Source organism: Acidovorax sp. GW821-FHT09B03 (assembly GCF_059418305.1).
Genome location: NZ_JBWKPP010000013.1, coordinates 55959 through 110538 on the forward strand (window position 1 = coordinate 55959; position 54580 = coordinate 110538).

Annotated in this window: 53 protein-coding genes (2 of these 53 only partly in view); 30 read left to right on the plus strand and 23 right to left on the minus strand. The window is 67.8% G+C overall.

Annotation, left to right across the window (positions count from 1 at the left end; translation table 11 throughout):
- From AC07PA_RS21355 to map, 7 genes are all read left to right on the plus strand, one after another.
- A protein-coding gene (locus AC07PA_RS21355; RefSeq protein WP_494608876.1) for an ABC transporter permease crosses the window boundary here: on the plus strand, nt 1-139 show its 3' portion. The gene continues 1088 nt to the left of window position 1, outside the view; only the last 139 of its 1227 coding nucleotides appear in the window; its start codon lies beyond the left edge, outside the window; the stop codon is at nt 137-139.
- A 32-nt stretch (nt 140-171) separates the two neighbouring features.
- Nucleotides 172-426, plus strand: coding sequence for a hypothetical protein (locus AC07PA_RS21360; RefSeq protein WP_145696632.1), 255 nt, complete (start codon nt 172-174; stop codon nt 424-426).
- A 65-nt stretch (nt 427-491) separates the two neighbouring features.
- The gene (locus AC07PA_RS21365; RefSeq protein WP_494608875.1) at nt 492-1082 is read left to right on the plus strand and encodes a DUF3299 domain-containing protein; all 591 of its coding nucleotides are present in this window, start codon (nt 492-494) and stop codon (nt 1080-1082) included.
- A gap of 16 nt (nt 1083-1098) precedes the next feature.
- The gene (locus AC07PA_RS21370) at nt 1099-1569 is read left to right on the plus strand and encodes a hypothetical protein (protein WP_238541800.1); all 471 of its coding nucleotides are present in this window, start codon (nt 1099-1101) and stop codon (nt 1567-1569) included.
- 227 nt (nt 1570-1796) lie between these two features.
- On the plus strand, nt 1797-3905 hold the full coding sequence (locus AC07PA_RS21375) for a TonB-dependent receptor domain-containing protein (RefSeq protein WP_494608874.1): 2109 nt from the start codon (nt 1797-1799) through the stop codon (nt 3903-3905).
- A 76-nt stretch (nt 3906-3981) separates the two neighbouring features.
- Nucleotides 3982-4254, plus strand: coding sequence for a ParD-like family protein (locus tag AC07PA_RS21380; protein ID WP_494608873.1), 273 nt, complete (start codon nt 3982-3984; stop codon nt 4252-4254).
- Nucleotides 4254-5057 carry a type I methionyl aminopeptidase gene (gene map / locus AC07PA_RS21385; RefSeq protein WP_035203238.1) on the plus strand — a complete coding sequence of 268 codons (804 nt, stop codon included), beginning with the start codon at nt 4254-4256 and terminating at the stop codon, nt 5055-5057. Before AC07PA_RS21380 ends, map begins: the two co-directional genes overlap by 1 nt.
- Nucleotides 5058-5066: 9 nt before the next feature.
- Here map and AC07PA_RS21390 read toward each other — a convergent pair whose 3' ends face one another.
- The 4 genes from AC07PA_RS21390 to AC07PA_RS21405 all read right to left on the minus strand — a co-directional run bounded on the left by AC07PA_RS21390 (nt 5067) and on the right by AC07PA_RS21405 (nt 10042).
- Nucleotides 5067-5573 carry a hypothetical protein gene (locus AC07PA_RS21390; protein WP_494608872.1) on the minus strand — a complete coding sequence of 169 codons (507 nt, stop codon included), beginning with the start codon at nt 5571-5573 and terminating at the stop codon, nt 5067-5069.
- A gap of 72 nt (nt 5574-5645) precedes the next feature.
- Nucleotides 5646-7550 carry a putative bifunctional diguanylate cyclase/phosphodiesterase gene (locus AC07PA_RS21395; RefSeq protein ID WP_494608871.1) on the minus strand — a complete coding sequence of 635 codons (1905 nt, stop codon included), beginning with the start codon at nt 7548-7550 and terminating at the stop codon, nt 5646-5648.
- Nucleotides 7547-8089 carry a YfiR family protein gene (locus tag AC07PA_RS21400; protein ID WP_494608870.1) on the minus strand — a complete coding sequence of 181 codons (543 nt, stop codon included), beginning with the start codon at nt 8087-8089 and terminating at the stop codon, nt 7547-7549. Before AC07PA_RS21400 ends, AC07PA_RS21395 begins: the two co-directional genes overlap by 4 nt.
- A gap of 3 nt (nt 8090-8092) precedes the next feature.
- The gene (locus AC07PA_RS21405) at nt 8093-10042 is read right to left on the minus strand and encodes a TonB-dependent receptor plug domain-containing protein (protein ID WP_494608869.1); all 1950 of its coding nucleotides are present in this window, start codon (nt 10040-10042) and stop codon (nt 8093-8095) included.
- A gap of 254 nt (nt 10043-10296) precedes the next feature.
- On the opposite strand from AC07PA_RS21405, the gene AC07PA_RS21410 reads away from it, so the two are divergent.
- Together AC07PA_RS21410 and AC07PA_RS21415 are read left to right on the plus strand one after the other, a co-directional pair.
- A complete protein-coding gene (locus AC07PA_RS21410) occupies nt 10297-11595 on the plus strand; it encodes an aspartate carbamoyltransferase (protein ID WP_494608868.1) in 1299 nt (432 codons plus the stop codon).
- A gap of 83 nt (nt 11596-11678) precedes the next feature.
- Nucleotides 11679-12632: an AEC family transporter gene (locus AC07PA_RS21415; protein WP_494608867.1), complete on the plus strand. Its 954-nt coding sequence runs from the start codon at nt 11679-11681 to the stop codon at nt 12630-12632.
- Here AC07PA_RS21415 and pdxH read toward each other — a convergent pair.
- On the minus strand, nt 12629-13273 hold the full coding sequence (gene pdxH, locus AC07PA_RS21420) for a pyridoxamine 5'-phosphate oxidase (protein ID WP_494608866.1): 645 nt from the start codon (nt 13271-13273) through the stop codon (nt 12629-12631). The genes AC07PA_RS21415 and pdxH overlap by 4 nt on opposite strands.
- Nucleotides 13274-13371: 98 nt before the next feature.
- Here pdxH and AC07PA_RS21425 point away from each other — a divergent pair, with 98 nt between their 5' ends.
- The 4 genes from AC07PA_RS21425 to AC07PA_RS21440 all read left to right on the plus strand — a co-directional run bounded on the left by AC07PA_RS21425 (nt 13372) and on the right by AC07PA_RS21440 (nt 17408).
- A complete protein-coding gene (locus tag AC07PA_RS21425; protein WP_007853924.1) occupies nt 13372-13944 on the plus strand; it encodes a TetR/AcrR family transcriptional regulator in 573 nt (190 codons plus the stop codon).
- A 152-nt stretch (nt 13945-14096) separates the two neighbouring features.
- Nucleotides 14097-14558: a (2Fe-2S)-binding protein gene (locus tag AC07PA_RS21430; RefSeq protein WP_007853921.1), complete on the plus strand. Its 462-nt coding sequence runs from the start codon at nt 14097-14099 to the stop codon at nt 14556-14558.
- Nucleotides 14559-14571: 13 nt separating this feature from the next.
- Nucleotides 14572-16836, plus strand: a complete 2265-nt coding sequence (locus AC07PA_RS21435; protein ID WP_007853918.1) for a xanthine dehydrogenase family protein molybdopterin-binding subunit — start codon at nt 14572-14574, stop codon at nt 16834-16836.
- 2 nt (nt 16837-16838) lie between these two features.
- Nucleotides 16839-17408 (plus strand): nucleotidyltransferase family protein, encoded by a 570-nt coding sequence (locus AC07PA_RS21440; RefSeq protein WP_494608865.1) that lies wholly within the window; start codon nt 16839-16841, stop codon nt 17406-17408.
- Here AC07PA_RS21440 and AC07PA_RS21445 read toward each other — a convergent pair.
- Together AC07PA_RS21445 and AC07PA_RS21450 are read right to left on the minus strand one after the other, a co-directional pair.
- Nucleotides 17395-17916, minus strand: coding sequence for a superoxide dismutase family protein (locus tag AC07PA_RS21445; protein WP_007853914.1), 522 nt, complete (start codon nt 17914-17916; stop codon nt 17395-17397). The genes AC07PA_RS21440 and AC07PA_RS21445 overlap by 14 nt on opposite strands.
- A 99-nt stretch (nt 17917-18015) precedes the next feature.
- Nucleotides 18016-18612: a gamma-glutamylcyclotransferase gene (locus AC07PA_RS21450; RefSeq protein WP_494608864.1), complete on the minus strand. Its 597-nt coding sequence runs from the start codon at nt 18610-18612 to the stop codon at nt 18016-18018.
- Between the two features lie 83 nt (nt 18613-18695).
- Here AC07PA_RS21450 and AC07PA_RS21455 point away from each other — a divergent pair, with 83 nt between their 5' ends.
- On the plus strand, nt 18696-19247 hold the full coding sequence (locus AC07PA_RS21455) for an OmpA family protein (protein WP_007853907.1): 552 nt from the start codon (nt 18696-18698) through the stop codon (nt 19245-19247).
- A 96-nt stretch (nt 19248-19343) separates the two neighbouring features.
- Here the strand turns inward: AC07PA_RS21455 and gloA are convergent, their stop codons facing one another.
- The 3 genes from gloA to AC07PA_RS21470 all read right to left on the minus strand — a co-directional run bounded on the left by gloA (nt 19344) and on the right by AC07PA_RS21470 (nt 21282).
- On the minus strand, nt 19344-19757 hold the full coding sequence (gloA, locus tag AC07PA_RS21460) for a lactoylglutathione lyase (RefSeq protein ID WP_007853904.1): 414 nt from the start codon (nt 19755-19757) through the stop codon (nt 19344-19346).
- 54 nt (nt 19758-19811) lie between these two features.
- Nucleotides 19812-20609 (minus strand): SHOCT domain-containing protein, encoded by a 798-nt coding sequence (locus tag AC07PA_RS21465; protein ID WP_494608863.1) that lies wholly within the window; start codon nt 20607-20609, stop codon nt 19812-19814.
- 121 nt (nt 20610-20730) lie between these two features.
- Nucleotides 20731-21282: a PaaI family thioesterase gene (locus tag AC07PA_RS21470; protein WP_494608862.1), complete on the minus strand. Its 552-nt coding sequence runs from the start codon at nt 21280-21282 to the stop codon at nt 20731-20733.
- Between the two features lie 58 nt (nt 21283-21340).
- On the opposite strand from AC07PA_RS21470, the gene AC07PA_RS21475 reads away from it, so the two are divergent.
- The 4 genes from AC07PA_RS21475 to AC07PA_RS21490 are packed head-to-tail and all read left to right on the plus strand — an operon-like array spanning nt 21341 to nt 25009.
- A complete protein-coding gene (locus AC07PA_RS21475; protein WP_494608861.1) occupies nt 21341-21820 on the plus strand; it encodes a MarR family winged helix-turn-helix transcriptional regulator in 480 nt (159 codons plus the stop codon).
- Entirely contained in the window at nt 21810-23060 is a 1251-nt protein-coding gene (locus AC07PA_RS21480; RefSeq protein WP_494608860.1) for an MFS transporter, read from the plus strand. The genes AC07PA_RS21475 and AC07PA_RS21480 overlap by 11 nt, the downstream gene beginning before the upstream one ends.
- A gap of 33 nt (nt 23061-23093) precedes the next feature.
- Nucleotides 23094-23570 (plus strand): MaoC family dehydratase, encoded by a 477-nt coding sequence (locus tag AC07PA_RS21485; RefSeq protein ID WP_494608859.1) that lies wholly within the window; start codon nt 23094-23096, stop codon nt 23568-23570.
- Nucleotides 23567-25009 (plus strand): MATE family efflux transporter, encoded by a 1443-nt coding sequence (locus tag AC07PA_RS21490; RefSeq protein ID WP_494608858.1) that lies wholly within the window; start codon nt 23567-23569, stop codon nt 25007-25009. Before AC07PA_RS21485 ends, AC07PA_RS21490 begins: the two co-directional genes overlap by 4 nt.
- Here AC07PA_RS21490 and AC07PA_RS21495 read toward each other — a convergent pair.
- Nucleotides 24991-25794, minus strand: a complete 804-nt coding sequence (locus AC07PA_RS21495) for an SDR family NAD(P)-dependent oxidoreductase (protein ID WP_007853887.1) — start codon at nt 25792-25794, stop codon at nt 24991-24993. The two genes, AC07PA_RS21490 and AC07PA_RS21495, sit on opposite strands and share 19 nt — an antisense overlap.
- 206 nt (nt 25795-26000) lie before the next feature.
- Nucleotides 26001-26234: a hypothetical protein gene (locus AC07PA_RS21500; protein ID WP_494608857.1), complete on the minus strand. Its 234-nt coding sequence runs from the start codon at nt 26232-26234 to the stop codon at nt 26001-26003.
- A 106-nt stretch (nt 26235-26340) separates the two neighbouring features.
- Here AC07PA_RS21500 and AC07PA_RS21505 point away from each other — a divergent pair, with 106 nt between their 5' ends.
- Nucleotides 26341-28608, plus strand: a complete 2268-nt coding sequence (locus AC07PA_RS21505; protein ID WP_494608856.1) for an EAL domain-containing protein — start codon at nt 26341-26343, stop codon at nt 28606-28608.
- Nucleotides 28609-28730: 122 nt separating this feature from the next.
- Nucleotides 28731-31277 (plus strand): bifunctional diguanylate cyclase/phosphodiesterase, encoded by a 2547-nt coding sequence (locus tag AC07PA_RS21510; RefSeq protein WP_494608855.1) that lies wholly within the window; start codon nt 28731-28733, stop codon nt 31275-31277.
- A 60-nt stretch (nt 31278-31337) separates the two neighbouring features.
- On the opposite strand, the gene AC07PA_RS21515 is transcribed toward AC07PA_RS21510, so the two are convergent.
- From AC07PA_RS21515 to AC07PA_RS21525, 3 genes are read right to left on the minus strand one after another with little or no spacing between them, the layout of a single operon-like run.
- Entirely contained in the window at nt 31338-32483 is a 1146-nt protein-coding gene (locus tag AC07PA_RS21515) for an ankyrin repeat domain-containing protein (protein WP_494608854.1), read from the minus strand.
- Entirely contained in the window at nt 32480-33103 is a 624-nt protein-coding gene (locus AC07PA_RS21520) for a sigma-70 family RNA polymerase sigma factor (protein WP_494608853.1), read from the minus strand. Before AC07PA_RS21520 ends, AC07PA_RS21515 begins: the two co-directional genes overlap by 4 nt.
- A gap of 27 nt (nt 33104-33130) precedes the next feature.
- Nucleotides 33131-34036: a hypothetical protein gene (locus tag AC07PA_RS21525; protein WP_494608852.1), complete on the minus strand. Its 906-nt coding sequence runs from the start codon at nt 34034-34036 to the stop codon at nt 33131-33133.
- A gap of 242 nt (nt 34037-34278) precedes the next feature.
- Between AC07PA_RS21525 and AC07PA_RS21530 the strand changes: the two genes are divergently transcribed.
- Complete coding sequence (locus tag AC07PA_RS21530; RefSeq protein WP_494608851.1) at nt 34279-35712, plus strand: M20/M25/M40 family metallo-hydrolase; 1434 nt, start codon at nt 34279-34281, stop codon at nt 35710-35712.
- Nucleotides 35713-35842: 130 nt separating this feature from the next.
- On the opposite strand, the gene AC07PA_RS21535 is transcribed toward AC07PA_RS21530, so the two are convergent.
- A complete protein-coding gene (locus AC07PA_RS21535; RefSeq protein WP_007853865.1) occupies nt 35843-36304 on the minus strand; it encodes an Lrp/AsnC family transcriptional regulator in 462 nt (153 codons plus the stop codon).
- Between the two features lie 174 nt (nt 36305-36478).
- Between AC07PA_RS21535 and AC07PA_RS21540 the strand changes: the two genes are divergently transcribed.
- The gene (locus AC07PA_RS21540) at nt 36479-37573 is read left to right on the plus strand and encodes a saccharopine dehydrogenase family protein (protein ID WP_494608850.1); all 1095 of its coding nucleotides are present in this window, start codon (nt 36479-36481) and stop codon (nt 37571-37573) included.
- Between the two features lie 102 nt (nt 37574-37675).
- On the opposite strand, the gene AC07PA_RS21545 is transcribed toward AC07PA_RS21540, so the two are convergent.
- Nucleotides 37676-38326, minus strand: coding sequence for a GntR family transcriptional regulator (locus AC07PA_RS21545; RefSeq protein WP_494608916.1), 651 nt, complete (start codon nt 38324-38326; stop codon nt 37676-37678).
- A 44-nt stretch (nt 38327-38370) separates the two neighbouring features.
- On the opposite strand from AC07PA_RS21545, the gene AC07PA_RS21550 reads away from it, so the two are divergent.
- The 3 genes from AC07PA_RS21550 to AC07PA_RS21560 all read left to right on the plus strand — a co-directional run bounded on the left by AC07PA_RS21550 (nt 38371) and on the right by AC07PA_RS21560 (nt 41723).
- Nucleotides 38371-39963, plus strand: coding sequence for a gamma-glutamyltransferase family protein (locus tag AC07PA_RS21550; protein ID WP_494608849.1), 1593 nt, complete (start codon nt 38371-38373; stop codon nt 39961-39963).
- Between the two features lie 108 nt (nt 39964-40071).
- Nucleotides 40072-41031, plus strand: a complete 960-nt coding sequence (locus AC07PA_RS21555; protein WP_494608848.1) for a Bug family tripartite tricarboxylate transporter substrate binding protein — start codon at nt 40072-40074, stop codon at nt 41029-41031.
- A gap of 311 nt (nt 41032-41342) precedes the next feature.
- Nucleotides 41343-41723, plus strand: coding sequence for a hypothetical protein (locus AC07PA_RS21560; RefSeq protein WP_494608847.1), 381 nt, complete (start codon nt 41343-41345; stop codon nt 41721-41723).
- 1 nt (nt 41724) lies between these two features.
- Here AC07PA_RS21560 and AC07PA_RS21565 read toward each other — a convergent pair whose 3' ends face one another.
- Nucleotides 41725-42720, minus strand: coding sequence for a DNA-binding protein (locus AC07PA_RS21565; protein WP_494608846.1), 996 nt, complete (start codon nt 42718-42720; stop codon nt 41725-41727).
- Nucleotides 42721-42844: 124 nt separating this feature from the next.
- Here AC07PA_RS21565 and AC07PA_RS21570 point away from each other — a divergent pair, with 124 nt between their 5' ends.
- From AC07PA_RS21570 to AC07PA_RS21585, 4 genes are all read left to right on the plus strand, one after another.
- Nucleotides 42845-43918 (plus strand): site-specific integrase, encoded by a 1074-nt coding sequence (locus tag AC07PA_RS21570; protein ID WP_494608845.1) that lies wholly within the window; start codon nt 42845-42847, stop codon nt 43916-43918.
- A gap of 356 nt (nt 43919-44274) precedes the next feature.
- Nucleotides 44275-45300: an ABC transporter substrate-binding protein gene (locus tag AC07PA_RS21575; protein WP_494608844.1), complete on the plus strand. Its 1026-nt coding sequence runs from the start codon at nt 44275-44277 to the stop codon at nt 45298-45300.
- The gene (locus AC07PA_RS21580; protein WP_494608843.1) at nt 45297-46175 is read left to right on the plus strand and encodes an ABC transporter ATP-binding protein; all 879 of its coding nucleotides are present in this window, start codon (nt 45297-45299) and stop codon (nt 46173-46175) included. Before AC07PA_RS21575 ends, AC07PA_RS21580 begins: the two co-directional genes overlap by 4 nt.
- On the plus strand, nt 46168-47025 hold the full coding sequence (locus tag AC07PA_RS21585) for an ABC transporter permease (RefSeq protein WP_494608842.1): 858 nt from the start codon (nt 46168-46170) through the stop codon (nt 47023-47025). Before AC07PA_RS21580 ends, AC07PA_RS21585 begins: the two co-directional genes overlap by 8 nt.
- A gap of 95 nt (nt 47026-47120) precedes the next feature.
- Here AC07PA_RS21585 and AC07PA_RS21590 read toward each other — a convergent pair whose 3' ends face one another.
- The 5 genes from AC07PA_RS21590 to AC07PA_RS21610 all read right to left on the minus strand — a co-directional run bounded on the left by AC07PA_RS21590 (nt 47121) and on the right by AC07PA_RS21610 (nt 53581).
- Nucleotides 47121-47486, minus strand: coding sequence for a 4Fe-4S binding protein (locus AC07PA_RS21590; RefSeq protein WP_494608841.1), 366 nt, complete (start codon nt 47484-47486; stop codon nt 47121-47123).
- Complete coding sequence (locus AC07PA_RS21595; protein WP_494608840.1) at nt 47483-49135, minus strand: FAD-dependent oxidoreductase; 1653 nt, start codon at nt 49133-49135, stop codon at nt 47483-47485. The genes AC07PA_RS21590 and AC07PA_RS21595 overlap by 4 nt, the downstream gene beginning before the upstream one ends.
- 37 nt (nt 49136-49172) lie before the next feature.
- Nucleotides 49173-50525: an LLM class flavin-dependent oxidoreductase gene (locus AC07PA_RS21600; protein WP_494608839.1), complete on the minus strand. Its 1353-nt coding sequence runs from the start codon at nt 50523-50525 to the stop codon at nt 49173-49175.
- Between the two features lie 31 nt (nt 50526-50556).
- Nucleotides 50557-52347, minus strand: coding sequence for a phosphatase PAP2 family protein (locus tag AC07PA_RS21605; protein WP_494608838.1), 1791 nt, complete (start codon nt 52345-52347; stop codon nt 50557-50559).
- A gap of 76 nt (nt 52348-52423) precedes the next feature.
- On the minus strand, nt 52424-53581 hold the full coding sequence (locus AC07PA_RS21610) for a sigma-54 interaction domain-containing protein (protein WP_494608837.1): 1158 nt from the start codon (nt 53579-53581) through the stop codon (nt 52424-52426).
- Between the two features lie 233 nt (nt 53582-53814).
- Between AC07PA_RS21610 and AC07PA_RS21615 the strand changes: the two genes are divergently transcribed.
- A protein-coding gene (locus tag AC07PA_RS21615) for a rhodanese-like domain-containing protein (protein WP_494608836.1) crosses the window boundary here: on the plus strand, nt 53815-54580 show its 5' end (the start). Its footprint extends 842 nt past the window's final position; 766 of the gene's 1608 nt are visible here — the first part of the coding sequence; the start codon lies at nt 53815-53817; the stop codon falls past the right edge of the window.

The following is a 54580-nucleotide window of genomic DNA, read 5'->3' on the forward strand; positions in this document are numbered from 1 at the left end:
GCCCGTGAGCGGCCTGGTGTGGCTGCCGGCCGAGGCCGGCGTACCGCTGATCGCCGGGGCCGTGGCCGTGTTCGCCGCACTGTTGCCTGCCATGCAGGCCTATCGCACGGAAGTCGCAGACCTCTTGAGCCAGCCCTGATTCGATTACCAACTGTCCTTGAAAGGTTCACCATGAAAAAGCTGCTCACCGCCCTGGCCATTGCTCCCTTGCTGCTGGCAGGTTCCATCGCCCAGGCCCAGGGCGCGCATTCCGACCAGGAGACCAAGGCCGACATCCAGCGCCACCGCGCCATGGCCGCCGCGCACGAGGCCGCCGCCAAGTGCCTGGAATCGGGCAAGGGCCATGACCAGTGCCAGAAGGAACTCCAGGTGGCCTGCAAGGGTCTGGGCATTGGTAAATTCTGCGGCATGCGCCATGTGCACTGATCCATTGCACGCGACGCCTGCTCATCTGTAAGAAAATACGTCAGCCCTGCCACCAAGGACTTTCCATGCAACGCCACCACTCCTCGCCCCGTTCCTTGTCAGCCCGCTCTGCCATGCTGGTGCTGGCCTGCGCCCTGGCGGGGGTGGGCAGCGCCCATGCCGAGAGCAAGCCTGCGGCGACGGCCGGCGCGCCCTTCAACGCGCCGGTGCTCAGCTCGCCCATGCCGGGAACGGCACCGACGGGCTCGGGCGCGGGCTACCACAGCCCCAACAGCCCGATTGCGCCGCTGCCGCAGCGCAATGACGTGGTGCCATGGTCGGTGCTCAGCGACCTGACCAAGAAGACCACCAAGGACGGCATCCTGCCCGTGTTCAACGCCCAACAGCAGGGCATGGACAAGACGGTGCAGCGCATCCAGGGCTTCATGATGCCGCTCGATGCCAAGGCCACGCAGACGCATTTTCTGCTCACCTCCGTACCGCTGACTTGCTCGTTCTGCATTCCGGGCGGGCCCGAGAGCATGGTCGAGGTCAAGGCCAAGACGCCCGTGCGCTATTCGCTCGAACCCGTGGTGGTCGAGGGCCGGTTCACCGTGCTGCAGAACGACCCCTACGGCCTGTACTACCGCGTGGTCGAGGCCGTGCCGGTGAAGTAAGCCCACCATCCTTGCCGTGAACCGCTCGCGCACTCCGTTGATGGCCCTGCAGGCCGTCTCCATCCGCCTGGGGCCTCCGGCCCCAGGGACGGGTGCGCGTGCATGGGCGGCCCGGCTGGCCCTGGTCTGGCTGGTGCTGGCGCTGGCCTGGGTGCCCACGGCGGGTCGCCTGCACCAGATCGCCCATGCCCAGCCGCTGGCGCAGATCCATGCGGGCCATGGTGCGCTGGTTGCGCTGGCGGCGGCAGAGCACGCTGCCGCCCATGGCATGGCGGGTGATGCCGGCGGTTTCCTGTCCAGCCACAGCCTGGTGGACTGCCTTTTGCTCGACCAGCTTGCGCTGGGCGATGCCCTGCACAGCGCCGCCCTGGTGCTGCTGCCCCATTCGCCGGCCGCTGCGCCGGTGGCCACGCATGCCGACGGCGTGCAGGCGCGCCATGCCGCGCTGTTCCAGGCGCGTGGTCCGCCGCCCGTGCTGCGCGCCTGACGGCAGCGTTCCCCTGCGTGGACTGCCTGGTCCGCAGGGCAGGGGCCTGGCCCCGTCGCGCACGCTGTCCTTGTTTCCCTGAATCCATTGCGGTAGACGCCTGCGCGCCAGGCGGCTGGCTGCATACCCGTTTTCTTTCTTTCCTTTGATTCATGCCCCGCGGCATGAAGGCGTGCGCCCGTGACTGGCTGCTGCCTTGCTGCGCGCACGCTTTTGCACTGAACACCATGACGACACCTCAGCTCCACTTCACCTCCCGCTGTCCCGCGCTCCATCCCATCGCTCTGGCCGCCATGCTGGCGCTCTCGGCGGGCAGCAGCCTGGCCCAGACGGTCGCCCCTGCCGCACCCGATGCCGCGACCAATGCCCCCAGCCTGCCCTCGGTCACTGTGTCGGCCAGCGGCCTGCAACTGGGCGCCAGCGAAATGACCACGCCCGTGAGCGTGCTCGAGGGCGACGAGCTCGTGCGCCGCCGCGAGGCAACGCTGGGCGAGACGCTCAATAGCGAACCCGGCATCACCAGCAGCCACTTCGGTGCGGGCGCGAGCCGCCCCATCATCCGCGGCATGGATGGCCCGCGCGTCAAGGTGCTGTCCGACGGCGCCGAGCTGCACGATGCCTCCACCATCAGCCCCGACCATGCCGTGGTGTCCGAGCCGCTGCTGGCCACGCAGATCGAGGTGCTGCGCGGTCCGTCCGCCCTGGTGCATGGCAACGGCGCCGTGGGCGGCGTGGTCAACGTGCTCGATGGCAAGATTCCCACCGCCATTCCACAAAAGGGTTACGAAGGCAGCGCCGAGCTGCGTGCCAACACCGGCGCGCGCGAAGGGGCAGGGGCCTTCTCGCTGACGGGCGGCGCCGGCAACCTGGCCGTGCATGTGGAAGGCGTGTCGCGCGATGCGAGCGACTACCGCGTGGGCAAGGGCTGGGCACCCAATGGCGAGCCGGCGCGCAAGGTGCTGGGCAGCTTCAACCGCACCGACACGGGCAGCGTGGGCCTGTCCTGGGTGGGGGACCGCGGATACCTGGGCGCCGCGTACACGCGCCAGACAGCGCGCTACGGCCTGCCGGGCCACAACCACAGCTTCGAGGGCTGCCATACCCATGGCAACCACCTGCACTGCGCAGAACACGGCGAAGAGGACGGGCATGACCATGACCACGGCGCCGAAGCCGGCGACTTGCCGGTGGTGGACCTGCGCAGCGAGCGCTTCGATGTGCGCGGCGAGCTGCGCAACCCGTTCGCCGGCTTCTCGGCCCTGCGCCTGCGTGCCGGCGTGACCGATTACAAGCACGACGAGGTGGAGGACGGCGCCATCAGCACCACCTTCAAGAACAAGGCCTACGACACCCGCCTCGAGCTGCAGCACGAACCGATCGCCGGCTTCAAGGGCGTGTTCGGACTGCAGACTTCGCAGCGCAAGTTCAGCGCCGAGGGCGAGGAGGCCTATGTGCAGCCCACGGTGACGCGCAAGACCGGCCTGTTCCTGCTGGAGGAATACCGCCTGGGCGACTGGCGCTTCGAAGGCGCGCTGCGCCATGACCGCCAGACGGCCGAGGCGCAGGATTCGGGCATCGAGCGCAGCCACAACGGCACCTCGGCATCGCTGGGTGCGGTGTGGCAGTTCACGCCCGGCTACTCGCTGGGCGCCTCGCTTACGCGCGCCAGCCGCGCGCCCTCGGCCGAGGAGCTGTACGCCAACGGCCTGCACATGGCCACCAGCACGTACGAGCGCGGCAATGCCGACCTGCGTTCCGAAACCTCGCAGAACATCGACCTGAGCCTGCGCAAGACCAGCGGCGACACCACCTTCAGCGCCAGCGTGTTCCGCAACCGCGTGAACAACTACATCTACGGCCGCACGCTCGACGCGGTGGACGGCCTGCAACTGCTGCAGTACGCCCAGGCCGACGCCACCTTCACGGGGATCGAAGGCCAGGTGCGCCAGCGCATCACGCGCAACCTGGGCGTCACGCTGTTCGGCGACACCGTGCGCGCCCGCCTGGCCGGCGGCGGTCTGCTGCCGCGCATCCCCGCCACGCGCGCCGGTGTGCGCATGGACGCCAACTGGAACGCCTGGGACGGCCAGGTCGAATGGGTACAGGTGGCACGCCAGAACCGGGTGGCCGAGTTCGAGTCGGCCACGCCCGGCTACGGCATGCTCAACCTGGGCGTGAGCTACAGCGGCAAGTACAACGGCGAGACGCCCTGGCAGGTCTACCTCAAGGCCAACAACCTGACGGACCGCCTGGCCTACGCCCACACCTCCTTCATCAAGAACGCGGCACCGCTGATGGGCCGCAACCTGACGCTGGGGGTCAAGGTCGCGTTCTGACCCCCAGGGCCGGCGGCGGCCGGCCCTGGAGCGCATGGGTTTACACGAAACGTATATGTTTCGTATAATTCAACCCATGGGCATCGTCAAAATTTCCGATCAAATGCACGAGAACCTGCGCATTGCCAGCAATGCGCTGTCTCGTTCCATCAATGCACAGGCCGAGCACTGGATGCGCGTGGGCATGCTCGCCGAGCTGCACCCCGAGCTCAGCCACAGCCAGATCTGCCAATTGCTGATCCGCGCCGAGCAGGCGGGCGGGTTCGACCTGGCCGCGCTGGCGCAGGCGCTTCCGTCGCCTGCCGGTGGCGGCAGCCAATCCAGCCTCCAGGTACGGCGGGTGCAGTGATGGGCGCCCGACACCCCCAGGTGATCATCAAGACGCCCGCCGAGATCGCCCAGTCGCGCATTGCCGCCCAGCTGGCGGCCCGGGTGCTGCAGATGATCGGCCCCTACGTGCAGCCCGGTGTGTCCACCGAAGAACTGGACGACCGCTGCCGCGAATTCATCGTGCACGAGCTGCAGGCCACCCCGGCCAACATCGGCTACCAGGGCTTCACCAAGACGCTGTGCACCTCCGTCAACCATGTCGTCTGCCACGGCGTGCCCGCAGCCGACAAGGTGCTCAAGAAGGGCGACATCATCAACATCGACGTGGCCGTCATCAAGGATGGCTGGTTCGGCGACACCAGCCGCATGTACTACGTGGGCGAGCCCAACCGCCTGGCACGGCGCTTGGTGGAGACCACCTACGAGGCCATGTGCGCCGGCATCCGCCAGGTGCGCCCCGGCGCCACGCTGGGCGACGTGGGCCATGCCATCCAGAGCGTGGCCGAGCGCGAGCGCTTCAGCGTGGTGCGCGACTACTGCGGCCACGGCATCGGGCAGATCTACCACGAGGACCTGCAGGTGCTGCACTACGGCCAGCGTGGCCAGGGCATCACGCTCGAAGAGGGCATGGTCTTCACCATCGAGCCCATGATCAACGTCGGCAAGCGCGAAACCCGCGAACTGCCCGACGGCTGGACCGTGGTCACGCGCGACCATTCCCTGTCGGCCCAGTGGGAGCACATGGTGGCCGTGACGGCCGATGGCTTCGAGGTGCTGACGGCCTGGCCCGAGGGCACGGGGAGCTACCCGGCGATCGGCTGAGTCCCGCCGTCAGGGCGCTTCGAAGCGCCGGGTGAAGGGAACGCCGTTGAAGGTGTGGGTGCAGCAGCTGCACTGCGGTGCCAGGCTGTCGGGACCCAGGCCGGGGTTGACCCGCTGCAGCAGGCCAAGTGCATCCACGCACAGGCCGCTGAAGTAGCTGGACTCGCCCAGCCGCACGTATTCCTGCCAGTCCTCCTTGCGCAGGGCGACCATCCAGAAGATCGGAGCCTGCTGGTCCAGGCGTGCAACGGCTTCGCTGTGGACCTCGTTCCATGGTGCGCCCACCCTGGACAGCAGGAAACGGAACAGCGGCGTGTAGTCCAGCCCGCGTCGCTTGCCTGCGTGCATGGAAACGCGCGGCGGTGGTGGCGGCAATCCGTCGCCGCCAGCAGGCGCCCTGGCATTGCGCCAGTCCCGGTAGTCCCCGCCAGACAGGTGGTGTACGCCATGCGCCGTGGTGTTCACGCGGCGGTACAGCGGTGCCTTCTGGCCGTTTCTGGTGGGCGAAGTGGGCATGGTGCCCGCAGTTTACCCCCCGCTTTCCAGGAGACCGCGGCGCACGGCCACTGGCCCGGACTCGCTGCCACATCAGGCCTGGGTGCATTGCACTGCCTGCATCGCCTCGAACTGCTCCACCGGCATGGGCCGGGCAAACGCAAAGCCCTGCAGCACATCGCAGCCGGCGTCCACCAGGTAGTCGATCTGCGCCGGGGTCTCCACGCCTTCGGCCGTGACGGCCAGGCCCAGGCCGTGCGAGAGGGCGATGATGGCCTTGACGATCATCCGGCTGTGCTCCTGCTCGGGCAGGTCGCGGATGAAGCTGCGGTCGATCTTCAGGCGCTTCATGGGCAGGCGCCGCAGGTAGGCCAGCGAGGAGTAGCCGGTGCCGAAGTCGTCGATGGCCAGGTGCACGCCCAGCTGGCTCAGGCGGTGCAGGGTGCTGGCGCAGGCATCCATGTTCTCCATGAGCACGGTCTCGGTGAGCTCGATCTCCAGCAGGTGGGCCGGCAGGCCCTCTTCGCGCAGGATGTCCATCACGCGCTCGAGGAACTGCGGGTCGCCCAGCTGCCGCGCCGAGACGTTGACTGCCACGCGCAAGGGGGAAGACGCCTGGGCCTGCCAGCGGGCCGCATCCCGGCATGCGGTGCGCACCACCCAGTAGCCCAGGTGCACGATCAGGCCGCATTCCTCCGCCACCATCACCGCTTCCAGGGGCGGGATGGGGCCCAACCGGGCGTGTGTCCAGCGCAGCAGCGCCTCGGCGCCGATCATCTTGCGGTCGGTGGCCGAGAACACGGGCTGGTAATGCAAGCCCAGGCCTTGCCCGTCCTCCAGTACCTGGCGCAGGGCTTTCTCGATGGCCTGGCGCCGTGCGGCAGCGAGGTTCATGGAGGCGTCGAAGCGCTCGCAGCGGTTCTTGCCGAGGTCCTTGGCCCGGTACATCGCCGTATCGGCGCTGCTGATGAGGCTGTCGCGGTCCGGCGCGTCCTCCGGGTAGGTGGCGATGCCCGCGCTGCAGGTCACCATCACCTCCTGGTCCGACTCGACAAAGCCCTTCTCGAACACGGCGACGATGCGGTCTCCATAGTTGCCGAGCGCCGCCTCGTCCATGTCCAGCCGCAGGATCACGGAAAACTCGTCACCCCCCATGCGGCAGATGTCGTCGCCCGCGCGCACCACCGACTGCAGGCGCTGCGCCACCTGGCGCAGCAGGCCGTCTCCGGCGGCATGGCCGAAGGTGTCGTTCAGGGTCTTGAAATTGTCCAGGTCGATGTAGACCAGCGCCAGCTTGCTGCCCAGCGTGGCGGCCCGGGCGATTTCATGCGCCAGCCGTTCGTTGAAGTAATGCCGGTTGCCGACGCCGGTCACGGCATCCTGGTGGGCCAGCACCTGCAGGCGGCGTTCCGCCTCGCCGACCGCCGCGCGGCTGCGCAGCACCAGCGCGGTGGCCAGGGCCATGGTGCCACCGGCGATCAGCAGCGCGCCGCCGAAGCGGATGACCAGCTGGGTGTAGACCTCGGCCATCGACTTGCGCAGGTAGATGCTGCCCGAGCTCTTGCCCCGGAACTTCACGGGCTTGGCCATCTCCAGCAGCGACAGGCCCTGGTATTCGAAATCCCCGTTGCCACCACCTGGCAGTGCGCTGGGCGCCACCTGGTCGCCATCGCGCTGGTACGAGGCGAAGAGGCTGCCCTGGGCATCGTAGATGGCGGCCATCAGCACCATGGGCGAGGCCTTGAGGGCGCCCAGGATCTCTTCCGTCGTATGCGCATCGCGGAACATCACGGCCGTGGAGACGTTGTCGGCCACGATGGAGGCTTCCACCCGGCTGTCGGCGAGCATGGCCTTGCGGCTGCTCCAGTAATCGAAGGCCGTGAGGGCCAGCACCATGGTCAGCAGGGCCAGCCCGGTGGCCAGCAGCCCGGTCGCCACCACGCGCGATGACAGCTGCTCCGAGTCGGCGGCGGTGGCCGGGCTGTCGGGGCTTCTCATCGGGCCCCCCTGGACAGGCGCAGCAGGCGCGAGCTGACCGACAGGCCCGCCTTGCCGACGGCATCGGCATTGATGTCGAAGACGATGCGGTCGCCCTCGCGGTGCAGGACGATCATGATCTCCGGCGCGGCGGCGGCCGCATCGTCGGTGATGGTCAGCACCGCCGTTCTGCCGGGCACGGCGCGCAATGCGCGCAGAGCGCGGTCGGTGTCTGCGCCGCTGAGGACCAGCACGCGGCAGTCGTTGAGCTCGGTAGCTTCCCAAAGCCGGATGCGGATCGGATTGTCCTTGCGTGCGGGCCGCCCCTCCAGTGCCAGCAGGCTGCGCTTCAGGGGGCTGAAGGGTGATACGCAGATGGTCCAGTCGGCCCCGGCGCGGCCATCGCCCTGGGGCCACTCGACGAACTGGATGAAGTTGAAGACATAGGCCGCCTTCAGCTCGTTTTCGCCCACCCGCTCCTGCGCACCCACCCCGGGGTCGCACGCGAGTACGCACAACCCCACCAGGAGGGCTTGGTACAGGCGGTGCAGGTACGGCATGGCCTAGAACGCATAGGTGAGCTTGAGGCGCAGGGTCCGGCCGTCCTGCAGGAGCGAGTCGCCGCGGATCTCGAAGGACGCAGGGTCGGCAAACCTCCGGTCAAACAGGTTGTACACCCCGAGGGAGACATCCGTGCCCGCCAGCCGCGTGGTGTAGGTCAGATTGGCCAGCGCGTGGGCCGGCAGGCGCGAAGCCAGGGTGTTGCGCGCGCCGATGGCGATGGCTTCCACCCCGAAACGCCCGCGGGCCCATGGCGCAGCGTCGGCGCTGCCGATGGCGCTGGACCACTGCGCCTTCAGCAGGTGTCGGGGCGAATTGGCCAGGGTCTCCCGCGTCAGGGCATCGCGGGCGCGCTGCCAACTGTAGGCCAGGCGCAGCCGGGCGTCGGGCCCCAGGCGCTGCTCGATCTCGGTTTCCATTCCGTACACGCCGACGCTGTTGGCATTGCCGAACATGAACCGGTCGGCCTGCAGTGCCTCGCCGATCGCCAGCAGGTGCGAGACGCGCGACTGGAACACCGTGAGCAGCGCGCGCGAGGCACCCGACGGGGCATGCTCCAGCACCAGTTCCGTGGTGCGGATGCGCTCGGAGCGCAGGCTGGCCGTGCCGACCACGCCGCCGGGGGTTTCCACGCGGTAGTCGCGCTCATAGGCGTTGGGTGGCCGGTACGCCGTGCCGTACAGCAGCTTGAGGGCCGTTGCCGGCCCCACCAGGTACACCAAACCCAGCCGTGGGTGCAGGCTGCCCTGGCTGTCCGAGTGCTTGCCCCAGCGCAGCCCGGCGTGCAGCACCAGGTCGGGGCGCAGCGCAACCTCGTCCTGCAGGTAGACGCCCATGACGTCACCGCTGCTGCTCTTGTTGAGGTAGTGTGCTTCGGGCGCGAGGTCCAGGTTGCGCTGCGTGATGTCCAGGTCGCGCCGGTAGTCCACGCCCCAGGAGATCTTGTGCCGCTGGAATGCGGTGCTCACCCACTGCAGCTCCGAGCCCACCCAGCGGCCGCTACCGATGTCGCGGTTGGTGGTGACGGGCGGGTAGTCGTAGACATAGTCGCCCACATACCGGTACTGGCCGCCGTGGAGCCTTGCCGTGAAATGCAGGGTGGGGTTCCACTGCCCGGCGTACTCTGCCGCAAGGCGGGTGCTGGAGTCGGCCACGCGGGAGCGCCGGTCGTTGAACACTTGCGAGAAGGCCGCCGTGGGCAAGCCCTTCTGGCGCTCGCCGTGCGACAGGGACAGCGTCACGCCCCCGCGCCGCCACTTGGCGAAGAAGCGGGTGCTGCGATCGTAGTCCAGGCCTTGCGCGATGCCCTGGTTCTGGGCGGGTGTATCGTAGGCCGGAAAGTAGAGGTCCTCGCCCCGGGTCGTGGAGCGCGATGCAGACACCAGCCAGTCGCCGCCATGCCCGTCCACCGTGCCCAGCGTAAAGCGCAACCCGGCGTGGCCGTGGCTGCCCAGTTCGGTGCTGACCTGGGCGCCCTTGAGCTGCCGGCCTTCGCGCGTGATGATGTTGAGCACGCCGAAGAAGGCATTCGCCCCATAGACGGCCGCACTCGGCCCGGGCACGAACTCCACGCGTTCGATCAGGTCGATGTCGATCGGGAAATCCGTGCCCACCGGCGCCTGGTCGTACAGGTTGTCGTTGAACCGCACCCCATCGACCAGCAGCAGCACCCGGGTGTTGTAGTCCCCCGGCGTGGAAAAGCCGCGCATGCCCAGGTAGTGGTAGGACCGGTCGTAGGAGACATACAGCCCGCGCATGCTGGCCAGGATCTCGGCCAGGTTGCGGTACCCGAAGGTGCGGATGTCTTCCGCGGTCACGACGCTGACCGCAGCCGGGGCCTCGAGCGCGCTTTGCAGGTAGCGGCTCGCGGTGCGGACCTCCATCTGCATCAATTGCTCCAGCGGCAGCTGGGCGACATCGGCCTGGGCCCCGGAAGCCAGGCAGGCAGCCATGCACATCCCGAGGGCAAGCCGACTGCGTCCTGCACATGGTGGGGGTCTTGTCATGGCATCTCTATCGTGGGCCTGTCCAGCCGTCATCGCAAGCTGCGCCCGATGGCTGTAACAAATGCTTTCATCCTACTCTTCTGGCAGCTGCCGGGGCCTGGGTTTACCTTAGTTCAAGATCTGAGTTACATCCCTTCGTGTGCGCAAGAAATATACGCAATGCGTTATATAAAACTGCTCATTGCGTATAATTGCTGGTCATGAACAGCCAGCAAGACTTCCTGCGCGACGCCATGCGCCGCCTCAACCTGACGCGCGATGCGTTTTCCGACCGGCTGGGCGTGCGCCGCCGGGCCCTCGATACCTGGCTGCTGCCGGCCGATTCGGGCGAGTCGCGCAGCATGCCGGAGATGGTGGAGAAGTTCGTCTCCGAGATCCTCCTCACGCACGAAGCGGGAAGCGCAGGCACGCAGCGGGGCAGGGCGCCCACGGCCCAGCCGCTGGCCCATCGCATCGCCGCCGAGGGCCGGCCGCACCTGCTCTCGGTGGCCCAGTTCGACCGCGGCAGCCTGGAGGAACTGTTCCAGGTGGCCGACCTGATGCAGCCCATCGCCCGGCGCCAGAAGGTCTCGCGCGTGCTGGAAGGCGCCGTGCTGGGCAGCCTGTTCTTCGAGGCCAGCACGCGCACCCGGGTGAGCTTTGGCGCGGCGTTCTGCCGCCTGGGCGGCACGGTGTGCGACACGACGGGGTTCACCTTTTCCTCCATGGCCAAGGGCGAGTCGATCTACGACACCAGCCGCGTCATGGCCGGCTATGTGGACGCGCTGGTGGTGCGCCACCCGGAGCAGGGCGCCGTGGCCGAGTTCGCGCGCGCCACCAACATCCCCGTGATCAATGCGGGCGATGGCCCGGGCGAGCACCCGAGCCAGGCCATCCTCGACCTGTACACCATCCAGCGCGAGTTTTCGCGCCTGGGCAAGCTGGTCGATGGCACGCACGTGGCCCTGGTGGGCGACCTCAAGTACGGCCGCACGGTGCACTCGCTGATCCGCCTGCTGGCGCTCTACAAGGGGCTCAAGTTCAGCCTGGTGGCCCCGCCGTCGCTGGAGATGCCAGCCTACCTGCTGGAGCTGGTGGCGCGCAACGGCCATGTGATCGAGCAGACCACCTCGCTGCAGGACGGCCTGCGCGGTGCCGACGTGGTCTATGCCACGCGCATCCAGAAGGAGCGCTTCGTGGGCGAGGCCATCGAGGGTTACACCCCCGAGTTCCAGATCCGCAAGTCGCTGGTGGACGAGCTGTGCAAACCCGACACCATCCTCATGCACCCGCTGCCGCGCGATGGCCGGCCCGGGGCCAACGACCTTTCCACCGACCTCAACCACGACCCGCGCCTGGCCATCTTTCGCCAGACGGACAACGGCATCCCCGTGCGCATGGCCTTGTTCGCAGTGCTCATGGGGGTGGAAAACCAGGTGGCGCGCTCGATGCGCGATGCCGGCTGGCGCTCGCCCTCCCATGTGGGCCCTGACGATGCGGTGTTCGACGGATTGGACTGAGAGGCTGAGAGCCTTTCAGCCTCCGAGGGAAAACCCTTGCGGGTACTACACTCGCTGTCTCCCTCCCCGCGCGCCGCTGCACCGTGAACTCCCCCGTCTTCGCCTCCCTGATCCCCGTCGTCCTGTTCATTGCCATCGGATTTCTGTCGGGGCACCAGGGCTGGATCAGGGCGGGCTCGGTCAAGGATCTCTCTAACCTGGTGTTCATGGTGCTGACGCCGGCGCTGCTATTCCGAACCATGAGTTCGGTGCACCTGGGCGACGTGGACTTTGCGCCCATCGCTGCCTACTTCGCGGCGGCGGGCGTGGTGTTCGGCGGCACCATGCTGCTGCTGGGCTTCACCAGCCTGGCGGCGGCGCGGGCACTGGCCAACATGTTCAGCAACACGGTGATGATCGGCGTGCCGCTGGTGGGCCTGGTGTTCGGCGAGGCCGGGCTGGTCACGCTGTTCACGCTGATCTCGCTACACGCGCTGATCCTGCTCACCGCGGCCACCGTGGTGTTCGAGCTGGCGGCGGCGCGTGAGCGGGCGGGTACGCCGGGTCATGAACACCGCTCCATGCTGCGCACCGTGCTCATGGCGGTGCGCAACGGCATCATCCACCCCATCCCCATGCCCATCATCGTGGGCCTGCTGTATGCGCAGACGGGCCTGCCGATCCCGCTGGTCATCGACAAGCCGCTGGAACTGCTGGGCCAGGCCCTGGGGCCGCTGGCGCTGCTGCTGGTGGGCGTGACGCTGGCCTTCACCAAGGTGGGCACGCATTTCCGCGCGGCCATGCGCATCGCGCTGGTCAAGTGCCTGGCGCACCCCATCGCCATGGCCGCGGTGGGCTGGGCCATGGGCCTGTCGGGCATGCCGCTGGCCGTGATGGTCGTGGCGGCCTCGCTGCCGGTGGGGGCCAACGTGTTCCTGTTCTCGCAGCGCTACGAGGTGGCGCAGGACGAGGTGACGGCCAGCGTGGCCGTGTCGACCGCGCTGGCGCTGATCACCATGCCGGTGGTGATCATTTTGGTGACCCGTTTTCTGGTCTAGGGCGCCAGCCGCTCGCGCACCCAGTTGGCGCCGTCGAGCCGGTAGCGCAGCCGGTCGTGCAGGCGGCTCTTGCGGCCCTGCCAGAACTCCCACTGCTCGGGCTTCAGGCGGTAGCCGCCCCAGTGCGGCGGGCGGGGCGGGCGCAGCAGGAACTGCGCGCCGTACCTGGCGGCGTTGGCCACCAGCACGCCGCGGTCCGCGATCACCTGGCTTTGCGGGCTAGCCCAGGCGCCGATGCGCGAGTCGAGCGGGCGGCTGGCAAAGTAGGCGTCGCTTTCCTCGTCGCTGACCTTTTCCACCACGCCTTCGATGCGCACCACGCGCTCGAGCTCCACCCAATGGAACTGCAGCGCCGCAAACGGGTTGCCCGCGATCTGGCGGCCCTTGCGGCTCTCGTAGTTGGTGAACCAGACGATGCCACGCTCGTCATAGCCCTTGATGAGCACGATGCGCGTGCTGGGACGCAGGTCCCCGCCCACGGTGGCCAGGGTCATGGCATTGGGCTCGGGCACCTGGGCGGAAATGGCTTCCTGGAGCCATTGATCAAACTGCTGCAGGGGCGCAGCATGCGAGGCGTCTTCGTTGAGTTCGGCGCGCTCGTAGCTCTTGCGCAGATCGGCGATGGAGGTGGTCATGGGCATGATTGTGCACGCCGCCAAGGCGGGGCTTGGCGCCTTGCGCGCACGATCGGTCGGGCCGGGTTGTTGCCGAATAAAAATTCGCTTATATTGGCGTTGCGATGAAACCCAAAGACGATGAAAAGCAGCGCGCGATTGCGCAGGCCACCTTCGACCTGGTGGGTCAGACCGGCCTGAGCGGGCTCACCATGGCCCAGATCGCGCGTGCCGCGGGCATCGCCACCAGCACGCTCTACGTCTACTACCCGTCCAAGGACGAGCTCATCAGCCAGCTCTACCAGGACGCCAAGACCGTCACTGCCGCGCGCATCATGGAGGGCGTGGTGCCCAGCCTGCCGTACCGCGCCCGGGTGCGCCGCATCTGGGAGAACCTGCTGCGCCACCGGCTGGACCAGCATGCCGAGGTGGTCTTCCAGGAGCAGTACTACAACTCGCCCTGGTTCACCGAGGGCAACCGCGAGTTCTCCACGCGCCTGATGGCCGGCTTCTACGCCCTGATGCAGGAGGGCCAGCAGCAGGAGATCCTCAAGGCCGTGCCGGTGCCCCTGCTCACCGCCAGCCTGATCGGCTCGGTGCGCGAAACCGCCGGCCTGATACGCACCGGCGTGCTGCCCGACGACGATGCCCTGCACCAGATGGCCTTCGGCCTGTGCTGGGATGCACTCAAAGCATGATCCGCCGATTTGCGCTTTAATCGAATAAATATTCTCTTAAAAATGGCAACCCCTACCGCGTTCCCGTTGCCTGGCCGATGGCGGCGCTCAAGCTGCCTTCGTCCTGCTGTTCCCGCCGCACTGTAAAAAAACCTCCCCAAGGAGAACCCACGATGCCCACCCTCCATATCAACGGCAAAGAAACGGCTGTGGATGCCGATGAATCCACCCCCATCCTCTGGGCCCTGCGCGACACGCTGGGCATGACCGGCACCAAGTTCGGCTGCGGCCAGGCCCTGTGCGGCGCCTGCACCGTGCACCTGAACGGCGCGCCGATCCGTTCGTGCATCACGCCGATCTCGGCCGCTGCGGGCCAGAAGATCACCACCATCGAGGCCATCGCGGCCAGCGACAAGGTGGGCAAGGCCGTGCACGCCGCCTGGGTCAAGCACGACGTGGCGCAGTGCGGCTACTGCCAGAGCGGCCAGATCATGAGCGCCACTGCCTTGCTCAAGGGCAAGAAGAAGCCCAGCGACGCCGACATCGATACCGCCATGGCCGGCAATGTCTGCCGCTGTGGAACCTATGTACGCATCCGCGCGGCCATCCATGATGCCGCCCGCACTCTGGCCTGAAGGAGCGCACACCATGCATTTCCATCCCGACACCGTTCAGGCCCACATGCCCCGCCACCTGCTCGCGCTGCTGGAGAAATCCCAGGAGGGGCCTGCCGAAGCGGGCCTGGCCGAAGGCCTGGCGCGCCGAAGCTTCCTCAAGGTCACGGCGGCCACCGGCTTCGCACTGGGTGCGTTTCCGCTGGCGTCCGTCGCGCAGGGCACGGCAGCTGCGCCGGCCGCCGGCCTCAAGCCCTTCCAGCAGCCTTCGGCCTTTGTGCGCATCGAGCCCGATGGCATCGTCACCGTCACCATCAACCGGCTGGATTTTGGCCAGGGCGTGCAGACCGGCCTGCCCATGATCCTGGCCGAGGAGCTCGATGCCGACTGGTCCAAGGTGCGCAGCACGCACGGCGACGCCAACATCGCCTATGCCGACCCGGCCATGGGCCTGCACCTCACGGGCGGCTCCAACTCCATCAAGAACTCCTACACCCAGTACCGCGAGCTCGGGGCCCGCACCCGCGCCATGCTGGTGTCGGCCGCGGCGGCGCAGTGGGGCGTGGACGCATCGGCCCTGCGCACGCAGAACGGCTTTGTCGTGGGGCCCGGCGGCAAGAAGCTGGGTTACGGCGAGCTGGCCGAGGCTGCCATGAAGCTGCCGGTGCCCGAGAAGGTCACCCTGAAGGACCCTAAGCAGTTCCGCCTGATCGGCCAGCCCACGGGGCGGCTCGACGCCAAGGCCAAGTCCAGCGGCCTGCAGGACTATGGCATCGACGTGCGCCTGCCCGGCATGCTGACCGCCGTGGTGGCGCGCCCGCCGGTGTTCGCGGCCAAGCTCAAATCGCTGGACGACTCGGCCGCCAAGGCGGTCAAGGGGGTGAAGGCCGTGCTGCGCGTGCCCACCGACCGGGGCGGCGAGGGCGTGGCTGTGATCGCCGATGGCTACTGGGCGGCCAAGCAGGGCCGCGACGCGCTCAAGGTGGAATGGAACACTGACGCAGTGGAAAAGCCCGACACCACGGCACTGCTGGCCAGCTACCGCGCGCTCGCGGCCAAGCCCGGCCTGGTCGCCATGCAGGCCGACACGGCCGCGCTGGCGAATGCGCCGCACAAGATCAGCGCCGAGTTCGTCTTCCCCTACCTGGCCCATGCCCCCATGGAGCCGCTCAACTGCACCGTGCTGCTGGCTGGCGACAAGGCCGAGTTGTGGATGGGCACGCAGATGCCCGGCCTGGACGCGGTGGCCGCCGCCCAGGCCCTGGGCCTGCAGCCGCAGAACGTCAAGGTGCACACGCAGATGGCCGGGGGCGGCTTTGGCCGCCGTGCCATTCCCACCAGCGACTACGTGGTGGAGGCCTGCGGCGTGGCCAAGGCCGCGCTGGGCGCCGGCCTGGCGGTGCCCGTGCGCACGCTATGGAGCCGCGAGGACGACATCAAGGGCGGCTACTATCGCCCCATGCATGTGCACCGCGCCGAGATCGGTTTCGACGCCCAGGGCCAGATCCTGGCCTGGGACCACACCATCGTGGGCCAGTCCATCGTCAAGGGTTCGCCGTTCGAGGGCTTCATGGTCAAGAACGGCATCGACGCCACGGCCATCGAAGGCATGAAGGAGCCCTATGATGTGCCCATGAAGCTTTCGGTCCACCACCCACAGGTCAACGTGCCAGTGCTCTGGTGGCGCAGCGTGGGCTCCACCCACACGGCCTACGCCATGGAGACGCTGATCGACGAGGTGGCCCGCACCACCAAGCAGGACCCCGTGGCCTACCGCCTGCGCCTGATGGGCGACAAGCACCCCCGCCACAAGGCGGCGCTGCAGCTCGCGGTGGCCCAGTCGGGCTATGGCAAGAAGAAGCTGGCCGCGGGCCGCGCCTGGGGCGTGGCGGTGCATGAATCCTTCCAGTCGGTCGTGGCCTATGTGGTCGAGGCCTCGGTCAAGGACGGTGCCCCCAAGCTGCACCGCATCACGGCCGGTGTGCACTGCAACCTGGCGGTCAACCCGAAAAGCGTGGAGGCCCAGGTGCAGGGCGGGGCGCTGATGGGCCTGTCGATGTGCCTGCCGGGCGGTGCCATCACGCTCAAGGACGGCGTGGTGGAGCAAAGCAATTTCGGCGACTTCGCCGTGCCGCGCATCACCGACATGCCGCAGGTGGCCGTGCACATCGTGCCCAGCGCAGAACCGCCCACGGGCATGGGCGAGCCCGGGCTGCCGCCGCTGGCGCCGGCATTTGCCAACGCCATTGCGCAACTCACGGGCAAGACGCCGCGTGAGCTGCCGTTCAAGATGGCGTGACGATGGCACCGCAACCGCTGCCATCCCCCGTGGTGCTGGTGCTGGCCTCCGGCCGGGGCGAGCGCTTTGCGGCTTCAGGTGGCAGCGTGCACAAGCTGAGCGCATTGCTCCATGGCCTGCCGGTGCTGGAGCACACGCTGGCCGCCGTGCGCGCCAGCGGCCTGCCCTGGCACCTGGAGGATGCGGGCCACCCGGGCATGGGGGATTCGATCGCGGCGGCTGTGCGTGCCACGGCAGATGCGCCCGGCTGGCTGGTGCTGCCCGGGGATCTGCCCCTGGTGCGGCCGCAAACCCTGCGCAGGATGGCGGCTGCGCTGTACGGCTGTGCGGTGGCCGTGCCGGTGCACGAGGGCGAGCGCGGTCACCCGGTGGCTTTTTCGGCGCAATGCCTGCCGGGCCTGCTGGCCCTGGCGGGAGAGCAGGGCGCCGCCAGCGTGGTGCGCGAGCAGCAGGCGCAGGGCCGGTCGCGGCTGGTGGAAGTCGATGACGAAGGCACGGTGACCGATGTGGACACCGTGCAGGACCTGGCCCGGGCGGAGCAGGTCCTGGCCGGCAGGCTTACTTCGCCGTGATCACGGCGCACGCCAGGCGTGGGCCGGCGTTGCCGGTGGGCTGGGTGGTGTAGTCGTCGGGGTCGCGGTGCACGATCAGGCCCTTGCCGACGATGTCGTTGGCGGTGCTGCCCACGCGGATGGAACGCGACTCGAAACTGATCTTGGCCACGCCGCCGGCGTCGGCCTTCAGGCTGGGCAGGTCGCCCGTGTGGTGCTCGGCGGCGCCATGGCTGCCGTGCGGCTTGCCGCCGGGGTTGAAGTGGCCGCCGGCGCTCATGCCGTCGCCGCTGGAGCAATCACCCTTTTCATGGATGTGGAAACCGTGCTCGGCACCGGGCTTGAGACCACGGACTTCACCGTGGACCTTGACCACGTCACCGGTCTGCACGAAGGTCACCGTGCCGGTGGTGGTGTTGCCACGCGTGGATTCGAGCTTGGCCACGGCCGAAGGGCCGGACGACGAAAAGGCGGCGCAGCCGGCAATGCTGGCCACGGCGGCGGCGGCCAGGGCGGTACGAAGAATCATGATGAAACTCACTCCTTGAACAAACAAACGAACAGGGCAGATAGGTCGATAGGGGTGCAGTGGCGCAGACGGCTTGCTCTGCACCACACCAGTGCCGCACTATGCCTGCTTTTTGTCGGTAAGCGAAAGTAATCTTCCCAGCGAGCGGTCGTGGATGCCCAGCCGGCGCAGCTCGTCGTAGGTGGCCTGGGCGTAGTCGCGCGTGGTGCCGAACTTGCCACAGGCCTGCTCGAAGATACGGCAGTACTCCTGGTCGGGCAGCTCGCCCGTGTGGTTGGGGCTTTTGCGCGACAGGGTGAAGGCCAGCGCCTGCACGCTGCCATGGGGCGTGTGGCAGGTGAGCCAGCGCGGGTCGTACACGCCGGTCATCATCTCGCGCTGCCACAGGTTGACCAGCACCTGGCGCGCATGCGCCTTGTCCACCCGGAACACCATGCCCCGGCAACTGCCGCCCGAGAGCATGCCAAACACCAGGCCCGGGCACTCGGGCGTGCCACGGTTGATGCGGCTCCACATCTTGAGCGCACGGTGCCAGCCGTGCACACGGGCCGCCCGGCGCTCGCTGAAGTCGAAATCGGGCCGCCAGATCAGCGAGCCGTAGCCGAACACCCACAGGTCCCGGTGGCCGCCCCATTGCTGCAGGGCCCGCTCCAGCATGGGGGCAGGATCGCGCAGCGGTGCGGGAAGACTCGTCATCGCATCACTCTACAATGAAGAAGGTGCCCAAGCAGGGCGCCCGACAATATCCACCACATATAGAGACAACACAGGGAGACTCCATGTCCGGTAGTTCCGACAACGACAGCCAAGAACGTTTTGCACTCGGTTTTCTGTTCATCCTGATCGCACTGATCATTTCCACCGCGGTCGGTACCGTGGTGGTCAAGCGCCTGGGCGCCGCAAAGTCCGCCAAGGCAGCCCCTGCAGCCACCGCACTTGCAAGCAACGCACCAGCCGCTCCGGCCGCTGACACGGCTGCAACTGCTGCTGCGGCCGACGCCGCCAGCGTGCGCGTCGAGAACGGCGTCGTGAAGTTCTACTTTGCCAGCGCCAAGGCCGACCTGGCCGCAGGCGCCAACGAAGCCCTGGCCGACGTGGTCAAGGGCGTGGCCGAAGGCAAGAAGGCTGTGGTCTCGGGCTTCCACGACGCCACGGGCGACGCCGCCGCCAATGCCGAACTGGCCAAGCAACGCGCCTATGCGGTGCGCGATGCGCTCAAGGGCCTGGGCGTGGCCGAGGACAAGATCGAGCTCAAGAAGCCTGAGGAAACGACGGCCAGCGGCAGCAATGCCGAGGCGCGTCGGGTGGAAGTGGCGCTGGCTGCAGGCTGATCCCCATGGCGGGCTCCACGTTACAGAGTGGGGCGCAGAGAATGAAAAAGCCCGGCATTGCCGGGCTTTTTTGTTGGATGCAGCAGGGCGGTGCGCTCAGCGCAATCCGGTGCCTCCCGTGTCGTTTTTGCGCTCGATCAGCTCGATCTTGTACCCATCCGGATCCGTCACAAACGCGATCACCGTGGTGCCGCCCTTCACCGGCCCGGCCTCGCGCGTCACATTGCCGCCCGCGGCCTTGATCTTGTCGCAGGCCGCGTACGCATCGGGCACGCCCAAGGCGATATGGCCGTAGGCCGTGCCCAAGTCGTAGCTTTCGGTGCCCCAGTTGTAGGTCAATTCGATCTCGGCCTGGCCGGGGTTGCCGCCGTCGAAGCCGAGAAACGCCAGCGAGTACTTGTACTCGGGGTTTTCGGACTGGCGCAGCAGCTGCATGCCCAGCACCTGGGTGTAGAAATCAATCGAGCGCTGAAGGTTGCCAACGCGGAGCATCGTGTGGAGGAATCTCATGCCCTCGATTGTGCCGGCAGATCGAAGACCAGGCACACCACGGTGTTGGCAGGGTCAGATCCGCGCGAGCAGTTCGGCCTTCTTCACCGCGAATTCCTGCTCGGTGAGGATGCCCCTGTCCTTGAGCGCGGCAAGCTGTGAGATGGTTTCGACGATGGACGCTTGCGTGTTGCTATTGCTGCCGGGCGCTGCTTCTTTGGGCGGGACGGCTGCCTGGGGTCCAACCACGGGATCATCACCCTGGCGAACCACGGGCAGGGCAGACAGGTCCACGGTGCCGTGCTGGCTGGTGAAGGTAAGCGTGCCTGTGCCGCCTTGCTGCTGGCCGACGCCTTGGATCTGGTGTTCCAGCGTGTCGTACAGCGACACCCTGCCGCCCACATCCACCGCAAGGCGGCGCTTGTCGGCGAAGTAGGCATACCGGGTGGCGTTCTGCGCGCCGCTGCTGTTGGGGGTGCCCAGGTCCGCTGGATACCAGGGGGATTGAGGATTGGTGGCGAAGATCGATGGTAGTGCACTGGCGAACCCCATTGCGCCGTTGCTCTGGGATTGCGATGGGAGAGGGCTTGTCGGCATGGGGGCTGGTGAACCGGCAAGGGCATTGGCCAGCTCGGTCGCCAGGGCATTCACGCGTGCCTTCAATGCGTCATTGAACATGTCGCCGATCATGACCATGCCGCCGCGCACCCATTGGCCGCTGCCGCCGAACTCGGGGTGCGCAAACTGCGCCATCGTGCCGTTGCCCCTTTGCAGGGCCATCAGCAACTGCCCTACGGCATCCGGACTGAAGCCGGTGCGTGAAGACAGGCCCAAGACAAGTTGCTGACCGTGTTCGCTGAGTTCTGGTGCCATACGACCCTCGATGAGGTTTCACTGCCGCTGCGCTTCGCTGCGGTCCCGTAGGGTAGCACCAGGCATGCGCGGGAAGGCTCGGATCGAGCCCTCCGTGTATCCCTTCCTTGCTGCAGGAGTCTTAGGCCTTTGCTTGCGTCGGCAGATCGAAGACCAGGCAGGTGGTGGTGGCGTGGGCGTACAGGGTGCCGTCGGGGCCCACCAGGCGCGCCTCGGCCGTGGCCAGCTGGCGGCCACAGTGGATCACCCGGCCTTCGGCGCGCACGCGCTGTACCTTGGGGGTGATGGCCTTGACCAGGTTCACGCCCAGCTCGGCCGTGGTGTAGCCGCGCCCGGGCAGCATGCGGGTGTGCACCGCGCAGCCTAGGGCCGAGTCGAGCAGGGTGGCGAACCAGCCGCCGTGCACGGTGCCCATGGGGTTCAGGTGCTCCACGCCGGGTGTGCCCTGGAAGACGGCCAGGCCTTCGCCGACCTCCACCAGGCGAAAGTCGAGCGTGCGCGCGATGGGCGGGTAGGGCAGTTCGCCGCGCAGCATGGCCTGCATCATCTGCAGGCCGGTGAGGCCGGCCACCTGGTCGGGCCGCGCCACGCCGGGGCCTACGCCGCCGTCCATGCGGGCCATCACCTCTTGCTCCAGGGCAAGCCATTGTTCGAGTTGGTTGTGCTGTGTCATGGGGTCTTCTTTCGATTGAAGTGTTGCATATGCAATTATTGCAGATACAATCAATTCCATGCAAGCCGAAATCACCATCCCGCCCACCGCAGCCGGGCGTCCCCAGGGCTGTACCAACTTCAAGCTGCGCCAGCTGCTGCGCCGGGTGGGGCAGCACTACGACGCCGAGATGGCCAAGTGCGGGCTCAAGACCACGCAGTACTCGCTGCTGTCGCACGTGTTCAAGCTCGGGCCCATCCGCCCGGGCGACCTGGCGGCGGAGATGAAGATGGATGCCTCTACGCTCACGCGCAACCTGCGCCCGCTGGTGGATGCCGGCTGGGTGACGCTGGAGGCGGGCGCCGACGCGCGCAGCCGCCTGGTGCACATCACCGACGCGGGCCGCGACAAGCGCGCCGAGGCCCAGCGCTGCTGGAAGGTGGCGCAGCTGTCGCTCAACGACCTGCTGGGCCTGGAACGGGTGATGGCGCTGCACACCCTGGCCGATGAGTGCCTCGAATTGTTGTCCCCCGTGTCGGAGCTTGACCATGGCGAATGATGTGAACGCAACCTCTCCCAACCGATCGATCGCCATCTGGCTGGTGCTGCTGGCCGCCGCAGGCGCCTTTGCCCTGACCATGGGCACGCGCCAGACCATGGGGCTGTTCCTCTCGGCCCTCAACACTTCCACCGGCCTGGGGGTGGGCAGCATCAGCCTGGCCTTTGCCTTTGGCCAGCTGTGGTGGGGCCTGACCCAGCCGTTTGCGGGCGCCGTGGCGGACCGCATCGGCACCGGCCGGGTGATCCTGCTGGGCGTGGCGCTGGTGGCCCTGGGCACCATCATCACGCCGCTGATGACGACGACTGCGGGCCTGATCTTCGCCATCGGCGTGCTGGCCGCGGGCGGTGCGGGCATGGCAGGGCCATCGGTTCTGATGGCGGCGAGCACCCGCCTGGTACCCCCGGCCAAACGCGGCCTGGCCACCGGCATCGTGAATGCAGGCGGCTCCTTCGGCCAGTTTGCGATGGCGCCGATTGCCATCGGCCTCACGGCCGCCGTGGGCTGGGCCAGTGCCATGCAGTGGCTGGGTGTGCTGGTGCTGCTGGCGCTGCCGACGGCCTTCGTGCTCAAGGGCAATTCCAAGGCGCTGGCGGCCCAGGCGGCCGCGGTATCGGGCGTCAAGGCGCTGACTGCGCGCCAGGCCATCGCACAGGCGCTGGCCACGCCCAGCTACCTGTACCTGTCGGCGGGCTTCCTGGTCTGCGGCTTCCATGTGGCCTTTCTGGCCACGCACCTGCCGGGCGTGATAGCGGCCTGCGGGCTGCCACCCGAAGTCGGCGGCTGGTCGCTGGCCATGATCGGGCTGTTCAACATCATCGGCAGCCTGGCCATGGGCTGGGCCGTGGGGCGCTGGCGCATGAAGTCGCTGCTCTCCATCCTGTACGCCACGCGCGGCATTGCGGTGCTGGTCTTCCTGCTGGCGCCCAAGACCACGGCCGTGATGCTGGTCTTTGCCGCCGTGATGGGCGTGAGTTTCCTGTCCACCGTGCCACCCACGGCCGGCCTGGTGGCCAAGATGTTCGGCACGGCCAACATGGCCATGCTGTTCGGCGTGGTGATGCTCTCGCACCAGATCGGCGGCTTCTTCGGCGCCTACCTGGGCGGCAGCGTGTTCCAGGCCACGGGCAGCTACGACTGGGTCTGGTACATCGACATCGCGCTGGCCCTGGGCGCCGCATTGGTGAACCTGCCGATACGCGAAGCGCCCCTGAAGCGCCTGGTCCCCGCAGCCGCCTGATTCCCCGGCACCGTTTTCAATGAGCCTGTGACCATGACCGATACCACCACTGCATTGCAACCCCTGTATTTCGACGACATGGCCGTGGGCCGCCGCTTCAAGAGCGGCGAGCATGCGATGGACGCCGGGCAGATCATCGCCTTTGCCAGGCAATTCGATCCGCAGCCCTTCCACATGGACGACGAGGCCGCCAAGGGCACCTTGTTCGGCGGCCTGGCCGCCAGCGGCTGGCACACGGCGGCCATCACCATGCGGCTGCAGGTGACCACGGGGCTGCCTGTGGCCGGCGGCATCGTCGGCGCGAGCGGCGAGGTGAGCTGGCCCCGGCCCACCCGGGCCACTGACGTGCTGCACGTGGTGAGCGAGGTGGTGGAGGCCAACCCCTCCAAGTCCAAGCCCGACCGGGGCATGGTCACCATCCGCAGCGAAACGCGCAACCAGAACGACGAGGTGCTGCAGGTCTCCACCGTGCGCATCGTCGTGCCGCGCAAGCCCGGGGCTGCACCATGAGCGCTGTTGCCAGTCCAGCCACCGCTGCGGGCGCGGCAGCCATCAACCCGCGCACCCGCATGCTGCTGGAGGCGCCCATCGCCCCCACGCTGCTGCGCCTGGCGCTGCCCAACGTGCTGGTGATGCTGGCCCAGGCCGGCGTGGGCCTGATCGAGACGTATTTCGTGGGCAAGCTCGGTACCGATGCGCTGGCCGGCATGGCCCTGGTGTTCCCGGTGGTGATGCTGATGCAGATGATGTCGGCCGGTGCCATCGGCGGCGGCGTGGCGGCGGCCATTGCGCGGGCGCTGGGTGCCCGGCGCAAGGACGATGCCGATGCGCTGGTGCTGCATGCCCTGGTCATCGGCCTGGTGTTTGCGCTGTGCTTCAGCGTGGCCGTGGTCGGCGGCGGGCGCTGGCTCTACACCCGCATGGGCGGGGCAGGGGGCGCGCTGGAGGCGGCGCTCATCTATTCGAACTGGGTGTTTGCCGGCGCCATCTGCGTCTGGGTGTTCAACACCCTGGCGGCCATCATCCGCGGCACGGGCAACATGGCGGTGCCGGCCTATGTCACGGTGTGGGGCGCGCTGGTGCTCATCCCGCTGTCGCCGCTGCTGATCTTTGGCTGGGGCCCGCTGCCGGGCCTGGGCATTGCGGGCGGGGCCATCGCGCTCATGGCCTACTACGTGCTGGGCAGTGCCGTGCTGGCCTGGTACCTGTGGTCGCCGCGCAGCCTGCTGCGGCCCTCGTTCAAGGGGCTGCAGCTGCGCTGGCCACTGTTCGCCGACATCCTGCGCGTAGGCCTGGTGGGGGCGGTCTCCACCGTGGCGACCAATGTGGCCATCGGCGTCACCACGGCGCTGGTGGGCGGTTTCGGCACGGCGGCCATCGCCGGCTACGGCACGGCGTCGCGGCTCGAGTACCTGTTGGTGCCTTTGGTGTTCGGCTTTGGTGCGCCCCTGGTGGCCATGGTCGGCACCTGCATCGGCGCCGGTCAGCGCGAACGCGCCCTGCGCGCCACCTGGATCGGCGCCGCCATGGCGTTCGGCATGACCGAGGCCATCGGCCTGTGGGCGGCGATGTTCCCCGCCACCTGGCTGTCGCTGTTCGCCAGCGACCCGGCCATGATCGCCGCAGGCAGCCAGTACCTGCGCTCGGTGGGGCCGGTCTATGGCTTCTTCGGCCTGGGGCTGGTGCTGTACTTTGCCTCGCAGGGCGCGGGCCGGCTGTTCTGGCCCGTGGCCGGCAACCTGGCGCGCCTGGTGGTGGCCGTGGTGGGCGGCTGGCTGGCGCTGCGCTGGGACGGCGGCCTGGCCGGCGTGTTCGCGGCCCAGGGCGTGGCCCTGGTGGTCTATGGCATCGTGATCGGCTGGGCCATTGCCGGCGGCGCCTGGTTCGGCCGTGTGGGCTGGCCGAGCAGCCCGGCAGGGCTGCTCAGGCGTCAGACGGGTACGGTGTAGTTGAGGGTCATGCGGCCGCCGTCCACCGTGACGATTTCGCCTGTGACGTAGCTGGCTGCATCGCTGGCCAGCCAGGCCACCACGTCGGCGATCTCGGCCGGGTCGCCCAGGCGCTTCATCGGCGTGCGCGACATGATCTTCGCCTTGGCCTCGTCGCTGGTGAGCACGGCCTTGGCGGCCAGTTCGGTGGCGATGGTGCCGGGCGCCACGGCATTCACGCGCACGTTCTTGTCTGCCAGGGCCAGGGCCATCACGCGCGTGAGCTGGTTGATGCCGCCCTTGCTCACGTTGTAGCTGGAAATGCTGGGAATGGTGAGCACGCCATTGACCGAGCTCATGTTGACGATGGAGCCGCCGCCCGAGGCCACCATGGCCCGCGCCACGGCCTGGCCCACCAGGAACGAGCCCTTGAGGTTGACGCGCAGCACGGCATCGAAGTCCTCTTCGGTCACCTCGAGGAAATCCGCGGCGCGGAAAATGCCCGCGTTGTTCACCAGCACGTCCACCCGGCCATGGGCCTGCAGCGTGCGCTCCACGAGGGCGTCTACCTGGGTCTTGTCGCCCACGTCGCAGCGCACGTACAGGGCGCCGAGCTCCTGGGCCAGTGCATTGCCACGGGCATCGTCGACATCGGCGATCACGGTGTGGGCGCCTTCGCGGGCAAAGCGCCGCACGCAGGCCTCGCCGATGCCCTGGGCACCCCCGGTGACGATGCAGACCCGGCCCTGGTGGCCGAAGTGGACAGTGGACGAAGCGATGGAAGAGGGCGCGGCAGGGAATGTCATGCCCGGGATGGTAGCGGGTTGCAGGCCACGCGCCGGCGTCTGCCTAGTGTTCTGGCCCGTAAATAGATGCCAAAAATAAAACCGATGGATTTCGCGCCAAGGCAAGGCGCAAACCGCAGCGATAGCCGTAGCTATCGCGAGGATTTGCAACGCGGCCCTGGCGTGAAAGGCACGGTTTTATTGGCATTTATTTGCGGGACAGGACACTAGCGGCGCGGAGGGCCTCGGCGGAGGGTTTTGGGGGTGGAGGTGGTGCCCGTCGCCTTGTGGGCCATCTGCCGTGTGCGGGGGCGCAACACGGGCTTGAAGCGGGCGCGCTCCCGGCTGGCGCGGTGGCCGCGCCATAGCCAGGCGAGCGCCAGCATCAATACCACCGCCCAGGCGGTCACCATGCGGGGGTTGCCGGCCAGCCAGGACACCAAGAAATCGACATACTCCATGGGGCGCAAGCTATCACAGCACGAATGCCCGTTGCATGGGTGTAAACAATCATCAACAAATGTCCGAATGCCGGGATTTGCTGAAACCCTTGGATACACTCCAACCATGAGCGACCTGACGGCCACCACGACCGAAGCGCCTTCGCACGCCAAGGCCTTGCTGCAGCTGTGCAGGCGCCTGGAACGTGCGTGGACCCTGTCCGACATCCTGGATGCGGTGTCCCCCGTGGCGGAGCAGGTGCTGGGCTATCCCCATTGCTGGCTGGGCGTCTATGGGCTCAAGCCGGGGTTTGTCTCGATCCTGTTGCATTCCAGCCAGATCAGCGACCCGGCGTTCGCCCGGGCCGTCGACACCACCGAAATCCCCATTGCCGGCGACAGCATGGTGCAGGAGATCATGGCTGCGGACCACGTGGTGGTGGTGGCCGACGCCCGCACCGACCCGCGCACCAACAAGGAGATCGTGGCGGCGCTGCACAACCGCACCATCATCAACATCCCCTTGATCCTGGCAGAGCAGCGGCTGGGCGCGGTGGGCATGGGCACCTATGGCGATGCGGAAGGTGTGCGCCCGCCCTTGCCCTGGCAGATCGATTTCATGCAGGCCATGGGGGCCCATGTGGCCGTGGCCATGGACCGGGTGCGCTTCATGCAGGCCCGCAAGGACGCCGAGGACGCGCTCTACCACGAGAAGGAGCGCCTGCAGGTCACGCTGCACTCGATCGGCGATGCGGTGATTTCCACCAATGCCCAGGGGGATCTGCTCTACATCAACCCGGCTGCCGAGGCGCTGACCGGCTGGAGCCTGACCGCTGCCGTGGGCAAGCCCTATGGCGAGGTGTTCCGGCTGCTCGGGCCCGAGGGGGCCGGGGAACCGGCGCCCGACATGATGGCCGGCGCCATTGCCGCCGCGCAGGCCCTGCGCTACCCGGAGCTGCAACTGCAACCCCTGCAGGGCGGCCGGGTGCTGGTGGAGGCGACGGCATCGCCCATCAAGGACGCCGATGGCGAGGTGCAGGGCGCCGTGCTGGTGTTCCGCGACGTGACGGAGCAGCGCCGCCTGAGCCACGAGATCGCCTACCAGGCCCTGCACGACGAACTGACCGGTCTGGGCAACCGGCGTGCATTCGAGCGGGCGTTGGCCTGCGCCTTCGAAGGGACGCGGGGCACGGCACGCCACGACGTGGTGTGCTACCTGGATCTGGACGAATTCAAGGTGGTCAACGACACCTGTGGCCACACGGCAGGCGATGCCATGCTGCGCGAGATATCCGGCCTGTTTGCCAGCCTGCTGGACGAGCAGGACCTGCTGTGCCGCATCGGCGGGGATGAATTCGGCATCCTGCTCACGAAGCGCAGCGTGGCTTCTGCCCTGCAGCTTGCCGACCGGCTGCAGCAAGCGCTGGCCCGCTACCACTTCGTGTGGCTGGAGCAGCGCTTTGGCGTGGGCGTCAGCATCGGCATGGTGGCGTTCGATGCCCAGACCGAAAGCGTGGGCGCCTTGCTGCAGGCCGCGGACAGCGCCTGCTACGTGGCCAAGGACGCGGGCCGCAACCGCATCCATCTGTACGCCATCGACGACCCTGCGCTGGCGCAGCGCTATGGCGTCATGGAGTGGGTGAGCCGCATCGAGCATGCCCTGCTGCACGACCGCTTCGAGCTGTTCGCGCAACCCATCGTGCCGCTGCAGGGCGGGGATGAGCAGGGCCTGCATTGCGAGATCCTGCTGCGCATCCGCAGCGAGCAGGGCGAGCTGGTGCTGCCGGGCCGCTTCATGCCGGCGGCCGAGCGCTACCACCTGGCCGCCCGCGTGGACCGCTGGGTGGTGACCCATGCATTGCGCTGGGTGGTGGAGCAGCAGGACCGCATCGGTCAGTGCTCGATCAACCTGTCGGGCCAGTCGCTCGGGGATGCGGCCTTCACCGCCTTCGTGCTGCAGGCGCTGCAGCATGCCGATGTGCCGTGCTCCAAGCTGTGCTTTGAAATCACCGAGACGGCAGCCATCAGCAACCTGCACACGGCCAACCACTTCATCGAGGCCTTGCGTGCCAGCGGCTGCAAGATCTCGCTCGATGACTTTGGCAGCGGCCTGTCTTCGTTTGCCTACCTGCGCAACCTGCCGGTCGACGTGCTCAAGATCGATGGCCAGTTCGTGCGCGACATCGACCGCGACCCGGTGAGCCTGGCCATGGTCAAGTCCATCCACGAGATCGGCTGCCTGATGGGCAAGCGCACCGTGGCCGAGTTCGTCGAGAGCCCGGCCCTGGTGGGCATATTGCAGAAGATCGGGGTGCACTATGCCCAGGGCTATGCCGTAGGCCACCCAGTACCGCTCGCGCAGGTGCTCGAGGGGCACCGGGCTGTGCTCCCATGACATCCGCCCGAAGGCGCATCGACCCCTGGCGGCGTTCTGCGCTGAACGGCCGGTACGCCATGGCGCCGCCCGCGCAGGCATGCGTGTTGCATGCAGCGTGCGCGTAACCGGAGCAAATGAGGATGCGTGCCTTCCAGCTGTCTCTGCGGACCGCCATTGCAGTGCCTTTTGCGGCGCTGTTCATGGCCACGGTCGTGCTGCAGGCAGTCACGCAGCACCGGCAGATCAGCCAGCTGATCGACCAGGAGAGTGTGCGCGTGCTGGAGGCCCTGACCAGCAATTCGCGCGCGCGCCTGGCGGAATTCCTCGAAACCCCTTTTCTGATCCAGAGCACGGTGGCCGACGCTATCAGCCGCCATGGCCTGTACCAGGAAGGCAACCTGCGCCCTGTGTACACCCACCTGCGGGGGGTGTTTTCCGACCTGTATGCCGGGCAGCAGCAGATCAGCCTGCTGAGCTTTGGGAGCCGGGCAGGGGAGTACACCGGCATCCGCCGCGAGCCCGGCGAGGGTTTTCGGCTGATCCTCAAGGATGCCACGACGGGCGGCATGATGAATGTGTACGAGGACGATACGCTGCGCAAGGTGGCGGCGGCCTTTCCCAACTACGACCCGCGCGTGCGCCCCTGGTATGCCCCAGTGGCCGGGTCGGGCCAGCCGCGCTGGTCGCCCATCTACACCACCGCCGGGGAGCGCGGGGACATCACCATTTCGGCGGCAACCCCTGTGGTGGCCGATGGCAGCCTGCTGGGCGTCATGGAGGCCGATGTCCGGCTGGACAGCCTGAACCGCTTTCTGCGCGAGGACCCGCTGCGCGGGCAGGGGCAGATCTTCATCGTCGATGCGCAGGGCCTGATCGTGGCCCATTCGGAGCCGGGCTCGGTGCTCGGCGAGCGGCGCAATGCCGCCGGCCAGCGGGAGCGCCTGCGCATTTCGGAAAGCACCAGCCCCCAGATCCGCACGGCCGAGAGCTACCTGCGCGAAGTTCCGGCCGCTGCCGGTGGCAGCTTCCACTTCCAGCACCTGGATGCGCGCTACTTCGGCCGCGTCACGCCCTATGCGGACCGGCGCGGCATCGACTGGCGCATCGTGGTGCTGCTGCCCGAGTCGGAGCTGCTCGGCGACACCCGCAGTGCCGGCCAGGGAGCGTTGCTGGCCGCCGGGGCCATTGCCATCATCGGTCTGCTGCTCGGCCTGTGGGTGATCCAGTGGGCTGCGCGGCCCATCCTCAGGACCGCCGAGGCGGCCAACCGGATCGCGCGGGGCGATTGGGACACCGACATCGCCGCCCCCAGCCCCTTGCGGGAAACCACGGTCCTGGTGCTCGCCTTCAATGAAATGTCACACCGGCTGCAGCGCTCGTTCCTGCAGATGCAGGAGCTGCTCACCCACGACAGCCTGACCCAGCTGCTCACGCGCCGGGGGCTGCTGGAGCAGGTGCAGTGGGCGGAGCCCAAGCGCGCGGTGCTCAGCCTCGTGGGGCTGAACGCCTTTCGCGCCATCAACGACAGCGTGGGCTATGGCACGGGTGACCGCATGCTGCAGGCGGTTGCCAACCGGCTGCGCGGGCATTTTCCCGCGCCCGTGCTGCTCGCCCGCGTGGGTGGGGACGAGTTTGCCCTGCTGAGCCTGGTGGAGGAGGGGGAGCAGTCTGCGGAGCGCTTTGGCAAGGCTGTGCTGGGCCTGTTTGCCACCCCCTTCTCGGCGGGGGCCGACGAGGTCATGGTGCATGCCTCGGTGGGCCTGGTGGCGGGACATCTGCGCGGGGAGGAGCTGGCGGAGTGGCTGCGCAACGGCAGCATCGCCCTGGGTGAGGCCAAGCGCCATGGCCAGAGCCAGTGGATGGTGTTCGAGCCCGGCATGGCAGACCAGTCGATGGAGCGCACGCGGCTGGCGTCCGAATTGCGGCAGGCCCTGGACAAGGACCAGTTCCTCGTGCACTACCAGCCGGTGATCGACCTGACCACAGGCCGCGTGACGGGTGCCGAGGCCCTGCTGCGCTGGCGCAGCCCCACGCGCGGCATGGTGCCGCCGGGTGTGTTCATCGCCATGGCCGAGGAAAGCGACCTGATCCTGGCGCTGGGCGACTGGGTCATGCTGCGGGCCACCCGGGACATCGCCCAGCAATTGCCGCAGTTGCCCGACGACTTCGGCCTGCATGTCAATGTGTCGGCGCGACAACTGATCCAGTCGGACTTTGTCGAGCAGGTGCAGCGCACGCTGGAGGCCAGCGGCCTGCCGGCGCGCCACCTGACGCTGGAGCTCACCGAATCGGTGCTGATCGAGGGCGACGCCGTCACGCACCAGCAGCTCTCGCGCCTGCGCGCACTGGGGCTGAAGATCGCCATCGACGACTTCGGCACGGGCTACTCGTCGCTGGCCTACCTGAGCCGGCTGCCCTTCGACTGCCTGAAGATCGACCAGACCTTCGTGCGCGACCTGGTCGAATCTTCCCAGAACGCCGCCATCGTCACGGCCGTGCTGCACATGGCCAAGGGCTTTGGCGTAACCGTGGTGGCCGAGGGCGTCGAGACCGAGGCCCAGGCCCGGTGCCTGCTGCAGATGGGCTGCGGCAGCGCCCAGGGCTACTGGTTCGGGCGCCCGGCGCCGCTGGAGCACATGAACCTGGCCCAGCGCAACCTGGATGGGTCGGGCCAGGGTTTGAAATAGGCCTGCGGGCCGGCAAAAGGCGGCCCCTCGACGCCCGCAGTGGGGAACCGGCTGGCGGCCTCAGGAGCCGGCGTCGATCAGCTCCGCAATGCGGGTGTGGCCCAACCTTCTGGCTTGCTGGGCCGCGCTCAGGCCTTCATGGTCCACCAAGGCGGGGTTGGCGCCCAGGGCCAGCAGCCTCTGGACCGTGGTGGTCTGGCCGTTGGCGGCGGCGAGCATCAGCGCCGTCCTGCCCAGATTGTCGCGGGCGTCGATGGCGGCGCCTTGGGCGATGAGGCTTTCGACCTCTGGGGTACGGCCTGCGCGGGCCGCTTCACGCAGGCCGTCCGGCAGCGCGGCGCTGCTGCGCCCGCTGTCGGCGCGCGGGGCGGCCGCGGCCAGGCGGTTGTCCGCCGCACCGTCTCGCCGCAGGCCGCTGCCCGCTGCTGCTGCCTGTGCCGCAGGCCGCGCGGGTTCTGGCAGGTACGAGCGAGCGGCTTCAGCGGCCGCTGCAGGGGCTGCCGCCGAAGGAGACGGTGGCGGTGGCGCCGCCGATTTCGCGACCGCTGCATCCTGGGCCGCCAGGCGCTCGCGCATTTCCGTGCGTGGGGGCGTGGAAGGCAGTGTCGGCGCGGCGGCTGGGGAGGCGGGGAAGCCCGACACGGCGCCGACGTTCCCTGGCGCTGGTGGAGCTTGGGCCTCCTGGATGGCGGGGGCCGGCGCCGTCTTGGCCAGCGGCCGGGTGGGCCCTGGCGCCGGTGCGGCGGGCTTGTGGGCCTGGGGCCTGGCCAGTGCGCTGGCCTCCTCATGGGCGCTGCGTTGCAATGGCGCGGGCGCGGAGGGCTCGGGAGCGGCGGCCGCAGGGGCTTGTGGCGTGGCTGCAGGTGCCGGCGGCGCAGTGGCGGGTGCCTGCACGCTGGCGGAGGGGGCGGCGCGGCGCTGGCCGTAGGCGATTTCCTGCTCCTCGGGCGTGCCGCGCTGGAACTGCAGCAGCAGCAGGCCGGTCAGTCCCACCACGGCGACGGTGGCCAGAGCCGATACCTTCCAGCGCGACTGGTTGGCGGCAGGCTGCTGGGGGGCAGGGGAGGCGGGCAGGGCGGCCGTGGCCGCTGCCAGCATCTGGGCATGGGCACGCACGGCGTCGCGGACATGGGCGCCGGGGCGGGCACCGTCCTGTTCGCTGGCTTCGCGGTACCGCTGGGTCAGCTCGTCGTCCCGCGCGCTCATGGTGCAAACTCCTGTAGCTGTTGGCGAAGGCTGGTGCGCGCATAGCGCAGGCGGCTCTTGGCGGTTTCAAAATGGACGCCGGTCGTTTGCGCGATCTCCTGCACGCTGAGGTCGCCTTCGGCCTGCAGAAGAAAGGCCTCGCGCTGCTCGAACGGCAATTGCTCGACCGCAGCGATCAGGGCAGCCGCCTGCTCGCGCGACTGCAGCTGCCGCACCGGGCCGAAGCCGGAGTCGGCCGCCAGCGTGTCGGCCAGGCCGGAGCCTCCTGCGCCGCTGCCGTCGCCGTCGTCCGCATCCAGGCTGGCGTGGTTGCGGGTGGTGCGCAGGTGGTCCACCAGCCGGTTGTGGGCCAGGGTGAACAGCCAGGTGCGGAATTTCGCCTTGACTTCATAGCTGGCTGCGTTGCGCGCCACGGCAAACCAGACGTCCTGCAGCAGGTCGTCCGCCACCGCCTGGACCTTCACGCTGCGCAGCACGAAGCGCCATACGGCCAGCTCGTGCCGGCCGTACAGCGTGTCGAACGCGCCCATGTCGCCGGCCGCATAGCGCAGCATCAGCGTCTCGTCGGCATCGTCGGGGGACTGGGCGGTCTGCACCTGCGCATTATGCGGGGGCCTCATCCCCCGGCGAAGCTGGGCTGGGGTCGGTCACCTGGGGTCGGGCACATAGGAAACCGCATCCGACTGGGGAAAGGCGCGCGGGATCGGCGGGCGCACCGGTTGCTCGCGAATCACGCCGTAGGCCACCAGGTTCTCGCGGCTGTCGTAGCGGATGCTGATGACTTCGTTGGGGCGCTCCTGCATGCGCGTGAAGCTGGTGTGCGAGACCACGGAGGTCTCGCGCTGGCCATGCGCCGTGCCAAGCTTGGCCGATGGCGCCGGCGCCGCCTTCGCCAGGCTGCCTGCGCCAAGAGCGCGCGCTGAGGACTCGGCTTCCTGCGCCGGGGCCGGTGCGGCTGCGGCGGCCGGTGCGGCTGCGGCGGCAGGTGCCGCCGGCTCCTCGCGCAGGCGCCCCAGGCCGGCACTGTCATTGCTGCTGCTGTCGCGGCGCTGGCTGTAGGGCTCGGGGGTGACCACGGGTGCCGGCAGGGGCTGCTGCTCACGGAACAGCGCCACGCCGATCACCCCCACATTGGCCGGGCGGCCGGTGCGGCCCGCATAGGAGTTGGCGACGCTGGAGAACTCGAACGCGGCGACCGCGCTGCTGCTCTTGCGCCAGCCGGTGATCTGGTAGCGCTCATAGGCCGAGAACACATAGCCGCGCTGGTCCCACGCCGCGGTTTCGCCGCTAAGCACGTTCACGCCATCCACCGACGGCACGGCCAGCACGCGCTCGCCGGTGCGGTTGTGCACGGTGACGGCATAGCGCGCGCCGGGCCGGCCGGCCACCCAGTATTCGCCTTTGGCGTAGTGCACCGGCAGCGTGGCGCCGGTATCCCGGTCCACGATGGTGACGTCGGCCAGGCGGCCGATGGCCTGGGCAGGCAGGCCGGCCAGCGACAGCATGGCGGCCAATGCCGTCAGTGCGGGAAGGATCAGTGAACCGGATTTCATGGCAGCTCCATCAATCAAAGTGTTGGTACTGGGTGAAACGAACGGGGCGGAGAAATGGGGTTGAAGATGCGCAAAAAAATTTCCGATGCCCCGACGGCGTGGTGGGGAAGGGCGCTGACAGGTAGCAGGCAGGCCACGCCCGGAGCCGCGTTGATCCGGGAAACCCCTTACGCACCCGACAGCGCATTGACAGGTGCAGGCAGCAAACTGGCCCAAAACCATCCAACAACGAGAGTTCCACCATGTCCGTACCGTTCTCCTTCGCCGCCCGCCTGCGGCGCACTCCGCTGTCGCTGGCCAGTGCCGTGGCTGCTGCTTCCCTGCTGTGTGCGTCGCCGGCCGCATCGGCCGCCGACTCCGAGGTCGACACCTTCAAGAGCATCTACAAGCAGCTGATAGAGATCAACACCACGGACTCGGTGGGCAGCACCACGGAGGCCTCGCAGGCCATGCGGCAGCGGCTGCTGGACGCGGGGTTTGCTCCGGGCGACTTCGAGGTCATCGAGCCGTACCCGCGCAAGGGCAACCTGCTGGGCCGCTACAAGGGCACGGGACAGAAGAGGCCGCTGCTGCTGCTGGCCCACATCGACGTGGTGGAGGCCCGCCGCGAAGACTGGAAAACCGATCCCTTCAAGCTGCAGGAGGTCGACGGCCGCTACATCGCCCGCGGCGCCATCGACGACAAGGCCATGGCCGCCTCCTACGTCTCTGCGCTTGCACAGTTGCGCCGCGAGGGCTTCAAGCCCAACCGCGACATCGTGCTGGCGCTGACAGCGGACGAAGAGTTGGGGGATTCACCGGCCAACGGGGCTTCCTGGCTGCTCAAGAATCGCCGCCAGGACGTCGACGCGGAATTCGGCATCAACGAGGGCGGCCGCGGCGAACTCAAGAACGGCAAGCCCCATGCGCATGTGATGCAGATCGGGGAGAAGACCTTTCTCCAGTACCAGTTCGAGGCCACCGGCCCGGGCGCGCACAGCGCCCGGCCCACCCCGGCCAACACCATCTACGACCTGGCCGAAGCCCTGGTGCGCCTGCGGCAGTACCGCTTTCCGGTCGACATCAACCCGGCGGCGCGCACCTATTTCGAACGCAGCGCCCCCATGCAGGCTGAAGACGTGCGTGCGGATTTCCTGGCGGTGGCGGGCGGAAATCCGCCGGCCGACGTGGTGGAGCGGCTGTCCAACCGCGGCCCCATCATCGGCCTGCTGCGCACCACCTGCGTGGCCACCATGGTGCAGGCCGGCCATGCCGTCAATGCGCAGGCCCAAAGCGCCAAGGCCACCATCAACTGCCGTGCACTGCCCGGCCAGGATCTGGAATTCGTGGAGCAGAAGCTGCGCGAGATCGCAGGCCCCAAGGTCAAGGTGACGCAGCAGGTGCGCGAAGAGCCGGCACCCGGTTCGCCGCTCAAGCCGGAACTCATGCAGGTCGTCGAGTCCATCAGCGGTAGCATGTGGCCAGGGGTTCCCGTGGTGCCGACCATGGGGGTCAGCACCACGGACAGCCGCCATTTCCGCGCTGCGGGCATCCCCATGTACGGCGTGTCCGGACTGTTCGTCGATCCCGACAAGACGGGGGTGCACGCCCTTGACGAGAACATCGGCGTGGCCGAACTGCTCAAGGGCCGCGAGTTCATGTACCAGCTCATCAAGCGCCTGGCGTCCCAGCCTTGAAGGATCAAGGCTGGAGCATCGGCGGTTCCCGTGTCTGGCCGCGCAAGGCCGGTGGGAACCTCAGTTGCGAGCGGCCGGGTTTGGCGGGGCTGACACGTGCAGCTTCAGTCATGCTGATTGCAGTGTCCGCCTAGCCACCTCTGTCGATTCGAAGGGCGAGAATGACCGAGGTGTTTGTTCTAGTGACTCCCTCGATCTCCCCAATTTGATCAAGCAGCACGTCAAGCCGCGCCGTGTTGTCTGCCCGAAGGGTGGCCATGTAGTCAAACTCGCCGCTCACCGATGCAAGCTGGAGCAATTCGGGAAACTTCGTCAGCTCCCTGATGACTTCTTTGCCAGCTTTGGGCTGCACCACGATGCCCACAAATGCCTGTACGCCCCGTGCGACCGCTTCGCCTCCGAGGCGCACCGAGTAGCCACCGATGAGGCCGTTTGCTTCGAGTCTTGCAAGACGTGCCACGACCGTTGTTCTGGCCACGCCGAGCTTGCGGGCCAGGTTGGCGGTGCTTTCACGCGCGTTGGCCTGCAGCAGCGCAATGAGTTCCCGATCGAATTTGTCGCGTAGCAGTGTTTCGGGAAGGTTTGTCGGCACGTTCAGGCGAGGGGCAGAAGTCAAAAAAGATGGAGGGTGACGATTCGGCGGTATTTTCTGTCATTTCGGCGATGAAGAGGGATATTTCGTCGAACTCATGCTTTTTTTCGTCAGCGGGTTTCGGAACACTGGGGTGCATCGCCTCTACCCACCACGTTCCTCAAGGAAACTCGCATGAAAGTAGCTCTTCTCGGCGCAGGCCACATCGGCCAGACCATTGCCCAACTGCTGCACACCAGTGGCGACTTTGCGTTGACGGTCTTCGACCGCGACCAGGCAGCATTGGATCGGCTGGCCCAAAAGGGCATCCGTACCACGTGCATCGACACATCAAGTGCCGAAGAACTCACGAATGCCCTGGACGGACACACCGCAGTGGTCAATGCGCTCCCGTACCACCTGGCGATTTCTGCTGCCCAGGCGGCCTTGCGCGCCCGTTGCCACTACTTCGATCTGACGGAGGACGTGGCGGCAACCAAGGAAATCAAGCGTCTCGCACAGGACGCTGAAACTGCGTTCATGCCGCAGTGCGGCCTTGCCCCGGGCTTCATCGGGATAGTGGCCCACCACCTTGCCAGCGGCTTTGAGGCTCTGCACGACGTGAAGATGCGTGTGGGCGCGCTTCCGGCGTTTCCCACGAATGCGCTCAAGTACAACCTGACGTGGAGCGTGGATGGCCTGATCAATGAATATTGCCATCCGTGCGAGGCGATACACGATGGTCGGGTGATCTCGGCCCTGCCGCTGGAGGGGCTGGAGCACTTTTCGCTGGACGGGGTGGAGTACGAAGCCTTCAACACGTCTGGCGGTCTGGGGACCTTGTGCGAGACGTGGGACGGAAAGCTGCGCAACCTCGACTACAAGACGGTGCGCTACCCAGGGCATCGTGCGTTGATGCAATTTCTGCTGGACGAGCTGCAACTCAAGAGCGACCAGGACACGCTCAAGACCGTTCTTCGGCGCAGCATGCCCGCCACCATGCAGGACGTGGTGCTGGTGTTCGTCACCGTCTCAGGAACCAAGAACGGCTCGCTCGTGCAGGAGGTATTCGCGCGCAAGATCTTCGCCGAGCGTGATGGCGCATACCCGTTGTCCGCCATCCAGATCACAACCGCTGCGGGGATCTGTGCGGCCCTGGACCTGTTTCGGGAGCAGAAGCTGCCCCAGCGCGGGTTCATTCGCCAGGAGCAAGTGGCCCTCCCGGACTTCCTGGCCAATCGCTTTGGCCGGGCGTATCAACAGTACCGCCAGGTTGAATCGATTGGTTGAGTAGGGCGGGGCAGCCGCCTTGGCGCAAGCCATCGGTCCCTTCACATGCTTACGGCAACAAGCCAAAATTGTAAGACTGTATCCAATTGACTGCCGGCTTGGTCAAGGATGCATGAGCTTCGCGAGCGTTACCAACGTGCTGCTGACGTGCTCGCGGACCACTGCTTCGATCAATTCCGGGCGCTTGCGGCGCAGCGCGTCGATGATGAAGCCGTGCTCCTCGCGGCTTGGCCTGGGTTTGTAGGTCGACTGCAGCCATAGCCGCATATGGGGCTCGATGCACACGTGAAGCGCCGCAATCTGCGCCACCAGCCGCGGACGCGCGCTCAAGCCGCACAGGTACAGGTGGAAGTCGCGGTGCTCGGTCACCCACGCGGAAAGATCTTCTGCGCACCGGTCCATGGCGTCCAGCCGTCGCTCCAGTTCATCGATGTCTGCAGGGACGATCCGGTCCAGCGCAGCGGTTGCTGCCAGACCTTCGAGCACCGCACGCATCTCGAACACCTCGATCGCCTCTTGGTGGTTCAGGCCGCGCACCACCGCACCGCGGTTGGGGCGGATGGTCAGCAGTTCTTGCGTTGCAAGGCGCCGGAACGCCTCGCGCACCGGCATTCGGCTCATCCCCAATTGCGACGCAATTTCCTCGGGCACCAAGCGGTCGCCCGCCTTGAACTGGCCCATGCGGATTCCGTCAAGGAGGAAGCGATAGGCTTCTTCCTCGGCCGTGGCGGGGCTGGAAAAGGGTGTAAGCATGCTGGCCATTCACTTTGATTGGATACACGAATATACTTTGAGGCATGCAGCCCCTTGACTGGTCGTTCCCCTATACCTCGCAAAAGATGCCACTGCTCGCGGCCAATGCCGTGAGCGCCAGCCAGCCTTTGGCGGCACAGGCCGGTCTGAGTATGCTGTACCAGGGGGGCAACGCCATCGATAGCGCGCTTGCTTGCGCGATTGCGCTGACGGTGGTCGAACCTGTCATGAACGGCATAGGCGGCGACATGTTCGTGCTGGTGTGGCACGAGGGCAGGTTGCATGGTCTGAACTCCAGCGGAGGCGCGCCCTCGCTCTGGACGCCGCAGTATTTCGGCAGGCATGAAAAAATGCCGGAGAAGGGCTGGGATTCGGTGACCGTGCCGGGCCAGGTTGCGGGATGGAAGGCGCTGTCGGATCGCTTTGGCAAACTGCCTTTTGCACGCCTGTTCGAGCCGGCTGTTCGGTACGCGCGGGAAGGCTTCATGGTTTCGCCGCAAATTGCGAGGCAGTGGGCCAACCAGATTCCACGACTGATCGACCAACCGGGCTTCCGCGATGCGTTCACATGGGATGGGCGCGCTCCTCGCGCAGGCGAGCTTTGGCGGTTTCCAGCGCAAGCCAGGACACTCGAGCTCATTGCCGAGAGCGGCGGCGAGAGTTTCTACCGGGGCGAACTCGCCGAGAAAATCGAAGCGTTTGCCAAGCAGTGCGGCGGTGCGCTGCGCGCAACCGATCTCGCGGCGCACCGGGCCGAATGGGTCGAACCCATCGAGCAGTCGTTTCGCGGCTACACCTTGCACGAGATTCCACCGAATGGCCAAGGGCTCGCAGCACTGATTGCATTGGGCATCCTGGACCACTTCGACCTGGCAAGCATGGGAGTGGACAGTGCCGACTACTACCACGTGGGCCTGGAGGCGATGAAGCTGGCCTTCGCCGACCTCCACCAATATGCTGCAGATGCGCCTGCCATGTCGCCTGTCTCTGCGGCGCACTTGCTCGACGCGGCCTATCTGGCGGAGCGCGCCAAGCTCATCGACATGAAGCGCGCGGCCAATCCAGGCCCCGGCATGCCGAAAACCGGCGGAACGGTCTACCTTGCGTCAGCGGATGCGGCTGGCACCATGGTCTCTTACATCCAGTCGAACTACCATGGCTTTGGCTCCGGCGTGGTCGTTCCAGGCACCGGCATCAGTCTGCACAATCGCGGCGAAGACTTCAGCCTGGTCTCGGGCCATCCGAATCTCGTTGCTCCGGGCAAGCGGCCACTGCACACCATCATCCCGGGTTTCATCACGCGCGATGGCTCACCCGTGATGGCGATGGGCGTCATGGGCGGCTCGATGCAGGCACAAGGGCATGTGCAGATGGTGACACGGCTTGCCAGCTTCGGACAAAACCCGCAAGCCATGAGCGATGCTCCACGGTTTCGCGTGGAGCCAGGCCCCACGGTCACGCTGGAATCGCATGTCCCTGGCGATGTGCCGGACTCCCTGCGCGCCCGCGGACACAGCGTCACTGTCGCGCAGCGTCAAAGCCTGGACTTCGGGTCAGCCCAGCTGCTCTACAAGGCGGAGCACGGGTACATCGCAGCATCCGACTCGCGCCGGGACGGACAGGCGGTTGGCTTTTAGCAGCAGCGGTGCCAGATCAATCCAGCCTTTGAAACTGCACGCATCACTGGCGCACCGGATTCCCCTTCCATCAACCGCAACAGAGCAACAAGCCAGGAGACACCCAGAATGAAGCGACGAATCTTTTCCGCAGCAGCTGCAGCCTCAGCACTCTCACTGGCTTTGCCGGCATCTGGGCAAGACCGGACCCTGAAGCTCATTGTCGGGTTCGCGCCCGGTGGCTCATCCGACCAATTGACGAGAATTCTTGCCGACAAGCTGCGCGCTTCGCTGGGACAAAACGTCGTCGTAGAGAACAAACCGGGCGCATCGGGGCGGGTGTCGATGGCTGAGCTCAAACGATTGCCGCCGGATGGGCAAACCCTGGTCATGGCCACCAGTGGCACGCTGGTGGTGGCTCCCTGGCTCTATCCCAATCTGCCGTACGATGCCGTGAAGGACTTCACGCCGATCGCGCGTGCCGCGAGCTTCGACTTTGCCCTCACGATCGGTCCTGCAGGTCCCCAACGCGATATCAAGCATGTGCTGGCCTGGATGAAGGCGAACCCTGACAAAGCCAACTTCGCCACCTCGGGAGCCGGAACATTGGGCCACTTTACGGGCGTGCTGCTTTCGCAGACCACGGGCGTCAATCTCACGCACATACCTTACAAAGGGGGCGCACCCGCAGCGCAAGACCTGGTAGCCGGGCTGCTCCCGCTCATGGTGGACACAGCCTCTGAGACCTTGGAGCATCACAAGGCGGGCAGGGTGCGGATTGTCGCGGTGACTGGACAGGAACGCTCCAGCGCTTTGCCCGACGTGCCTACGTTGAAGGAAGCCGGAATCAACATGACTGCGGATGGGTATTTCGGCCTGTACGGTCCTGCGGGAATGCAGCCGGCAGTCGTGCAGCGCATCGAGCGGGCCGTCGCCGAGGCGCTTCGCGCCCAGGATGTGCGGGACAGGATTTCCGCGCTGGGGTTGGTTCCGGACTACCTGGATTCATCCGGGCTCAAGAAGCTGCAAGCCGAGCAGCTCAAACGCTGGGAGCAGCCGGTGAAGGCCTCTGGCTTCAAGCCAGACTGACCAAGCGTTCGTCTGAAACCTCAGTTGCGTGTGGCCGCGTTCAGCCGCCGGATCTGAGGTCCGTGCAAGGTGCAACCAGCCAGATCGAGCACTGGGTGGGGCCAGGTTCAGCTCTTCTGCAGCCTGGGCATCATGACTAGATACGATGTATATTATGTTAAATCAAAGAAGCGCGATTTGAGTGATTTCTGACCAGGCATGCCAGGCCCGTCTGGCCGATCCCTCTTTGCTCCCGCCCCTTGCTCTTCTTTTCGCTTCCCGGGAATTCGAGCTCCAGACAGGTCCGATCCCGTCGCCCTATGATCGCGGCCATGCTGATCTCCCACCTCCAACGGGCGCTCCTGGTGGCGGCCGTCCTTGTCTCGACCACCGTGGCTGCCCAGTCCGCCAGGGAATCCTTCAGCGTGGCCGAGTCCAAGGCGGCCATCCTCGACACCTTGCCCCATCCCAAGGGCACCAAGTTCCGCCAACTTTTCCTGTCGGAGCATGGCGACTCCAAGGTCACGCTCTGTGGCGAGATCAATGCGAAAGACCGCTCGGGTACGTACCTCGGGTTCCGGCGCTTCATGGTGGATGACCTTGGAGAATCGATGCGGGACCCGATGGACACTGCCGCGGGCTCCTGGCAGCAATCGATCTTCGACCGTGTCTACAAACGGGCGTGCTCCGACCGGTTCAGGGACGTCAAATAGTCTAGGCCCTGTTCCTGCGCACCCTCGTTTTCGGTGCAGCCCCCGGAGCGGGCGCTGGCGGCGTTGTGGGGAGCCGGTCGCGCAGTTCGTTGAGCACGGCCAGCATGTCGCCGCTGCGCGCGTCGAGCTTCGCCTGCAGGCCTTGCACCTCGTCGCGGGCGGATTGCAGTTCCTGGGACAGGCCTGCCTTGTCGATCTGCAGCGCGCCCACCTGGGCGTCGCGCTCCCGGGTCCTGTCCATCGCATCGGCCAGGGCCTTGGCTGCCTTCTTGCCGTCGCCCTCCAGTTGCAGCGCCAGCCGCCTGGATTCCTGGCGGGCGCGGTCGACCTCGGCATGGAGCCTGCGTTCCTGGGTCTGTGAGCGCTCTTCGAGCCGGGAGCGCTCGGCGTGGTGTTCCATCTCCCTGGCCTCCAGGCGTCGCCGATCTGCATCCGCTGCCTGGCGCAGCTGCACGCCCTCGGTGCGTGCGCTGTCCCATTGCTGCTGGCAGGCCTGCAGTTGCTGCTGCAGTTCCTGGGTCTGGCGCACCAGGTCGGCGACCTGGGCATCGCGGGCCTGCATGGCCACCGCATAGGCCGCGCTGCGATCGTCCAGGCGCTGCTTTTCCCGCGCCAGCCCATCCTGCTCCTGGCGTAGTGTTTCGACCTGGGCATCCAGCTCAGCGCGGGCGTCTGCCAACTGGGCGGCCGCCTGCTCATCCGCATGCTGGAGCGCCCTGCCCCACAGGGTTTTCGCTGCCCTCATCACAGGCCCCGGCAAGGGAATCCCGGCATCGGTTGCTCCTTCCACCGGGTCTGCCGGCGCCTGCAGCCGCCTGGCCAGCGAGCCATACCACCCATCGAGCATGGGGCCCACCGTATTCGGCGAGCCGCGACCCAGCTGCAGGCGCACCCGCTCGATGGTCGGCCTTTCCCCGAGCGCGAGAACGGCGTCTGCCGCGGCCCACACCTCTTCCATCTGAACGCCGCGCGGCCCTCTCGCACTTTTCGCTTGCATTGCGCCACTCCATTCCTAAAATTACCATCGATAATTGAAGATTATCGTGAGTAAATTGTTAAATTCATAGTAAACAATACATCATATGTTTGATAAATGCAAAAAATGGCCTGAAGGAGCATGAATGCGCTTGCCAGCCCTGAAAACGCATGCCGCGCTGCAGCCTGGCGTGCTCTCGGATGTGACGGCACTCGCCGTCGATCAGCTGCTGCGCGAGGGCGAGTCCGCCAACACCCTGGCCAGCTACCGGTCGGCCCTGCGCTACTGGGCTGCCTGGTTCAATGTGCGCTACGGCCAGCCGATCGCGCTGCCGTTGCCGCCAAGTGCCGTTCTGCAGTTCGTCGTCGACCATGCGCAGCGCACGACCGCCCAGGGCCTGGCCCACGAGTTGCCGGCGGCCATCGATGCGACGCTGGTCGAAGCGGGTTTCAAGGGCAAGCCGGGGCCCATGGCGCTGAGCACCTTGCTGCACCGCGTTTCGGTGCTGTCCAAGGCCCACCAGGTGCGGGGCATGGAAAATCCCTGCCAGGACGCCAAGGTGCGCGAGTTGCTGTCGAAGACCCGCCGCGCCTACGCCAAGCGGGGAGACTTGCCGCAGAAGAAGGACGCCCTGACCAGGGACCCCTTGATGGCGATCCTGGCGACCTGCGATGCCTCCAGCCTGAAAGGGCTGCGCGATCGCGCCCTCCTCCTGTTTGCCTTCGCCAGCGGCGGGCGCCGGCGCTCGGAGGTCTCCTCGGCGGACATGAAACACCTGCGGCAAAGCGGGCCGGCCGCGTTCGTCTACACCCTTGCCCACTCCAAGACCAACCAGGCCGGTGCGGACCGACCGGAGAACCACAAGCCGATCCAGGGGATGGCGGGCGAGGCCTTGCAGGCTTGGCTGGCGGCCTCGGGGATTGCCGAGGGTGCGATCTTCAGGCGTGTGCGCAAAGGCGGCAGGCTCGGTGAAGCGCTGTCGGCCGCCGCAGTGCGCGGCATCGTTCAGGAGCGTGCGCAGGCGGCCGGGCTGCCCGATGGGTTCTCGGCGCACTCGCTGCGCTCCGGCTTCGTGACCGAGGCCGCGACCCAGAAGGTTCCCATGGCCGATACTATGGCCATGACCGGCCACCGCAGCGTGGCCAGCCTGCTCGGGTATTTCCGGGCCTCGGACGCCAGCCCGGCTGCGCGGCTGCTGGAAGAAGACGCCGAGCACTGACGCAGCCTGCTGGCTTTTCAGCAGCCGGCACCAAAGCGTGCAACGGCCTGCTGAAATTCCAGCAGTGCCCGCATTGGGGGACCGGTCCGCCATGGCCCCCTGGTGGCGGCTTCGGCGCCCCCCCTCCCCTGCCCCTTCTGCCCGTCCCGCTGGGACGTGGCCGGCTGCCGGGCCCATCCACGATTTCCGCATAAGCAGCCTCGTCGCCGTGGCACGCGGGTTGCGAAAGCGGGTGGGTCTGGTACTGCGCCAAGTGCGCCCTGCAAGCCCCGCTGAACGGGGTGGTATGGGTGCCGACAAGGCGGGTACCTGTTGATGGACACACCACTGACCCCAACGGAATGGAGAGAATCCCGATGCCCGATCTGTCGAAACGTTTTCTGCTGGCCTCCGCCCTGGCGCTGGGCCTTGTCGCCGCCCCCGTGGCTGCGCAGAACCTGGAAAAAACCGAAATCCGCTACCAAGGCTGGGCCGGCCAGGTGGCCTGGATCGAACTGGCCGAAGACCTGGGCTACCTGGCCCCGCTCAAGACCAAGTGGGTGGGCAACACCATCAGCGGCCCGCAGGACATCCAGGCCGTGGTCACCGGTGATGTGGACGTGGGCGGGGCCTTCTACGGCGCCATCGTCAAGCTGGTGGCCAAGAAGGCGCCGGTGAAGGCGGTACTGGGCTACTACGGATCCGACGACCACACCTACAACGGCTACTACGTCAAGGACGACAGCCCGATCAAGGGCCCGAAGGACCTGATCGGCAAGAAGGTGGCCGTGAACACCCTGGGCGCGCACCACGAATTCATGCTGCGCGAGTACCTGGAGCGCGGCAAGCTGAGCACTGCCGAGGCCAAGCAGGTCACCCTCGTGGCCACGCCTCCGGTCACGGGCGAACAGGCCCTGCGCCAGGGCCATGTGGAAGTCTCCACGCTGGGCGGCGTGCTGCGCGACAAGGCCCTGGAGCGCGGCGGCATCCGCCCGCTGTTCAAGGACCGCGACCTGTTCGGCAACTTCACGGGTGGCGCACTGGTGCTGCACAACAAGTTCATCGAGCAGAACCCCAACGCCAGCCGCCACCTGGTGTCGGCCCTGGCGCGGTCCATCGAATGGGCCCGCAACACACCGCCCGCCGAGGTGCGGGCGCGCTACACCAAGATCATCGAGGGCCGCAAGCGCGCCGAAACCGCCGAAGCCATCCAGTACTGGAAAAGCACGGGCGTCGCGGGCAAGGGCGGCCTGATCACCGACAAGGAGCTGCAGATCTGGATCGACTGGCTCGTCAAGGACGAGGTGATCAAGCCCGGCCAGCTCAAGGCCGCCGACCTGTACACCAATGCCTTCAACCCCTACGCCCATGGTGGCGTGGACAAGTTGGCGGCCAGCAAATGAGCAGCGGCGCCAACAGCAACCCACCACCGGCCAAGATCCGGTTTGAGCACGTGACCAAGGAGTTCACGGTGCGGGCCGACGACGGCGGCCCCGCCAAGCGCTTCGTGGCCGTGCAGGATGTCACGCTGGACATCCGGCCCGGCGAGTTCCTGGTGCTCGTGGGCCCGAGCGGCTGCGGCAAGTCGACGCTGCTCGACCTGCTCGCGGGCCTGTCGCTGCCCACCAGCGGCCAGGTGCTCATCGACGGCCGGGCCATCACCGGCCCGGCACGGGACCGGGGCGTGGTGTTCCAGCAGTACGCCCTGTTCCCCTGGCTCACGGCGCTGGACAACGTGGCCTTCGGCCTGGAGGTGGCGGGCCTGGGCAAGCGCGAGCGCCGCGCCAAGGCCGCGCACTACCTGCAGCTCGTGGGCCTGGGCGATTTCGCGCAACGCTACCCGCACGAACTGTCCGGCGGCATGAAGCAGCGCGTGGCGATTGCCCGCAGCCTGGCCTACGAACCCCAGGTGCTGCTGATGGACGAACCCTTCGCCGCGCTGGACGCCCAGACCCGCGAGACGCTGCAGGAGGAGCTGGTGGACATCTGGCAGCGCACGGGAAAGACCATTGTCTTCATCACCCACGGCATCGACGAGGCCGTGGTGCTGGGCCAGCGCGTGGCGGTGATGACCACCCGCCCCGGCCGCATCAAGGAGATCGTGGAGATCCCCGAGTCGCTGCGCGCCGACACCGATGACATCCGCTCGCTGCCCCTGTTCGGCGAGCTGCGCCACCAGATCTGGAGCCTGCTGCACGACGAAGTCGCCTCCGCGCGGCACGAACGCCGCAGCCGCATTGCCGCCCAACCCCCCCTGAAGGAATCCAGCCATGTCTGACATCGCACTGTCCGCGCCCGGGGCGCAGCACCCGAGCCCTGCGGCCTCCCCGGCTGCGCCGCCGCTGCCCACGCTCTGGCTGCGCCTGGCGCGCCGGCTGCTCAATGGCGCCTGGCGCTCCGGCCTGGTGCTGGCGCTCGCCGCGCTGTGGGAGGTGGTGCCCCGCCTGGGCCTGACCGATCCGACCTTTCTGCCGCCCCTGAGCGAGGTGCTGGCCGCGGGCTGGGTGCTGGCGCAGAACGGCCAGCTGTGGGAGCACACCTCCATCAGCCTGGCGCGCTCGCTGGGCGGGCTGGCCATCGCCACGGTGGCCGCCATCCCCCTGGGGCTGGCGATCGGCTGGTACCAGCGCTTGGGTCAGGCCGTCAACCCGCTCATCGAGCTGCTGCGCAACACCGCACCGCTGGCGCTGTTGCCGGTGTTCCTGCTGCTGCTGGGCATTGGCGAGGTGTCCAAGCTGTCCATCGTGGTCTACGCCTGCGCCTGGCCGCTGCTGCTCAACACCATCGCCGCCGTGCGGCAGGTCGATCCGCTGCTCATCAAGTCCGCGCGCACCATGGGGGCCACGCCCCGCCAGCTGTTCGTCAAGGTGATCCTGCCGGCGTCGGTGCCCACGATCTTCGTCGGCATCCGCCTGGCGGCCGCCTCGGCCATGCTGGTGCTGATCGCCGCCGAAATGGTCGGGGCCAAGGCCGGGCTGGGCTACCTCATCATCTATGCGCAGTACAGCTTCCTGATCGGCGACATGTACTTCGGCATCATCGCCATCACGGCCATCGGCGTGACGCTGAACTACGCGCTGCAAGGGCTGGAGCGGCACTTTACCGCCTGGCAGGGCACTGCGCGCTGAAGCGCAGGCATCCTCGGCCCCAAAGCACAAAGCCACTGCGCGCGAGCGCAGTGGCTTTTCTTTTGTTTTGTCCTGGCGCCTTATCCCGTACGTTTTCAGCGCAGCGAGGCGCCCAGCAGGTGGTAGCTCTGGTCCAGCCCGGCCGTGCTGCCACCCTGCTCGTGCCAGCCCACGGCCCGCCGGTAGCTGCCCCAGGCGACGGGCGGCAGCCCGGTGCCGCCCGCAAGATTGGCCAGGGGCACGGTCTGGGGCGCCACATACAGGGCATCCACCGGGCAGTACAGCTCGCACATGAAGCAGGTCTGGCAGTCGCCCTGCCGGGCAATGGCCGGAACGGCTGCCACCTCGGAGCCCGGCGCGGTGCGCGCGGCCGGGGCCGCGGCGTCGAACACGCGCGTGGGGCACACCGCCACGCAGATATTGCAGCCCGTGCAGCGGGCCGGGTCCACCAGCTCGATCATGCGGCCGCCACCTGGAGCGCCGCGGCGCCTGTAGAGCCTGTGGCACCGGTCGCCTGCTGGCCTACCCACACCTGTTGCAAGCCGCCCACGACCACGTGGTGCTGCTGGGCCGGGTCGAGCTGCGCAAAGTCGGTGCGCCGGTGCATGCCCCGGGTCTCGTTGCGCGCCAGGGCGCTGCGGTACATCCAGCGCGCATGCGCCAGCAGCGCCACGGCCTGGCGGGTGCGCCGCAGCACCTCGGGCGATGCGGGGGCGCTGCGCTCTGCCTGGACCCACAGGGCGTCGAGCCGTGCCAGGGACGGCAGCAGCCCGTCGCGGCTGCGAAACCAGTTGCGCTCCAGCGGAAACACCTCGGCCTGCACGGCGGCCACCAGGGCTTCGGGGTCGATGCGCTGTGCGCTGGCCGGTGAGCGCGCCGCCAGCCCCACCTGCCCTGCCCGCCACACGGGCGCCGCGGCCGGCGTGCTGCGGTGCACCAGGGCATGGTCGGCCGCGGCCGCACCGCCCCAGAAGCCGGTGGACAGCGCCCAGGCCGCGTTGTGGCTGCCGCCACCGGTGAAACCGCCACAGATGGGTTCGCGCGACGCCACGTCGCCGGCTGCATACAGCCCGGGCACGCGCGTTGCGCAGTCGAGCCCCTGCAACTGCAGGCCGCCGGTGCCGCGCACCGTTCCCTCCAGCCGCAGGGTGATGGGAAACGGCTGGGTGAACGGGTCCAGCCCCAGGCGGTCGAACGGCAGGAAGAAATTGGGCTGCGCCTGGCGCATCCACTGGCGCACCGCGCCATCGGCCTTGTCCAGCACGGCATGCACCGGCTCGCTGATGAGGCGCCGGGCAATGATGCTGCGGCCTTGCGCCGAGCCCGCGCCTTCGATCACGGCGCCGCCGGGGTCGCGAAAGCTCGCCCAGTTGTAGAACAGCGACTTGGTCACGCTCGAGAACGTGGGCCCCAGCCCATAGGCGCTCGAGAATTCCATGCCCGAAAAAGCTGCCCCTGCCTCGGCCGCCATCAGGTGGCCATCGCCGGTGAGCACATCGGTCCCCAGTGCCTTGCTCAGGAAGGCACAGCCCCCGCTGGCCAGCACCACGGCGCCGGCATGCACCGCCCAGGGGCGGTCGCCCGGCTCGGCCACGCCCGTGGCGCCCCGCACTTGTCCGGCGGCGTCCACCAGCAGCTCCAGTGCGGGGTGGTGGTCGAGGATGCGCACGCCGGCCTCCTTCACGCGCTTGCGCATCAGGCGCATGTATTCGGGCCCCTGCAGCGAGTTGCGCCGCTCGTGGCCGGCCTCGTCCACCGGGAAGGGGTAGCCCCAGTCGGCCAGCTGCTGCAGATTGGTCCAGGTCTGGTCGAGCACCCGGTCCATCCATTCGTGGCTGGCCAGGAAGCCGCCGACGGTTTCGCGCTGGGCCTTGGCGGCAGAGCGGGCCTGCAGGTCCGGTGGCACCCACCAGGTCCCGGTGCCCGAGGGCGCGGTGGCGCCCGAGGTGCCGCAGAACCCCTTGTCCACCAGCACCACCCGGGCGCCGCGCCCGGCGGCGGCAATGGCCGCCCAGGTGCCGGCCGGCCCCCCGCCGATCACCAGCACATCGGTTTCGTGGGTGGGTTGTGCCAGGCGCTGCGCGCCGCGGATGTCAACGGGTTCGGGCATGAAAAGCCTCCTTGGTGGAAATGGGACCGATGGGGGATCAGGCGGCCTGGCGGGCGGCCTGCGCGTAGCGGCTGGGCGGGCGCTGCAGGCCCAGGTTCTCGCGCAGCGTGGTGCCTTCGTAGGCCGTGCGGAACAGCCCGCGGCGCTGCAGCTCGGGCACCACCAGGTCCACGAACTCGTTGAGCGACTGCGGCAGCACCGGCGGCATCACGTTGAAGCCATCGGCCGCGCTGTTCTCGAACCATTCCTGCATGCGGTCGGCAATGGTCTCGGGCGTGCCCACCACCACCCAGTGGCCACGCGCTCCGGCCAGGTACTCGTAGAGCTGGCGCACGGTGAAGCGCTCGCGCCGGGCCAGCTCCAGCACCACGTGGGCGCGGCTGTTGATCCCTTTGGGCGCCTGCGGGATGTAGGGCGGCGGGGCATCCAGGTCCCAGCGCTCGAGGTCCTCCCCGGGCCAGAACGGCGCCAGCGTGGCCAGGCCCACTGCCGGGTGGATGAGCGCCTGCAGCTCGGCCCACTTTTCCTGGGCTTCCTCTTCGGTGCGGCCGATCACCGGCGAGATGCCGGGCAGCACCAGTAGCTCTTCGGGCCGCCGGCCGTACTTGGCCAGCCGGCCCTTCACATCGCTGTAGAAGGCCTGGGCCTCGGCCAGGCTGGTCCAGGCGGTGAAGATGGCCTCGGCCGTGGCGGCGGCCAGCTCCTTGCCGTCCTCGGACGAGCCGGCCTGCACGATGACCGGATAGCCCTGGGGGGGCCGCTCCAGGTTCAGCGGGCCCTTGACGCGGAAATGCTTGCCCACGTGGTTGAGGGTGTGCAGCTTGGCCGGGTCCAGGTAGACGCCGCTGGCCTTGTCGCGCTGGAAGGCATCGTCGTCGAAGCTGTCCCACAGGCCCTTGACCACGTCCACGAACTCGGTCGCGCGTTCGTAGCGCACGGCGGGGTCGGGGTGGGCCTCCTGGCCAAAGTTGCCGAACACGTTGTCGGCGCTGGTCGTCACCACGTTCCAGGCGGCGCGGCCCTGGCTGATGTGGTCCAGCGAGGCGAATTTGCGCGCCAGCAGGTAGGGGTCTTCGTAGGTGGTGGATGCCGTGGCCACGAAGCCGACGTGCCTGGTGACCGCCGCCAGCGCCGCCCACAGCGTCACCGGCTCGAAGTACGACAGCCGCCCCTGGCGGCTCAGCGACTCGTCGTTGCCGTGGTTCTGCACGCCGGGGCTGTCGGCCACGAAGACCTGGTCGAACAGGCCGCGCTCCGCGGTCTGGGCCAGCTCGATGTAGTGCTGCAGGTTCACACCGGCATCGGCCTGCGCGCCGGGGTGGCGCCAGGCCGCGATGTGGTGGCCGGTGGCCATGATGAAGGCGCCCAGGCGCAGTTGTCGTTGGGTCATGTCAGGCTCTTTTCCAAGGTCGGTGGTTGCTTCAGATGCTGATGCGGGTGCCGTCGAAGCGCGTGAACGAGAAGCCCTCGAACGGCTCGCGGAAGGTCTGCTTTTGCTCGCGCAGCAGGCTGATCACCAGGGCCTCGCCCTGGGCGTAGGCGGCTGCGGCGTCCGAGCGCCAGTGGATGCCCGCCGCCGTGCGGCCCGAGCCGTAGTTCAGCGCCAGCTTGTTGAGCTCGCCGCCCACGGTGAGCGCCGGGCCCTGGTAGGGAACCAGCCGCGTGGGGTCGTTCGGGTCGGGCTGCACCGGGTTGGGGATGACCAGCGATTCGTCGTAGACGGCCTTGAGCAAGGTGGCCGTCACGGCCGCGATGATGGCGGCCCCACCGGGGTAGGACGAATGGATGGGCGCCCCTTCGGGGTACACGTGCGACAGCAGGTAGGAGCCGTTGCGGGCGCGGCTGCGCTCCAGGGCCTGCGAGCCCAGGAAGGATTCGTGGATGGGGTATCCATCCACCTTGTTGGCCAGGCGGTGGTGCACCAGGCCGCCGAAGGCCTCGGGGCGCAGGATGCGCTGCTCGTACCACTTCTGGTAGTAGTTGACCCGGATCGCCAGCGACCCGGCGAGCGACAGCAAGGACTGGAAGTAGGCCGAGCCGAAGGTGCCCGAGGCGCCCCCGCTGGTCTTGAGCCGCAGGTAGGGGTTGCTCGGGGCCAGGCTCTTGTCGGACGCGAACAGGCCCCCATAACCCGGGCTGGCCGCCGACAGCGGTGTGCCCAGCAGCTGGTTGGCCGCGAAGCTGAAGGCCACGGCCGCATGCGCATAGGCGGCCAGGTCGCGCGTGGTCGCGATGTAGCGCAGCGTGGGGTCGAAGGCGATGCGCCCGGCCGGGGCCTTGCCGTTCTGCACGTTGAGCCACTCGTCGTAGTTCGTGAGGAACTCGTTGGCCGGGGTGTAGGTGCGGATGCGTGCCGACAGCGACTGCGGGCCCAGGGGCACGTCGCGGTAGAGGAACTGCGAGATGTAGGGTCCGTCGGTCACGCCCGGGGGCGTGGCCCAGCGGCCGGTGCGCCCCGAGCGGTCGCTGGCGTCCACATACCAGGCGGCGCCCCGGAACAGGGTCTGCGGCGTGACCTTGCCGTTGATCCGGGGGCCATGGAAGTCCGGCGCGCGGCTCAGCTCTTCGGCGGCGGCGATCACGTCCGCGTGGCGGGTCCCTTCCTGGAACTCGCTGAAAGGCACGTCGCGCAGCAGCGACACCCAGTAGATCTCGGTGGCCTCGCCCGCGCGCTGGGTGCCGGCCAGGGTGGGCGCGGGCGGCAACGCGAACTGGGCGGCGTTCAGGCCATCCAGGCTCACGGCCAGGGTGCCGATGGGGTTGACCAGCTTGCGCGTGCCGCCCAGGATGATCTTTTCGAAATCGGCCGGGTCGCGCGATGCGAAGGCCGCAGTGGCGAGGTTCCAGGCGGGCAGGTCCACCTCGCCCCGGGCGTTGTGCGGCAGGCCCCGGGTGTCCGAGCCGATCTTGTTCGGGTACAGGGCATCGTCGCCGTTGACCGGGTGCGGGGGGATGGGCGTGGCAGCGCTGGCGCGTGCCAGCTCGATGCGCAGCTGTTCCGTGCGCCGCACGAACTGTGCGTCGTAACCCGCGGCTGCCCCGCCCTGCTGCGCATGCACCGCGCCGCTGCCGGCCAGCAGGGCCGGCGCCACGCTGGCGCCGCCGGCCAGGCCCGCCAGCCCTGCGCCGGCCTGGCCCAGAAAGTGGCGGCGTGGCGTGCTGTGCGGCGCGCCCGTGGGGTGCGCAGTGTCGCGCAATGGTGATGTGCTCATGAAAGAAAACTCCCTGGTGTGTCGTGGTGTCGGGTTCATCGGGGCCGCAGCCGCGTGGCGCGGCAACGGCATGGGTTCATTGCGCATAGCGCCAGGGGCTGGGCGGGTGCAGCGGCACGCGGGAGGCCGGTGGGGCCGGATCGGCCAGCAGGCCATGGCGCTTGAGCAGGGTGCGCAGCGTGTTGCGGGTGACCCCCAGCAGTCGGGCGGCCTGCACCTGGTTGCCATCGGCCTGCGCGAAGGCGCAGCGCACCAGTGCGGCCTCGGCATGCTGGTGCAGCCGGGGCGTCCCCTGCTCCAGCAGGTCTTGCAACACCGCCTGGAGCGATTCGGCGGCCGACGGCGGCTCGGCCATCGCTGCCGGCCCGAGCGCGGTGCCAGGGGGCGGTTGCAAGGCGGGTACCAGCTTCAGGTCGTCCGGCTCGATGACCCCACCGCGGGCCACGATGAGCGCGAAGTGCACCACGTTCTCGAGCTCGCGGATGTTGCCGGGCCATGCATACGACTGCAGCGCCTGGCGCGCGCTGGCGGACAGCCGCGCCGGTGCCTGGCCCAGGCGCTGGGCATACAGGGCCATGAAATGCCCGGCCAGCGGCAGGATGTCGCCGGGGCGTTCGCGCAGTGGCGGCAGTCCGACTGCGGCGACGTTGAGCCGGTAGTAGAGGTCGGCCCGGAAATGCTGCGCCTGGACGGCCCGCGCCAGGTCGATGTTGGTTGCGGCGACCAGGCGCACGTCCAGCGCCACGGGCTTGCGCGAGCCCAGGCGCACCACCTGGTGCTCCTGCAGCACGCGCAGCAGCTTGACCTGCAGGGTCTGCGGCAGATCGCCGATCTCATCGAGGAACAGGGTGCCGCCCTGGGCGGCCTCGAACCAGCCGGCACGTGCCTGCGTGGCCCCGGTGAAGGCCCCCACTTCGTGGCCGAACAGCTCGGCGTCGATCAGGGATTCACTGAAGGCGCCGCAGTTGACGGCCACGAAGGGGCCCCGGCGCCCGCTTTCGGTGTGGATGTGGCGCGCGATGAGCTCCTTGCCCGTGCCGGTTTCACCCACCACCAGCACGGAGGCGTCGCTGCGCGCGATGCGGTCCACTTGGTCCAGCAACTGCACCGAGCGCGGGTCGTGGAACAGCAGCGCCTTGGCGCGGATGGTCGGCGCCCCGCCCAGGGGCGACTCGGGCAGCGTCAGCACGCGCTGGGGCAAAGGGCTCGCAGAAGCTGGCAGCAGGCTGGACATGCCGCCAGACTATGTTGCCCGGCACCTGGGGCGAACGCAGGTTTTCGCATGTGGATATGCGGCAAACTGCGCGGCCCCGCGGGCACGCAGTATCGGCAGCGCGCTGGCGCGCAAAACGAGTTTGCATATTCAAAAACATTCCGTGGCCTGGTGGCGCGTGGCCTTATCGTGCGCGCCTTGCTCCTTTTCTCGCGCCGCAACTCCGGGACCCTGCCGCGGAGCGGCCTGCCACCATGCCCCAATCCGCACCGATCTCCCCCGACACCACCCACCAATGGCTGCACGATGGCCATGAAATCGCCCTGCTCGATGTCCGCGAGGCCGGCCAGTTCGGTGAAGGCCATCCCTTTTTCGCGATTCCTGCGCCCTACAGCCGGCTGGAGATCGATATCGGCCACCTGGTGCCCCGCCTGGAGACGCGCGTGGTGCTGGTGGACGCGGACGATGGCGTGGCCGACCGGGCGGCCCGGCGGCTGGCCGGCCTGGGCTATCGCCAGGTGCATGTGCTCGAAGGCGGCGCCCCCGGCTGGGAGCGGGCCGGGTTCACGCTTTTCAAGGGGGTGAACCTGCCGTCCAAGACCTTTGGTGAACTGGTGGAGCATGCCTACGACACCCCGCACATCAGCGCCCGGGAACTGCAGGCCCGCCTGGATGCGAAGGAAGCCCTGGTGCTGCTCGATGGCCGCACGGCGCAGGAGCACCAGAAGATGGCCATCCCGGGCGCCGTCTCGGTACCCAACGGCGAGCTGGCCCTGCGCTGGCGCAGCCTGGTGCCGGATGCCACCACGCCCATCGTGATCCATTGCGCCGGCCGCACGCGCAGCATCATCGGCGCGCAGATCCTGCGCAGCCTGGGCGTGCCCAACCCTGTGCTGGCGCTGGAGAACGGCACCCAGGGCTGGGCCCTGGCCGGGCTCGCGCTGGAGCATGGCAGCACCCGCAGCGGCGTGCAGCAGCAGCCCGTGGCTGCACATGCCGATGACCAGGCCGCTGCGCGCA

What these genes read in the sequence shown, in the direction of transcription:
- AC07PA_RS21360 (WP_145696632.1), top strand. Translation starts at nt 172, where the DNA reads ATGAAAAAGCTGCTCACCGCCCTGGCCATTGCTCCCTTGCTGCTGGCA.
- AC07PA_RS21365 (WP_494608875.1), top strand. Translation starts at nt 492, where the DNA reads ATGCAACGCCACCACTCCTCGCCCCGTTCCTTGTCAGCCCGCTCTGCC.
- AC07PA_RS21375 (WP_494608874.1), top strand. Translation starts at nt 1,797, where the DNA reads ATGACGACACCTCAGCTCCACTTCACCTCCCGCTGTCCCGCGCTCCAT.
- AC07PA_RS21380 (WP_494608873.1), top strand. Translation starts at nt 3,982, where the DNA reads ATGGGCATCGTCAAAATTTCCGATCAAATGCACGAGAACCTGCGCATT.
- map (WP_035203238.1), top strand. Translation starts at nt 4,254, where the DNA reads ATGGGCGCCCGACACCCCCAGGTGATCATCAAGACGCCCGCCGAGATC.
- AC07PA_RS21390 (WP_494608872.1), bottom strand. Translation starts at nt 5,573, where the DNA reads ATGCCCACTTCGCCCACCAGAAACGGCCAGAAGGCACCGCTGTACCGC.
- AC07PA_RS21395 (WP_494608871.1), bottom strand. Translation starts at nt 7,550, where the DNA reads ATGAGAAGCCCCGACAGCCCGGCCACCGCCGCCGACTCGGAGCAGCTG.
- AC07PA_RS21400 (WP_494608870.1), bottom strand. Translation starts at nt 8,089, where the DNA reads ATGCCGTACCTGCACCGCCTGTACCAAGCCCTCCTGGTGGGGTTGTGC.
- AC07PA_RS21405 (WP_494608869.1), bottom strand. Translation starts at nt 10,042, where the DNA reads ATGGCTGCCTGCCTGGCTTCCGGGGCCCAGGCCGATGTCGCCCAGCTG.
- AC07PA_RS21410 (WP_494608868.1), top strand. Translation starts at nt 10,297, where the DNA reads ATGAACAGCCAGCAAGACTTCCTGCGCGACGCCATGCGCCGCCTCAAC.
- pdxH (WP_494608866.1), bottom strand. Translation starts at nt 13,273, where the DNA reads ATGCCCATGACCACCTCCATCGCCGATCTGCGCAAGAGCTACGAGCGC.
- AC07PA_RS21425 (WP_007853924.1), top strand. Translation starts at nt 13,372, where the DNA reads ATGAAACCCAAAGACGATGAAAAGCAGCGCGCGATTGCGCAGGCCACC.
- AC07PA_RS21430 (WP_007853921.1), top strand. Translation starts at nt 14,097, where the DNA reads ATGCCCACCCTCCATATCAACGGCAAAGAAACGGCTGTGGATGCCGAT.
- AC07PA_RS21435 (WP_007853918.1), top strand. Translation starts at nt 14,572, where the DNA reads ATGCATTTCCATCCCGACACCGTTCAGGCCCACATGCCCCGCCACCTG.
- AC07PA_RS21440 (WP_494608865.1), top strand. Translation starts at nt 16,839, where the DNA reads ATGGCACCGCAACCGCTGCCATCCCCCGTGGTGCTGGTGCTGGCCTCC.
- AC07PA_RS21445 (WP_007853914.1), bottom strand. Translation starts at nt 17,916, where the DNA reads ATGATTCTTCGTACCGCCCTGGCCGCCGCCGCCGTGGCCAGCATTGCC.
- AC07PA_RS21450 (WP_494608864.1), bottom strand. Translation starts at nt 18,612, where the DNA reads ATGACGAGTCTTCCCGCACCGCTGCGCGATCCTGCCCCCATGCTGGAG.
- AC07PA_RS21455 (WP_007853907.1), top strand. Translation starts at nt 18,696, where the DNA reads ATGTCCGGTAGTTCCGACAACGACAGCCAAGAACGTTTTGCACTCGGT.
- gloA (WP_007853904.1), bottom strand. Translation starts at nt 19,757, where the DNA reads ATGAGATTCCTCCACACGATGCTCCGCGTTGGCAACCTTCAGCGCTCG.
- AC07PA_RS21465 (WP_494608863.1), bottom strand. Translation starts at nt 20,609, where the DNA reads ATGGCACCAGAACTCAGCGAACACGGTCAGCAACTTGTCTTGGGCCTG.
- AC07PA_RS21470 (WP_494608862.1), bottom strand. Translation starts at nt 21,282, where the DNA reads ATGACACAGCACAACCAACTCGAACAATGGCTTGCCCTGGAGCAAGAG.
- AC07PA_RS21475 (WP_494608861.1), top strand. Translation starts at nt 21,341, where the DNA reads ATGCAAGCCGAAATCACCATCCCGCCCACCGCAGCCGGGCGTCCCCAG.
- AC07PA_RS21480 (WP_494608860.1), top strand. Translation starts at nt 21,810, where the DNA reads ATGGCGAATGATGTGAACGCAACCTCTCCCAACCGATCGATCGCCATC.
- AC07PA_RS21485 (WP_494608859.1), top strand. Translation starts at nt 23,094, where the DNA reads ATGACCGATACCACCACTGCATTGCAACCCCTGTATTTCGACGACATG.
- AC07PA_RS21490 (WP_494608858.1), top strand. Translation starts at nt 23,567, where the DNA reads ATGAGCGCTGTTGCCAGTCCAGCCACCGCTGCGGGCGCGGCAGCCATC.
- AC07PA_RS21495 (WP_007853887.1), bottom strand. Translation starts at nt 25,794, where the DNA reads ATGACATTCCCTGCCGCGCCCTCTTCCATCGCTTCGTCCACTGTCCAC.
- AC07PA_RS21500 (WP_494608857.1), bottom strand. Translation starts at nt 26,234, where the DNA reads ATGGAGTATGTCGATTTCTTGGTGTCCTGGCTGGCCGGCAACCCCCGC.
- AC07PA_RS21505 (WP_494608856.1), top strand. Translation starts at nt 26,341, where the DNA reads ATGAGCGACCTGACGGCCACCACGACCGAAGCGCCTTCGCACGCCAAG.
- AC07PA_RS21510 (WP_494608855.1), top strand. Translation starts at nt 28,731, where the DNA reads ATGCGTGCCTTCCAGCTGTCTCTGCGGACCGCCATTGCAGTGCCTTTT.
- AC07PA_RS21515 (WP_494608854.1), bottom strand. Translation starts at nt 32,483, where the DNA reads ATGAGCGCGCGGGACGACGAGCTGACCCAGCGGTACCGCGAAGCCAGC.
- AC07PA_RS21520 (WP_494608853.1), bottom strand. Translation starts at nt 33,103, where the DNA reads ATGAGGCCCCCGCATAATGCGCAGGTGCAGACCGCCCAGTCCCCCGAC.
- AC07PA_RS21525 (WP_494608852.1), bottom strand. Translation starts at nt 34,036, where the DNA reads ATGAAATCCGGTTCACTGATCCTTCCCGCACTGACGGCATTGGCCGCC.
- AC07PA_RS21530 (WP_494608851.1), top strand. Translation starts at nt 34,279, where the DNA reads ATGTCCGTACCGTTCTCCTTCGCCGCCCGCCTGCGGCGCACTCCGCTG.
- AC07PA_RS21540 (WP_494608850.1), top strand. Translation starts at nt 36,479, where the DNA reads ATGAAAGTAGCTCTTCTCGGCGCAGGCCACATCGGCCAGACCATTGCC.
- AC07PA_RS21545 (WP_494608916.1), bottom strand. Translation starts at nt 38,326, where the DNA reads ATGCTTACACCCTTTTCCAGCCCCGCCACGGCCGAGGAAGAAGCCTAT.
- AC07PA_RS21550 (WP_494608849.1), top strand. Translation starts at nt 38,371, where the DNA reads ATGCAGCCCCTTGACTGGTCGTTCCCCTATACCTCGCAAAAGATGCCA.
- AC07PA_RS21555 (WP_494608848.1), top strand. Translation starts at nt 40,072, where the DNA reads ATGAAGCGACGAATCTTTTCCGCAGCAGCTGCAGCCTCAGCACTCTCA.
- AC07PA_RS21560 (WP_494608847.1), top strand. Translation starts at nt 41,343, where the DNA reads ATGCTGATCTCCCACCTCCAACGGGCGCTCCTGGTGGCGGCCGTCCTT.
- AC07PA_RS21565 (WP_494608846.1), bottom strand. Translation starts at nt 42,720, where the DNA reads ATGCAAGCGAAAAGTGCGAGAGGGCCGCGCGGCGTTCAGATGGAAGAG.
- AC07PA_RS21570 (WP_494608845.1), top strand. Translation starts at nt 42,845, where the DNA reads ATGCGCTTGCCAGCCCTGAAAACGCATGCCGCGCTGCAGCCTGGCGTG.
- AC07PA_RS21575 (WP_494608844.1), top strand. Translation starts at nt 44,275, where the DNA reads ATGCCCGATCTGTCGAAACGTTTTCTGCTGGCCTCCGCCCTGGCGCTG.
- AC07PA_RS21580 (WP_494608843.1), top strand. Translation starts at nt 45,297, where the DNA reads ATGAGCAGCGGCGCCAACAGCAACCCACCACCGGCCAAGATCCGGTTT.
- AC07PA_RS21585 (WP_494608842.1), top strand. Translation starts at nt 46,168, where the DNA reads ATGTCTGACATCGCACTGTCCGCGCCCGGGGCGCAGCACCCGAGCCCT.
- AC07PA_RS21590 (WP_494608841.1), bottom strand. Translation starts at nt 47,486, where the DNA reads ATGATCGAGCTGGTGGACCCGGCCCGCTGCACGGGCTGCAATATCTGC.
- AC07PA_RS21595 (WP_494608840.1), bottom strand. Translation starts at nt 49,135, where the DNA reads ATGCCCGAACCCGTTGACATCCGCGGCGCGCAGCGCCTGGCACAACCC.
- AC07PA_RS21600 (WP_494608839.1), bottom strand. Translation starts at nt 50,525, where the DNA reads ATGACCCAACGACAACTGCGCCTGGGCGCCTTCATCATGGCCACCGGC.
- AC07PA_RS21605 (WP_494608838.1), bottom strand. Translation starts at nt 52,347, where the DNA reads ATGAGCACATCACCATTGCGCGACACTGCGCACCCCACGGGCGCGCCG.
- AC07PA_RS21610 (WP_494608837.1), bottom strand. Translation starts at nt 53,581, where the DNA reads ATGTCCAGCCTGCTGCCAGCTTCTGCGAGCCCTTTGCCCCAGCGCGTG.